This window comes from Nocardioides sp., from assembly GCF_025965415.1.
In the GTDB taxonomy this organism is placed as follows: Bacteria; Actinomycetota; Actinomycetes; order Propionibacteriales; family Nocardioidaceae; genus Nocardioides.
The window spans coordinates 1-57,671 of record NZ_JAOPWY010000121.1 but is presented as its reverse complement, the minus strand read 5'-3'; the positions used below and the strand labels follow the sequence as shown (position 1 = coordinate 57,671).

The following is a 57,671-nucleotide window of genomic DNA, read 5'->3' as shown; positions in this document are numbered from 1 at the left end:
GCGAACGCGGCAAAGGGACGCAGTGCGCCCTCCCAACGATGGTCGTGAACGACCTGTGCGTTCGCGCGAGTGTTGAGTGCGGCACATCCTCAACCCATTTGGGGGCCCTCGCAACCCAAGTGGGCGGGTCCCATCTTCATCTCGAGTCGGGGAGCTTCCGGGTGCGCGCGATATCGGTGGCTATGTCGACGAGTTTCCGGTTGGTATGCGACGACACTCGCCGCAGGTAGTCGAACGCCTGGTCCACGTTGATGTCGAAACGCTCCATCAAGATGCCTTCCGCCTGCCCGATGATGATCCGCGTGTGCAGGGCAGACCCGAGCTGCTCGATCTCCCGCTCCGCGGCCATGATGACAGCGAGGTGCCCAGCAAGGGACTGGCTCACAACGAGATCATCCTGGTCGAAGCGCTTGCCTTGCTGGGCATAGAGGCTCAGCGCACCAAAAGAGTGCCTGTCGGTGTAGACGAGCAGCGACATCACGGAGTTCACGCCAATCTCATGGCGCACCCGCGCCGCCCACCGGGGCCAACGCTCCTCGCGGGTCAAGTCAGAGCTGATCAGGGTGTCGGCGTCACGCAGGGCGTCTAGGCACGGCCCTTCACCCAGCTCGTTCTGCATCTCGTTGGCACGCGAGACCACGTCGTCACTACTCACTCGCGTGGCTAGTCCAGGCTTCGCGTTGATCGTGATGCCAGCATGGTCGACTCGCCTGATCAACGAGACCGCAGAGTCAACCACCAATTGGAGCCGGGCGTCTTCGTCCGGAGCAGCCGCAATGGCGTGAGCCAGTTGGGCGAACTCGCTCACCCGTTTCGTAGCGTCGTCGCCCACGCTCATCCATCCCTCCCCAGGGTCAAGCGATGGTAGTCGACCGTGAGCATGGTCAACTACATCCTCAGGAGGCGAGACAGCGGCCGGCCAAATGTGCCAGTTCTTCTGGCAAACCTGAGGCGACGAGTCCCGAGGACAAAGCAGCAACCCCAGGGTGAGTCGGCGCGTCTCCATGCCCGACAGGCGGCGCATTGACACAGCTGGACCCAACGTTGGAAAGCGTGCGATTGCTTTGTATCTATCGGCCAGCGAGCAGCATTTCCTCACGCCCCGCGACCTTGACTCGGGGGCGTTTGGTGGGCCGCCCAAGAGAGAGCTCGTGGGCGTCCACGCGCTCCCAGTGCGCGAAGGTGGTGAAGTCGACGCCCCGGTCGGTCAGGTGGTCCTCGATCGCCTGCGGCTCGCGTTTGGTGGCAGTGGGTCTGGTCTCGGCGAGCAGGTGGGTAACGGTCTCGGCCGCGTCGCTCTTGGTGTGGCCGATGAGACCTATCGGTCCACGTTTGATCCACCCGGTCACGTAGATGCTGGGGATCGGCTCGTCGGCGAGATTGAGCACCCGGCCGCCTGAGTTCGGGATCACTCCGGCAGTGTCGTCGAACGGCAGCCCTGGAAGCGGGGTGCTGCGGTACCCGATGGCTCGATAGACGGCCTGCACGTCCCAAACCGTCTCCTCTCCCGTACCGATGACCGTGCCGTCGCCGACCAGTTGGGTGCGCTCGGTGCGCAGCGCCTCCACACGGTGGTCGCCATGGATCGTGACCGGCTGCTCGAGGAAGTGCAGGTGGATCCGGTGCGGCTTACCGGTGGGCTCGCGCCCGACCCAGTTCGCCAGTGTGTCCAGGACGATCTTCGCCTGCTTGTTGGTGGCGATGTGCTCCATGCTCGCCTTGTCGACCTCGAATCCCTCGGGGTGGACCACCACGTCGATGTTCGGTGAGTGCGCGAGCTCGCGCAGTTCGAGAGGGGAGAACTTCACGTACGCCGGGCCTCGGCGTGCGAACACGTGAACGTCGGTGGCCCGATTTGCCTGCAGTCCTGCATGAACGTGCTCCGGGATGTCTGTGGTGAGCATCTCGTCGGCTGTCTTGGCGAGCACACGGGCGACATCGAGTGCGACGTTCCCGGCTCCGACGACGGCGACGCTCTTCGCGGTGAGCGGCCAGGAACGCGGCACGTCGGGGTGCGCGTCGTACCAGGACACGAAGTCGGCAGCACCAAAGGATCCTGGCAGGTCCTCGCCCACGATGCCGAGCGGGCGGTCAGTCATCGCGCCGGTCGCAATCACGACGGCGTCGTAGTAGGTGCGCAGCTCGTCGAGCTTCAGGTCGATGCCGAGGTCGACGTTGCCCAGGAGTCGGACCCTGGGGTTGGCCAGTACGCGCTGCAGTGCCTTTACGATCTCCTTGATCCGCGGATGGTCAGGTGCCACGCCGTACCGCACGAGTCCGAAGGGGGCCGGGAGTCGCTCCAGGATGTCGACGGACACGCCTGTGTCGGACTTGACCAGGTGGTCCGCCGTGTAAATGCCGGCCGGGCCGGCGCCGACGACGGCTACGCGAAGAGTCATGGAACAAGTCTGCGAGAACACGGTCCAGTTCGGAACGAGCATCTGGTTGTGCTGTCACAAGGTAGTCTTGTGACCCATGGTGGGTCCGCATGTGCCAGAGCTGCGGACACTCGAACTGCTGGTGGTCGTCGCCCGGACTGGCAGTCTCTCCGCTGCGGCCGCTGAGTTGGGGATCAGTCAGCAGGCCGCGTCGTCGCGGATCCGCACGGCGGAGACGCTGGTCGGCGCGCCGCTGCTCATGCGCACTCGACGGGGATCTGCGCTGACCCAGACCGGCGACCTGGTGGTGCACTGGGCGAGCCGCGTCGTGGATGCTGCCGAGCAGCTCGATGCGGGCATCGCCGCGCTCCGCGACGACCGACGTGCCCAACTCAAGATCGCGGCCAGCCTCACCATCGCTGAGTACCTGCTGCCCGGCTGGCTGGTCACCTTTCGCACACATCAGGCGAGTCTCGGTGTCGCGCGTACCGAGTTCGCGATGACAGCTGCCAACAGCGAGCGGGTCGTCGAACTCGTGGCGTCGGAGACAGCGGACCTCGGCTTCGTGGAGGGGCCACAGCCGCCGCCCAATCTGCGTCACCGCCTGATCGGCGTCGATGAGTTGGTCGTCGTGGTCGGTCCGGCACACCCGTGGGCTCAACGCTCGAGCAGACGGGTCAGGCCCGCGACGCTCGCGTCCACGCCACTGGTCGTGCGGGAAGCAGGCTCCGGCACCCGCACCGTGCTCGAGCGCGCTCTGCGTGACCTGCCCCTTGCACCACCGGCTCTGGAGCTGGCCAGCACTGCTGCGGTGCGGGCGGCCGTAGCGGCAGGCGCTGGGCCAGCCGCCCTGAGCGTGTACGCGGTCCGCGACGACATCGCCAGCGGACGCCTGACGCCCATCCGCGTCGCCGGACTCGACTTGTCCCGCCGACTGCACGCGGTCTGGACTCGCGGGGCCAACCCGCCGGCCGGTCCCGCACGCGACCTGGTGCAGTGGGCCGTCGCCCAAACCCATTCCGTGGGGCGGCGCACATAACCCAACTCCCGTGGCGGACGCCGGCGGCGCGGATACTGAGCGATCCCTTGGTGGCGCGACCGACTGGGATGCGTGCCGACGCACCTCACCGCAAGGGTGGTTGATGGACAGTGATGATAAGGAGGTCGAACGTTCAGCCATGATCGTGCCGACCTGCTGGCCCGAGTAGAACTGTCCTGCTCACGGGGTGCCCCGGGGGCGCTCGCTTACCCAGTCGAGCGCCGGCCGGCGCCCGGTGAGACCACAAACTTCGTCAGCGCTCTGCGGCCGGACCTCTCCGCCTCGAATTGAGTGTCGGCCCTCCTCTGATCCTCAGAAGCAGGGCGACACCCAGTCGCGGCGAATAGACGCACTCATGCGGCGGCAAATGCCAACGGGTTGGGTACGTGCGTGCGTCTGGGTCCCGCCGTTGCCCTGGGGTGCCTGGGAATCACGGTGCAGGTGTGGCGACTAGGGAGCCCGTTAACGGGTACCGATCTGCACACCATCCTGGTGCTTCCGGGATTTAGGAGAGGTTGTGCCATGGACGTCGATGCACGCACGAACACGAAGAAGTCGGACCTGCAACGCGCTGCCGGCGCGGTAGGCGCTGTGTTCCTCTTGGTCGGGATCTTGGGCTTTATCCCCGGCATCACGACCGACTACTCCACGATGGAGTTCGCAGGCCATGAGTCAGACGCGAAACTGCTCGGCATCTTTGAAGTCTCTATCCTCCACAACATCGTCCACCTGCTCTTCGGTGTCGCTGGTCTTGCGATGGCCAGGACTTGGGACAGCGCACGCGCCTACTTGATCGGTGGCGGGGCCATCTACCTCGTCCTTTGGATCTACGGCCTGCTCATCGACCACGAGAGCGCGGCCAACTTCGTGCCACTCAACGACGCTGACAACTGGCTCCACCTCGTGCTTGGTCTCGGCATGATCGCGCTCGGAGTGCTCCTTGCGAAGCGGGACCGCGACAAGCGTGGACACCACGACGGCCGGTGAGCACGACCGACCTGTCTGAGGTGGAGAAGCCTTGTCAGGCGGGCCGCAGGACAGTGCCTCTGACCCGAGGTGCCTGACCGTCATTCAGGGCCGGCGGGACTGCCGGGCGGTCGCGTAGGAGGGCTCTCTGAGCTGGCGGACCCAGTCGTAGAGCTCGAGGCCGGGCAGTACGTTTCTGACGGGGTCGAACGACACGGGCATGTCTGCATGGTCGGACGGGTCCGTATGGAGCGACAGGTCGGCAAATGGATGCCACCCGCCTGAGCGGGTGGCCCAGGCCAGCTTGACGCTGCCCTCGTCTCGGAACACCGCGGAGAGAAGTACCGCTCCGACAGGTGTGCGATATGGCAGCAACGTGGTCATCGGTCTCCGGTACGGCGACCGGGCAGCGGTGAGCGTGAAGCGGGTGAGCCGTCCGAGCCCCGTCGAAGCGAACAACAAGTCGCCGCCGCGGCCCCCCTCCGTCGGCACCCGGATGGCAAGGCCATGGATGTCGGGGACGGGAGGCGGTAGTCCGATTGCTCGGGACTGCCGGACCAGCACGAGGTCCTCGCCTGCCTGGTCCAGCCAGCCTGCGCCGGTCAGGCCCTGGGTACCGACCCGGCGCAGGGTGCCCTGAACGACAGAGCCCCGGGGGTGCAGTGGCTTGGTAGCCGGCCGGGCGGCGATCATCCGAGTTGCGGCGCCGAGCATCTGACCACCGGTGTACGAGGCGGCGCGGACCGCCGAATCGAGAGCGCTCATGTGCCATCGGTACCCGCTCACGGCTGGCTACACACGCGACGAGACCCCGCAACGCCCCAATAACGGCTCCGCTGCGCAAAGTCGGTCACTCAGCTCTCGGCACGCAGGACGTTCCCATGACATTGTGCGGAGCAGATGAGGAAAGCTGAGGACGAGAGACTGTCGCACGAATCGGCCCATCGTTCCGCGTTGCGCAGCGGTGTCGCCGGCGGTTGAACCGAAATACTCAGGGCGTGGCCTACAACTTCACCAGGGTCGATCGAGAGCAGCTGCTGACGCCTCCCTTGTGGCCGACTGGCTGCCCGAGGATCATCTGGCGTGGTTCGTGATCGATGTCGTCGCCGAGCTCGACATGTCCTCGTTCTTGACTGCCTACCGGCTCGACGACCGTGGCGGGGCCGCGTACGACCCGCAGATGATGCTCGCGCTGCTGGTCTACTCCTACTGCGTGGGTGAGCGTTCCAGCCGCAGGATCGAGAGGCGGCTGGTCGAGGACGTTGCTTTCGGGTGGTTGCGGCCAACCAGCAGCCTGACCACGCCACGATCGCGCGGTTCCGGGCCAGCCGCGAGGCGGCGATCGCGGGCCTGTTCGGCTAGGTCCTCGCGGTATGCGCACGCGCTGAGCTGTTGCGCCCCGGGCTGGTCGCGATCGACGGCACGAAGTTGAACGCCAACGCCTCCCGGGATGCCAGCCGCACCGCCGAGCAGATCGCCGCGGAGATCCTGGCCGAAGTGGCCGCGACCGACGCAGCCGAGGACGCCGAGGCCGACACCGCTGGTCGACACGCTGATGGTGACTCCGACGGTGGACTTCGCACCCGGAGCGGACGGTGCGCACGGCTGCGTGCCCTGCTCGATGATCTTGAGGCTGAGGCCGCGGAGAAGTCCTATGAGGCGCACCTGGCCAGACGTGCCGAGAAGGAGGCGGCCACCGGCAAGCCGATCCGGGGGCGACGTCCCACGCCGGGCTCGGCGACGCACAAATCACGGCGGCAAGCCAACCTGACGGATCCAGACAGCCGGCTGCTTAAGACCAAGGACGGCTACGTGCAGGGCTACAACGCCCAGGCCGTCGCGACCACTGACCAGTTCGTGCTCGCCGCGGAGGTCACCAACCTCGTGATGGACGCTCCCGCGTCTGCACCGATGATCACCGCGGCGAAGAAGAATCTCAAGGCCGCCGGGGAGCGACGCCGGGTCCGCAGGGTGGTCGCGGACGCGGGGTATTGGAGTGTCGACACCGTCGCCATGAAGGGTGTGGCGTCGTTCATCGCTCCTGGGCGAGCGCGGCAACTGAAGAAGATCGCCGAGACCGAACAGGCCCGCACCGCGATCCTCGATCGTGTCGAGGCCGGCGAGATCGACACGCTGGAAGCATCCGAGCAACTCGGGGTTAGCAGAGCACGGGTCCAGCTCCTACGACGGCGCCGGGCCGGTGATCCGGACCCGCTGACCACAACGATGATCGCCAAGCTCGACAGTCCGCGAGGCCGAAAGACCTACAAGCAGAGAGCCCCGAGCATCGAGCCCGTCTTCGCCCAGATCAAACACAACCGACGCATCCGAACCGTCTCCCGACGGGGCCTGACCGCCGCGGACAGTGAGTGGAAGCTGATCTGCCCAACCCACAACCTGCTCAAGGTCTACCGACTGGCCTGACGGGAGTGTCCGGGTGTGGCCCATCCGCACGGATCGGCCATCCGGGCACGGCGGCGGCGACCACTGGTGTGACAGCCTCACGAGTTGAAGATCCTGGTCACCGGCGCGACCGGTTACGTCGGCGGGCGACTGGTGCCCTTGTTGCTCGAGCGCGGTGATGAGGTGCGCACCACCACGACCAACCCGGATCGCGAGCAGCCGTGGTGGGGCGACCGGGTGGAGACCGTCGTCATGGACGCGCTTGACCCGGACCAGGTCACGGCCGCCTGTGAGGGCATGGGCGCGGTCTATTACTTGATCCACGGGATGGGCGGCGACGACTTTGCCGAGACCGACCGCAAGGCAGCCAGCAACCTCGCGGCGGGTGTGCGTGCCCAGGCTGTCGACCGGGTCGTCTATCTCTCCGGGCTCGTCCCCGACGTCGGTGAGTCCGAGCTCTCCGAGCACATCAGCTCTCGACGCGACGTCGAACAGATTCTCAGCGATGTGCCCGCGATCGTCGTCGTGCTGCGCGCTGCGGTACTCCTGGGCAGCGGGTCCACCTCCTTCGAGATCATCCGCCAGGCCAGCGAACGGATACCCGTGCACACCGTGCCGTCGTGGATGGACTCCATGGTGCAGCCGATCGCCGTCGTCGACGTGCTCGAGGCGCTGGTCGGAGCGCTGGAGTACACAGGTCCCTCGCGCCACTTCGACGTGGGCGGACCCGACCAGGTGCGCTACAACGCGCTAATCGAGGCCTACAGCTCACACGCCGGTCTCAAGCGACCGCAGGTCAATGTGCCGCTGCTGCCGACAGCCCTTGCCGGCACCCCGGTAGGCAGCCTCACCGACGTACCTCGCCCAACGGTCGAGGCGCTGGTCGAGAGCCTCCATCACGACTTGGTCGTCATCGACGGCGACTTCCAGACGATCCTGCTGCCACAGGGACACCGCCTCATGGGACTCGACGAATCCTTCAGACGTGAGCTCGCCTCGCCAAGGACGGCGCCTGAGAACTCGGACCCGATGGGGCCACTGCAGCAGGACCCGGCCTGGGCCAGCGGCGGCGACGACCGGCGCGTACTGGCCAAAGTGGTCGACGCTGCCAAGGACATCTTGCCCAAATTCTGAGCCGCTCAGCCCCGAATTGCGCGGTCTCCAACCGATCGGATCAAACAGCCCGGCGTGGTCCACTTCGAGCTAGCCCATTCTGGGCGCTGTGCAGTGGCTTCAGGTCGCACCAACTGGCGATGACGTCAGTGTCGAGCGGCGCGTAATCCGAGAGACGTCGGGCTTCCATCCATCCCAGCTCGCGGTCCTGCTGATTCAGCATCACCGGTCTGACCTGCGGTTCTATCGAGGCTGCCGCCAACTCGAGTCCAGCGGCACTTCCGGCGCAGAGCCGGCGGCGTTCTCCATGTCACTACTGTGCAGGAAGAGAGCACCATTTTGCGCCCGTCCCGGTTCGCCCGTCCCAGGCGGGCGGGGGAGAGGCAGGGTTCGTGCGGGCCGGAAGGCGGGGTCCCTCTCCAGTCGAATGTCATTCGTTCAGTCCGACTTGAACACCGTGTCGGTGTGCAAGGTCAGGGCCTTCGCGCTACGGGTCGTAGCTGCGGCACGCGAGCATCAAGATCGCGTGCCCAACGCAGTTCCGCTCATAGAACTCGACGCCGTTGCCGAACTCCGACTTGAGGCGAGGGCTTACGCGCAGCCGGGCCCAGTCATCGAGGCCGAGGTACCCAGCGTGGAACAACTTGTGTAGGTCGCTGCAGCGCCCGGAACCCGACGCTAGACGGCGTCCAGAAGTTCGCCTCCGTGAGGTGTGATCGCGTGCCGAGGAAGTCGGACCACCGCTTGTCGGTGACGGCGACGACCGCATGCACGCTCGCACCCAAGCACTGCACCCGGTCATGTTCGACGATTCAGCGCCAGGCGTCTCCACACATCTTCTAGGTGTCGCAGACCCCCGCGCCCGTCCTAGCAGTACGCCTCTGCTTCTTCGACATACACCTCTTGCAGATCGAGGGGGGTTCTGTGACCTGCAGGCTGGGGAAAGGTGGCCGTTTGGTCGACCTGTGGAACCACTTCGACACCTTCATGCCAAGGAGGTGGGCACCGGTGACTGTCTTGATGCGCGTGATGTCGGCGAGGAGGGGGTGCGACTACCCGCTCGAGAGTGGGGGGCGACACGGTGGTCGTCGCGACGCATCTGTTCAGTGTTGAAGCGGTATCGACGCCGTCGTGACAAAGCAATCCCAGTCGCATGGCGTCACCTCCGGCGATGTATGAGGTGCTTGGCGAGCGGTTCTGAGGCCCGCGCGAAGGCGAGGCAGAGCGCGCGGCGACGTACTCGCGAGAGCCTGAGGCGGGTTCACAGTTCAATCAGCCATCGCTCAAATACCGCCGATCAGATGATGCGTGTCCTGCGCGAATTCAGCACTGGGGTCGCTCTTCCTCAAGGGTGGTCGCACGGCGGCCGTGCCACCGCGGTGAGTCCACCCGAAGGCCCTGCCGGACCCTCCATTGCGGTAACCGCGTGGTGGACGAGCCCGCGGACCCGCGGTCAGTCAGTACGTCAGGGACGCAAGCGACGTTGGCTGCAAGGCACATGGATGCACGTGAATCGGCTGACGACCAGCGACGCCGATGGTGGCGTAGACCCAATCAACTAGCCAGTTGACGGACGGGGCGTCGATGTGATTGAGGCTCTTGACAGTGGCGCTTACAGACTGCGACAGTCGTCACAATCGTCAACAGCACTGTTGACACATCTCCCCGAGGAGTCGTTATGCCCGTGTCTTACTCGCGACGGCTGGCCGTTCCGGCTGCGGCAGTCATTCTTGGTGCCTCCGGACTCGCAGCTTGCTCTAGCGCGGACGGGGGTGAAGGCGGGGGTTCGGTGACCTTGACCCTTGGGCACCCGTTCGCCCCCGAGCACCTGATCCAGACCGAGGTGCTCGAGCCGTGGGCCGAGGAGGTCGAGGAGGCCACGGACGGGAAAGTCAAGATTGAGATCGTTCCGGGCGGCGCTCTCGGTGCCGGCGACGTGGTGTACGAGAACGTCAACAGTGGTGCGCAGGACCTCGGTTTCAGCGCTCCGAGCTACACGCCCGGCCGCTTCCCGATCACCGACGTCGTCGAACTCCCTTTCCTGTTCGACAGCGCGGTCGAGGGAACCGAAACCATGTGGCAGGTCTGGGAGGAGTTCCCTGAGTTCCAGGAGGAGTACGGCGACACGAAGGTTCTCGGCCTCTGGGCCAACGACATCGGCGACCTCTGGACGAGTAAGAAGCCAATCTCCACTCTCGAGGACGTCAAGGGCCTGACCCTTCGTGCCCCCGGGAACGCGCAGGTTGAGCTGGTCAACCAGCTCGGGGGGTCCGGAACGGTCATCCCAGGTGCGGAGGTCTACGACTCGATTGACCGCGGCGTCATCGACGGGCTCATGGTGGCTGACTCCGGGCTGGTGACCCTCAATCTTCTTGAAGGCCTTATCAACTATGGCGTGATCTGCAACTGCTACACGAACACAGGGTTCCTAGTGGCAAATCAGGACGCGTGGGATGCTCTCACTGAGGACCAGCAAGAAGCGATCGAAGGGCTCAGCGGTGAGGAGTTGTCCCTCCGCGCCGCCGAGGCCTACGACTCCGCGTACGCGGCAGCCCTGGACGCCGTCGACGAGGCTGGCGTCGAAGTGACCGTACTCGAAGGTGACGAGCTCGATAAATGGCGCGCCGCGGGTGAGACGGTGATCGAGGACTACATCCAGGACCGTTCCGCGGACGGCCTGCCTGCGCAGGAGATCGTCGACTTCGTGCGCGACGCTGCCCAGAACTGACCCCGCACACGCCCAGGAGGTCGACCGCCAGTGGAACAGCCAGTCTCGAATGAGATCGCGGTGCTCGATGAGGCACCTCAGACACCCCACGGTCCCGCCGGCAAGGTCGTGTCGCTGGCAGCAGGACTCTCGCACCTGATCGCGTGCGTCCTGCTGCTGGCGGTCATGTTCCTCGTCGTGGCGAACGTCGTTGGCAGGCGGTTCCTCGATCAGCCCGTGCCCGGCGCGCAGGAGCTGGTCGAGGTCGGCATCGCCGCCCTGGTGTGGCTCGGCATGGGGCACGCACAGCTCCGCGGCGACCACATCATCGTCGACCTCCTCTTCCACCGGGCAAAGCCGCGGGTTACCGCGCTGGTGGATGCACTCGCCTACGCACTCTGCACGCTCGTGGGAGTCGTGCTGGTTCGCCAGTTCGTCGCCTACTCGGGCGTGATGGACCGCGGCGGCTACGAGACGGCGGTCTGGCACGTCCCCGTGTCAGCCGTCGCCCTCGTGTGCGCTGCTGGCGCGGTGGTCTGGACTGCCGCACTCGCACTCGAGACAGCGGGTGCGGCGTTGACCGTGCTTGGCAAGGAGACCACACATGCCTGACCTCTCGACTGACACCGTCGGCATCGTGGGGATCGTTGCCCTACTGGTGCTGATGGGACTCAGGGTTCCGGTCGGTGTCTCGATGATGATTGTCGCGGTGGCTGGCTTCGCGGCGATCACGACGCCTGAGGCCTCATTGGCGCGATTCGGGCAGGACGCCTTCCGGGAGGCCTCGAACTTCGGGCTCAGCGTGGTGCCCATGTTCGTCCTGATGGGCATGTTCCTGGCGAACTCCGGTCTGGGAGCGGACGTCTACCAGGCGATGGACCGGTTCGCACGCAGGCTCCGCGGTGGCCTGGCGGTCTCAACCATCGCTGCCTGCAGCCTGTTCGGTGCGGTGAACGGCTCGGCGGTCGCCGGTGCGACCACGATGTCCCTGGTCGCCGTACCCGAGATGGAGCGCCATGGCTACGACAGGGGCTTCGCGGGGGCACTCACGGCGGCCGGGAGCACCCTGGGCTCCCTGATCCCGCCGAGCGCACTGCTCGTGCTGTACGGCATCCTCACGGAGTTCCCCATCGGCGATGTGCTCCTGGCCGCCCTTCTCCCGGGCATCCTCGTCACAGTCGTGCTGATGGTCACGGCCTACCTGATGGTCATTCGGGACCCGAGCATCGCGCCACCCGTCAACGCGCCACCGAACATCACCATCGGGCGAGCGCTTCTTCTCCTCTGGCCGGTACCCGTGCTCTTCGGCATCAGCATGGGAGGGCTTTACGGAGGGCTCTTCACACCCTCCGAGGCGGGTGCGGTGGGAGCGTTCCTCGCCCTGGTCTACGCGCTCGCGACCCGGCGGCTCACGCGAGCCGAGCTCTCGGACGCCGTCAGCCGGAGTGTGCGAATCAGCGCGATGGTCTTCCTGCTGGTGATCGCCGGGAAGATGTTTGGGTACTTCCTCACCGTGACGCGCATTCCCCAGGATCTCGCGCGTTGGGTGGCGGATCTCGCCGTGCCGGCGCAGCTGATCCTCGTCGTCGTCTTCGTCATCTACTTCGTCCTAGGCGCCCTGATGGACGAGTCGGCGATCCTCGTGATCATGACGCCGCTGGCCCTGCCGATCGTGTTGGCTCTGGGGTACGACGGCATCTGGTTCGGCGTGCTGTCGATCATGATGCTGCTGACGGGGCTCATCACACCACCAGTCGGCATCATCACGTTCGTCGTCAGCGGCGTTGCGAACATCCCCATCCGGATCATGTACTGGAGGATCATGTTCTTCAGCGCTGCGGTCGCGGTGTGCGTCGTCGCGGTGATTTGCTTCCCGCAGATCGCGCTCTACCTGCCCAACCGCACCTGAGCTCCAGGGCGGGGATGGCCGGCCGGCTCGGCGGGCCGGCGGGCCCCAGCGCACAGTCGGAACCCGATGCGTAGCCGATCTAAGGATGCGCTGCTGGTCGTCCTCACGTTGTTGACAGCCATCTCGCACGCCAGCTTCATTGGCGCCCCGGGCTGGCCGTCGGACCAGCCGATCGCGAGTGCTGCGGTCCTGCCCTGGCTGATGACCACGACCTTGCTCACCGCTGCGCTCGCCGTGACGGTCAGCAACTCGCTCGTCGTCGCACACGGTTCGACGAGGGTCGTGCTGGGTGCGGCAGGGGCACTGTGCCTGGGGTCGGCTCTCGGAGCCGCGTTCGCGGACTCGCTGCCTGCCCTCATCGCTGCCCGGCTGCTCCAAGGCATGTCGGCCGTTGCGGTGCCCGTTGCCCTGACTCCTGCGATTGGGGGGACTCAGCGAGCCGTCGGAGCAGGTGCTGCGCTGGCGATCGGAACGGTGCTCGGCGTTCCGGTCGGCTCGCTGCTGTTCGATGTGGGCGGGCTGTCGCTCCTCTTCGCCGGACCCGCCATCGTGGGTGCGGTGGTGCTGGCTGGGCTGGCGACAGCAGGACACGTCTCCACGAGCTCCGGCGTCCCCGTCGACATACCCACCCCTGACCTTGCGGTCGACCGGCACGCCCACCTCGTCACCGACCTGACCTCCGGCCTGTCGCTGGCCGTTGGGCTGGGGGCCATGAGTCAGGCCTCGCTCGGGCGTTGGACCACGGCATCCGTGCTAGTCACGGCCGCGGCCGCTGTCGCCGTCGTGGCCTATCGGCGGGCGCGCGGGCTCGCGCCATCGGAGGGGCGCATCGGCGGCGGTCGCCTTCGTAGTGGCCTTCGGCTGCCGATCCTGCATGCTGCATCGGCACTCCTTGGCTTCGCGATGTTTGCGAACCTCATGGCCCTCGGACTTGCGTCACCCGCCGCGGGTGATGCGCTGGGGCTACGTACGTTCGTCATATGCCTGGTGGGCGCCGTCCTGTCGGCAGTGACCGTGCTCGTCTCGTCCCTGGGTGGGGGGCGACGCGCCGCGAGCCGCACCTTGGTGACCGGCTGCGGGGCAGCCTCCGCGGGGTTCGCCCTCAACCTATCCCAGGAGTCGAGCTGGGTCGTCGTGGCGGGAACCTTGGCCTGCTTCGTCGGGATCTCGATGGCCTACGCAGCACTCCCCGTGGTGTGTGCTGCCGCCGTGGCGCCGCGTCCGGCGACCCACACGGCCGCCCGAAACACCTTGTACCGAAGCCTGGGCACCGCGGCTGCCTCCGTCCTGCTGGGAACCACCGGGGCGACGGGGCCGCATGCGGGCGGCGCCCTGGCGGCCGCGAGCGCAGGGCTTCTTGCCCTCGTCAGTACGCGGTCAGACCGCCATCGGCCATGATCACCTGGCCCGTGAGCATCCGTGACTCGTCGCTCAGCAGGAAGAGAGCGATGTCGGCCACCGACTGGGGCGGACCCATCGCGAAGGGGTAGTCCGCCCAGTCGAACGACAGGTGCGACGCCACGTTCCCCTCGGCTAGGCGACGCTTGGCCCTCTCGCTCAGCGCCGCCGCGGGTGCGATCGCGTTCACGCGGATCCCGTCGGTCGCATAGGCGCCGGCCATCGAGAGCGTCAACGCACCGACGGCTCCCTTGGCGGCGGCGTACGCATGGATCTGCACCGTGCCGCGGTAGGCCGAGTAGGACGTCATGTTGACCACTGCGCCACCGCCAGCACGCTTGAGCAGCGGGACCGCAGACCGGGAGCACAGGATCACGCTCAGCAGCTCGAGGTCCAGGACTCGGCGCACGACGTCGACGGTGAGCTCGTGCACCGGCCCGTCCTCCGAGGCGGACCCACCGGCACAGTTGAAGAGCGCATCGAGGCGAGCGTGACTGTCGTCGACGGCCTCAAAGAAGGCGGCGACCGAATCCTCGTCGGTCACGTCGAGGCGATGACCGCTCACGTCGAAGCCGCTCTGCCGCAGCTCGTCGACCAGCGACTCCAGCGCGGTGACGTCGATGTCGCCGAGGACCACGCGAGCGCCGTTGTCGGCGAAGGTGCGCGAGGCAGCAGCGCCGATGCCGGCAGCGGCGCCGGTGATCGCGACGACTTTGCCGTGTAGGCGAGACAATGTGAGCTCCTTCGGCGAACGGGGGTGCCTTGTAAAAGTAGCGAGTGCATCTCGGTTCGTCAACAGGCCTGTTGACGAACCGTTCGAGGGAGCCGTACGTTGCTGTCCGTCACACTGAGCGCGAGGAGCACCTGGAGGCCGGGCCGTGCCGGAGCAGCAGCGTCGGGTCGTCTGGACCCCCGAACAGCGGATCGCGCAGTTCCCCTCAAACATGGAGCGGTTCGCCCGGTGGGTGGAGGAGCGCGAAGGCACGTCCTTCGCCGGCTACGAGGCGCTGCATCGCTGGTCCGTCGAGGACGTCGCTCGATTCTGGTCCGCCGCAGCCGAGTTCCTAGGGGTTCGGTTCCACACGCGCGCCGCTGACATTCTCCAGGGCGGCTTCCCGAACGCGTCCTGGTTCCCGGGAGCCACACTCAACTACGCGGAGCACTGCATGCTTCCAGGCGACTCCCAGTCGACCGCCGTCGTCGCGTACACGGAGGCGGGTGATCGTCGCGAAGTCACGCGCTCGCAGCTGCGCGCCGACGTGGCGAGGATCCAGGTGGGCCTCCTCGAGCTCGGCGTCGGGGCCGGCGACCGGGTCGCCGCGTTCCTTCCCAACCGCCCGGAGTCCATTGCGGCGATGCTTGCCACTGCCGGCCTGGGCGCGATCTGGACGTCGTGTGCTCCCGACTTCGGCGTCGACGCCGTCGTGGCGCGTTGGCAGCAGGTGGAGCCGAAGGTCATGCTCGCCGTGCCGGGATACCAGCACCGCGGCCGCTACTTCGACCGCTCTGACGTGGTCGAGGCGATCCGTGACCGTCTGCCGTCCGTGCACCACCTGGTACTCCTGGATGCGGAGGACCACGGCGGCCCGGCCGGAACGGCTGACATCGGTCGGTCCATCGCCTGGGAACGAGCGTTCGGTGCCGAGCTCTCCGGGGACGTGACGTTCGAGGCCGTTCCGTTCGACCACCCGGTCGCGATCATGTTCTCGTCGGGCACCACCGGGGCGCCCAAGCCGATCGTCCACGGTCACGGCGGTTTCGTCCTCGAGCACCTGAAGTGGTTCGTTCTCCACGAGGACCTGACCCCTGAGGACCGCGTCTTCTGGTTCTCCTCGACTGGCTGGCTCGCTTGGAACCTCGGCATCTCAACGCTCATGACCGGTTCCACCCTGGTCACGCTGGAGGGTGACTCGATGCACCCGACGCTCGAGAGCTACTGGCAGAGGCTCGCCGACGAGCGGGTCACCTATCTCGGTGTCTCACCTGGATTCCTGGCGGCCTGCCGCGATGCCGGTCTCGTCCCACGCAAGGCGTTCGACCTCTCCTCGTTGCGGACCGTGACGGCGGGCGGCTCCCCGATGCCGGCGGCACTCTTCCACTGGGTCTACGACGCTGTCGGCACCGACCTCTACCTGGCGTCGTCGTCGGGCGGCACGGACGTCGCAGGGTCGATCGTGGGTGGCAACCAGATGCTGCCCGTCGTCGCGGGCGCGATCGCATGTCGGTTGCTCGCCGTGGACGCGGCCGCCTACTCGTCTGATGGGGAGCCCCTCGTCGCGGGAGATGGAGAGCTCGTCATTCAGCAGCCGATGCCGTCGATGCCCTTGGGCTTCTGGAACGACGAGGGCGGGCGCCGGTTTCACGAGGCCTACTTCGCTCGCTTCCCGGACGTGTGGTCGCACGGCGACTGGATCTCCTTCGGTGCCGACGGAACATGCGTCGTCACGGGCCGCTCGGATGCCACCCTCAACCGAGGTGGGGTTCGTATCGGGACCAGCGAGGTCTACTCGGCCGTCGAGCGGCAGGCCGAGGTGGCCGACAGTCTGGTGGTGCACCTGGAGGACCCCGCCGGCGGCGTCGGAACCCTGCTTCTCTTCGTGAAGCTGCGAGATGGTGACGAGCTCACAGACGACCTGCAGTCCCGACTGCGCCATGCGCTGCGCACCAGCGCGTCGCCTCGTCACGTGCCGGATGCCATCTACGAGATCCCGGAGGTTCCGCGCACCGCCACGGGCAAGAAGCTGGAGGTGCCCGTCAAGCGCATTCTGCAAGGCTTCGACCCCCAGGTCGAGCTCGCCAAGAGCGGAGCGGACGACCCGGCCGTGGTGGAGTGGTTCACCACTTGGACGAGATGACGCACCAGCACATCGGAAGGAAGCCAGACGTGAAGAATTACGAGGGACTGGAGGTCGAGGTGGACCAGCGCGGTGTCGCGCTGGTCACGATCCGGGGCCGCGACAAGGTCAACAGCCTCGACGAGCGCGACCACCTCGAGCTGGCCGAGGTCTGGCACGACCTCGACCGGGAGCCGGAGGTGCGCGTGATCGTCGTGACCGGCCAAGGCACCATCTTCTCCGCCGGCGGCAACCTCGACATGGAGCTTCGCATCGCTGGTGATTACGAGGCCGTTCTCGGACAGCTGCGAGACAGTCGGCTGTTGGTGAAGAACCTCATTGACTGCAGCAAGCCAATCATTTCGGCGATCAACGGCCCCGCAGCCGGCGCCGGGCTCGCCGTGGCGCTGCTCGCGGACATCAGCATTATCGGCCACGACGTGGAGTTCACCGACGGCCACACCCGCATCGGCATCGCCGCAGGCGACCACGCGAGCCTGATCTGGCCCCTGCTCTGCGGCATGGCCCACGCCAAGCGATACCTGCTGACCTCCGAGCGAATGACGGGCCAGCGGGCCGCCGACATCGGCTTGGTCAGCTGGAGCACGGAGAGGGACAAGGTGCTCCACGAGGCTCTGGAGGTCGCGGAACGGCTGTCGTCAGGACCTCAGGACGCGATCAAGTGGACGAAGCACGCCTTGAACCTGTGGCTCCAGCAGGCCATGCCGACGTTCGAGGCCTCGCTGGCGCTCGAGATGATGGGACTACTCGGCCCCGACTACAAGGAGGGGCTCACCGCCTTCGCCGAGAAGCGGGCACCGAACTTCTGAGCCGGGGGCCGCCGGCCCGCTACTTCGCGTCCGCCGCGCGAACGCCGTCCAGGAGCATCGCGGAGAAAGTCTGGCCGATCCTCAGGGCGGCGTCCTCGTCCTCGGACGGCTCGAACCATCGGTGGGTCCAGTTGACCATGCCGATCAACCCGAAAGCGATCGTGCGTGCGCTGCCCACGGCCCGGATGGTGCCGTCGTGCAGCCCCTCCTCGATGATCCCGATGACCGCCTCATCGTAGCGACGGTTGAGGCGGCGCATGTCGCGCGCCCACTCGGAGTTCACGTCGTCCGTGATCCTGGTCAGGTCTTCCTGAATATAGACGTAGAGGTAGGGGAAGTGGGTGCGGTAGGAGTCCATGAGCGACTCGATCAGAGCGCTGACCTTGTCGGGTGCCTGCTCGGGACCCTTGCGGATCGTCTCCGCGCGCTCGACGTTGTTCTCCACGGCACCGCGAACGATCTCTTGGAACAGCTCCTCGCGGCTGGAGACGTAGTAGTACAGAGAGGCGCGGTCGGTCCCGAGCTCGGCTGCCACGTCCCCGAGCCGGATCCCGTGAAAGCCCTTCTCCTTGAACAGTCGCCCAGCCACCGCCAGGATCTCTCCCCGGCGCTGCTGATAGCCGGCACTGCCCTCCGCGCGCGCCGTCGCACGGCGCTTGCCGATCGCGCTTGCGGCGCCGCCAACGTCAGCCATCTTCGCTCCCCGTCTTCCTTGTCTCGCCGCTCACCGGCGCGAGTCTATCTTTCGCGCGTCCTCTGCCCGCGTCTCAGCCAACCGACAGGCTCTCGATGAGGGGCCCCAGCAGGTCGTAGTCCGGCTTGCCGCTGGGGACACGGGGAACTTCGTCGACGAACACGACCCTCCGCGGAATCTTGTAGGCCGCCAGGCGCTCGCGGACGAACGACTGAATGACGTCCGGCTCCAGCGTGCAGCCCTGCTCGACCTCCACGGCTGCCGAGACCGCCTCGCCCCAGCGCTCGTCGGGTGTCCCGGCCACGGCGACGTCGACGACGCCGGGGATCTGTCGGATCACCGTCTCCACCTCCTCCGGGAACACCTTCTCGCCACCGGTGTTGATCGAGGTCGACCCCCGTCCCAGGACGTTGACCGTGCCGTCCGGGTTCAGCGTCGCGAAGTCACCGGACAGGCAGTAGGACGTGCCGTCCACGCGGAGGAAGGTGCTCGCGGTCTTGGCTTCGTCCTTGTAGTAGCCGAGCGGATGCCGACCGGCGAACGCCACGCGCCCGATCTCGGCACCATCGGCGCGGACGTCCTGCGTCGAGTCGTGGCGAAAGACCCGCGCGCCGGACTCGAACGAGAACGACCGGTCGGCATCGCCACCCGAGCCACCGCGGGTGATCGAGCGGCCCACGGCGAGCGTCTCCGACGCGCCGAACACGTCGGCGATGGTCAGGTGCGGCACTCGTGCGATCAGCCGGCTCTTCAGGTCGTCGCTGAACGTGAGCCCGCCGGACGTAACGACCTTCCAACCCGTGAGGTCCCAGGCCCCGCCTCGCTCGAGCTCTTCGACCACCGGCCGGGCGAAGACGTCGCCCACCCACGCCACGGAGTAGACGTCGTGACGATCCACGGCGTCCAGCAGCTCATCGGCCGAGAACGAGTCGCCCTGCAGCAGGACGACTGCCCCGCCCCTGAAGAGGAAGGGCAGGCACGTGAAAGTCCCGGTCCCGTGCATGAGCGGTGCCGCCGGCAGATGCCGGCGACGTGAGCTCGGCACGCGATCGCGCACGAGCTGAAGGTCCTGGTCGGCTGGGTAGTTGCTGCCGGTGGCACGACTGAGGATGTTGAACAGGTCGTCCTGGCGCCACATGACGCCCTTCGGCATCCCGGTCGTGCCGCCGGTGTAGAGCAGCACCAGATCGTCCCCGGATCGACGCCAGGGCAGGTCCTGGGACCCGTCGCGGGTCGCGACAGCCTCGACGTACGAGGTCGCCCAGGGCGGACAGGACGCGGTGCCGTCATCGACCCAGATCCACGTACGGACGCTCGGCACACGGTCCCTGACGCTCTCGACGACGTCGACGAAGCTGCCTTGGAAGACCACGGCCTCCGCGTCGCAGTTGTCCCATAGGTAGGCGAGCTCGTCGGCTGCATAGCGGTAATTGGTGTTCACGGGCACGAACGAGCCCTGGAGGGACCCCACGAACCCCCCGATGTACTCCGGACGGTTCTTTAGGTAGAGCGCCACCTTGCCCTGACGGCCGACCCCGGCGTCCACCAGGTGACGGGCAAACCGGCGTCCGTCGTCGAGCAGCCGGCCCCAGGTCACCTCGCGGTCGGCGGTGATGAGTGCGGGCTGCTCGGGCGCCACGGCTCCCACGGCCTCCAGCACGTCCGCGATGTTCCAACCCTGCATCCCAACCTCCGCGTCATCAACTGATCTGTTGAACCTAGCGCCCATGGGTACCCCCCGCTAGAGCGCGTGACGTGCACCATATCGTCAACAGATCTGTTGACGACAGGGCCCGGCGTGTGGTGAAGTGCCGTCATCGCCAGTCGTGGCCCTAGGGGTGGACTTGCGGCAGGCCAACTGGCCTCGAGCCGCGGCGGCGATTCCACAACATCCGGTGATAACCAAGGAGTGCCATGTCTGGGGAGCCACATGTTCACGTCAGAGGCGTGGGCCTGGAAATCAGCTGGCGCGACACCAGCAGGAGCCTGACGGAGCTGATCTTCGACGTCGTGAGCAAGGCCGTCGGGGACTCCGGTGTGGACATGACCGAGATCCAGGACGTCGTGCTCGCAGCCAACGATCTGGTCGATGGGCGTTCGCTCACGAGCATGGTCACCGCCCCAGCGGCCGGAGCGTATCTCCGCGACGAGATCCGCTTCGGCGATGACTCCGCAGCGGCATTCGCCTACGCAGTGGCGCGCATCGAGTCGGGGCTCTCTAAGGCCTGCATCGTCGCGTCCTGGGGACGGACCAGCGAGCATTCCCCCGACGCGGTCGCGCGGTCGCTCTTCGACCCACTGATGAGCCGGCCGCTGGGCCTGCGAGAGGTCGACATCTCCGCCATGCGTGGGGTCAGCTGGTGGCGGCAGCACCCGGACCGGCTCTCCGACATCGAAGCGGCACGGACCGCCACCCGGAAGAGCGCCGCGGCCAACCCGCGGGCGGTAGGTGAGGGTGGAGGCTGGGTCCCCGAGGCGCCTGGTCCCCTGACCGCCGAAGACATGCCCACGTACGCCGACATCGTGGCGGCCGCCGTCCTCACCGCCGCGCCCGGCGGCGTGCGTGTACGAGGTGTCGGCCAAGGGTCGGAGCCCTACTTCATCGGCGACCGCGACCTTCCCGCCATGTCGGCCCTCCGCCTGGCCGCCGAGCGTGCGTTCGCGGACGCAGGGCTCACGGCGCACGACATCGACGTGGCGGAGATTGAGGGCCAGACCCTCGTCGACGAGGCACTCAGCGTCGAGGCCGTCGGCCTGGCGCAGGTGGGCGAGGGCTTCGATGCCATCGCCAACCTAGGTCACATCAACCCGAGTGGCGGGCGGCTAGCCGGCTATTGCGGACCGGCCATGGGGCTGACCCGGATCGTCGAGGCCGTCCTGCAGTTGCGCGGGGAGGCAGGAGCCGTCCAGTGCGAAGCGCCCGCCACCGCCTTGGCCACCGGGTCGTCGATGGTCGGCGGCCAGACCCAGACCGCAATCATCCTGGAGCGAGCATGAAGCAGCGCGTTGGCATCATCGGCGTCGGCCAGACGGGTTATGCCCGTCGCCACCCGGAGTACAGCTCGGCCGAGCTGATCTGGCGGTCCGCACAGGAGGCTCTAGAGGACGCCAAGGTCGACATCGAGGATGTCGATTTCGTCGTGGCCGGGATCGCCCCGGACGCCCTCGCCGGCGAGAATTCCGTCGAGCGCACGGCGATGCTCGGACGGGGGAAGCCCTTCGTTCGCGTCAACACCGGCGGCGTCACGGGATCGTCCGCGGCTTTCGCCGGCGCCACCTACGTCGCCAGCGGGCGCGCCAAGATGACCCTGGTCGTCGCGCTCGAGCGCATGGGGCAGGCCGCGACCTCCCAGCGGGTGTTCAACACGATCTTCGACCCGGTCTACGAGAAGGACTTCCCCCTCACGACGATCACCATGGCCGCGCTGCGCGCCTCGATGCTGATGCGTCTCTACGGGTACACCGAGCGTCACTGGGCGACCATCGCGGCACGCAACTACCGCAACGCCCTCAAGAACCCGCTCGCGCAGATTCACCGGGAGCTGACGGCGGACGACATTCTCGCTTCCGAGCTGCTGGCCTGGCCGATCCACAAGTACGAGGCCTGCCCGATGTCCGAGGGCGCCGTCGCCGTGGTGATGGCCAACGAGGACGTCGTCGGCTCTCGCTCAGTGGCCTGGATGCAGGGCTTCGCGTCTCGGTCCGATGCCTACGCGATGGGGGATCGCATCCATCGGCCCGAGGGCCACCTGGTCGACCTGCTCTCCCTCAAGCTCGCCGCGGCAGAGGCCTACGGCCAGGCGGGCATCACCGCCCCTCGTGACGAGATCGACGTGCTGGAGCTCTACGCGCCCTTCTCGAGCGCGGAGGCGATGACGTACCCGGCCTTGGGCATGTGCGCCGCCCTCGAAGGCCCCGGATTCGTCGACGTGCAGGACACGGACCTCACCATTCCGCGGATCAACCCTTCGGGGGGGCCGCAGGCCGCAAACCCCGTGAGCGCCACCGCTCTTGTCCGGATCGCGGAGTGCGCCTTGCAAGTACGCGGTGCTGCCGGCGAACGGCAAGTGGACGGTGTGCGGCGTGCCGTCGCAACCGGCCAGGGCGGAGCAACCCAGTTCTCGACTGTGTGCGTCCTGGGATCAGAGAAGACCGACTAGGAGACAGACTCATGACGGACATCAACACTGCGGTCGGCACCGACGACCCGAACATCGCCATCCAGGGCAACTGGAACTTCGACTACACCTACTTCGCCGGCGCCACCGCGACCCGATTCTTCCGCGAGCTGGAGCGCAAGCACCTCTACGGCACCCGATGCACCTCGTGCGCCCGGGTGCTGGTGCCGGCGCGCTCGTTCTGCGACGCCTGCTTCGCACGGACCGACGAGTGGGTCGAGGTCGGTCCGGAGGGAGTGCTCGAGACGTTCACCATCATCACCGCGCAGTTCCCCGGCCTGCCGAAGCCGCCGGTGGTCATGGCCTACGTGACCCTCGACGGCGCGGACACCGCGCTGGTTAACCTGGTGAAGGGCCTGGACGTCACTGACCTCCAGCAGGCCACCGACCTGCTCCAGAGCACACCCCGCGTGCGTTGCGTGTTCAAGGACGAGCCCGAGGGCCGCATCACCGACGTCCACTTCGAGCTCCTCGTCCCGTGACCACGAACTGGGGTCGCTGGCCCGAGGCGCCGGAGCGCGGTGCCCTCAACCTGGTGACCCCCGAGGCCACGAGACGAGGCCTTGCCTGCGTCCGAGAGGGCCGCACGCTGTCCTTGGGCCTGGAGATATCGGCGGACGCGCCCCGCGCGCCCCACCGCGCGCCGGCGCAGCACTTCCTCACCCGTGACGGTGGGGACTACGCCGCCGGCCTGACCGAGCGCCCCGGGTACGGCTACGCGGACGACACCATCGTCCTGGCGTGTCATGGGACGACCCACGTCGATGCCCTCTCCCACGTCTGGCAGGACGGCTTGATGTGGGACGGCATCTCGGCCGACAACGTCACCAGCAGAGGAGCCTCCTTCGCGGGCATCGAGACCATGGGACCGGTCGTCACCCGTGGACTGTTCGTGGATGCGCGCGAGCTGGGGTTCCTGCACGGCCCCACAGACGTGTTGCGGGCCGCGGACGTGGCGGCTGCGTTGCAGACGGCCGGACTGGACCCACAGCCCGGCGACGCGCTCGTGGTGCGTACGGGCTGGCTCGAGGACTGGCGCAACGGCACGAGCGAGGACGACCGCTGGCAGGGCCTTCACGCCGACGTCGGCGTGTGGGCGGGCGAGGCAGGGATCGCGGTCATCGGTGCGGACAACATCAGCGTCGAGCGCAATCCCAGCGGGGAGGCCTGCGCGCTGCCGCTCCACGTGGCCGCGATCCGCGACCGGGGCATCCCCCTCTTGGAGTTGCTCGATCTCGAACTCATGTCGAGCCAGCGCACGTCCGCGTTTTGCCTCGCGTTCAGCCCCCTTCGCATCCGCGGAGGGTCAGGTAGTCCCATCGCCCCGATAGCCATCGTCTGAGTGCGACGCCGGCGCACACGCACCCCCGACCACTGCTCACTCACGAGGAGACACCATGACCGAATCCCTGGCCGAGGGGCCCGGTGCGGCGTCCGTCCACGAGGACGAGCGGCAGGAGGCGCAACGCTCCGTGTCGGCGGCCCCGCACGGTCCCGTCGTACGGTCCTCTAAGCCCGACGCAGTCGCGGGAGCCGGGGAGCACGCGACCTCGGTGTTCGACACCTGGCTCGACCGCTTCGCGAAGGCCGTGGAGTCGCACGACCTCCAACTCGAGCTCGACCTCCTCTTCGGCGAGGACTCCTACTGGCGCGACATCCTGGCGCTCCAGTGGGGATACCGCACCTTCGACCGTTCGCAGATCGCCACGGACGCCGCCCGCCTTGCGGATTCCGTGGGCCTACGCGGCGTACGCCCGGCACCAGACCGCACCCCTCCGCGACTCGTCCGCCGCTCGGGCCGCAACGTCGTCGAGGGCTACTTCGACTTCGACGTCGACGCCGGCACCGGCACCGGCTTCGCTAGGGTCCTGGTCGAGGAAGGCGGCGGCCCACCCCGAACGTGGCTCCTGCTCACGACCCTGCAGCACCTCTCCACACAGCCCGATACGCGCCACGACCACGAGTCCTACGAGTTCGGCGCCTCGAACTGGCTCGACCGGCGCAACCACGAGCTCGAGCTCGGTGACGGTGACCCCGAGGTGATCATCGTCGGCGCGGGGCAGTCCGGCCTCGCGCTTGCTGCGCGCCTCCGGCAGATGGGGGTACGGGCCCTCGTCATCGAGCGCACCGCACGAGTCGGAGACGTCTGGCGTCATCGCTACCACTCCTTGACCCTGCACAACGAGACCTGGGCCAACACCCTCCCCTACCTACCCTTCCCGAAGACTTGGCCGACCTTCTTGCCCAAGGACAAGCTGGCGGGCTGGCTCGAGTACTACGCAGAGGCGATGGAGCTCAATGTGTGGACGGGCACGACCGTTCTGGGAGCCGTTCGCGACGAGCAGGCCGGTGAGTGGAAGGTGACCCTCGAGAGGAACGGGCAGCAGCGCGACGTGCGGGCACCTCACCTGGTCATGGCGACGGGCACCGTCAGCGGTGTCCCCCTGATGCCGCGGCTGCCTGGGGCCGACTCGTTCGCTGGCACCCTCATCCACTCGAGCCAGTTTGACAGCGGCGAGGCCTACAAGGGAAAACACGCCGTGGTGTTCGGGACGGGCAACAGCGGTCACGACGTAGCCCAGGACCTGCACGCCGCCGGCGCCGCATCCGTGACCATGGTCCAGCGCAGTCCGACGTGCGTCGTCAGCCTGGAGCCCAGCGGGACGATGGTCTACGCGCTCTACTCGGAGCACGACGCGGTCGAGGACATCGACCTCATCACGACGGCGATCCCGTACGAGGTGATGCGCGACTCATACCAGTGGCTCACCCGCAAGACCTGCCGCCTCGACAAGGACCTCCTCGACGGCCTGGAGTCGGCCGGCTTCCGGACCGACTTCGAGGAGGACGGCACCGGGTTCCACATGAAGTACCTCCGTCGCGGCGGCGGCTACTACATCAACGTCGGCTGCTCCGACCTGATCATCTCCGGCGAGGTCCAGCTGCTTGCTGCCGAGCAGATCGCAGGTCTGAACCACGACGGGCTCGAGCTCGCTGACGGGGAGACCCATCAGGCCGACCTGGTCGTCATGGCGACTGGCTTCGAGAACCAGCAGTCCGGTGTGCGACGACTGCTGGGCGACGAGGTCGCAGACCGAGTCGGTCAGATCTGGGGCTTCGACGACGACTTCGAGCTGCGCAACATGTGGCGCCGCACGGACCAGGCCGGCTTCTGGGTCATGGGCGGCAACCTCCTGGAGAGCAGGCTCCACTCGCGCTTCCTCGCCCTACAGATCAAGGCCGAGCTCGACGGCCTCGTTTAGTCCTGCCGGCCACCCCGCCCCACCATCCCCAGTCCTCCCACCACCCCGCCCACAAACGGAGAAACCCATGAGCACTCCCACCCAGCCCCTCGACTTCGCCGGGATCGACAGCCTGCTCGACGAGGAGGAGATCGCCGTCCGCGCGACGACGCGCCGGTTCGTCGACGACCAGATCCGTCCGAACATCGCGAACTGGTTCGAGGCTGGCACCGTCCCCGCGCGCGAGCTCGCACCCGAGCTGGGCAAGCTCGGACTGCTCGGCATGCACCTTGAGGGCTACGGGTGCGCAGGCCTGTCGGCGACCTCGTACGGCCTTGCCTGCATGGAGCTCGAAGCCGGTGACTCGGGCCTGCGATCCCTCGTGTCGGTGCAGGGGTCCCTCGCCATGTACGCCATCTGGAAGTACGGCAGCGAGGAGCAGAAGACCGAGTGGCTTCCCCGCATGGCGAAGGGCGAGGCCATCGGGTGCTTCGGCCTGACCGAGCCCGACTATGGATCCGACCCGGGTGGTATGCGCACCCGCGCGCGCAGGGACGGTGAGGACTGGATCCTCACCGGGAACAAGATGTGGATCACCAACGGGTCCATCGCCGACGTCGCGGTGGTCTGGGCCCAGACCGACGACGGCATCCGTGGATTCGTCGTCCCCACCGACACCGCCGGCTTCTCCGCACCGGAGATCAAGAAGAAGATGTCCCTGCGCGCTTCCATCACGAGCGAGCTCGTGATGGACTCCGTGCGCCTACCGGCGTCGGCCGTCATGCCCGGCGCGAAGGGCCTGAGCGGACCCCTCGGCTGCCTGAACGAGGCACGCTTCGGCATCGTGTTCGGGGCGCTGGGCGCGGCCCGTGACTGCCTCGCCGCGGCACTCACCTACGTGGGGGAGCGGCAGCTCTACGGCCAGGCGCTCGCCAGCTACCAGATCACCCAGACCAAGCTCGCCGACATGTCCGTCGAGCTCACCAAGGGGATGCTGCTGGCTCTTCACCTCGGACGCCTGAAGGACGGCGGCGGTCTCGACCACCGCCAGATCAGCCTCGGCAAGCTCAACAACGTCCGCGAAGCACTTGCAATCGCGCGCGAGTGCCGCACCTTGTTCGGTGCAGCCGGAATCACGCTCGAGTACCCGATGATGAGGCACGCCAACAACCTGGAGTCGGTGCTGACCTACGAGGGCACCTCCGAGGTCCACCAGCTGATACTCGGTCAGGCACTGACGGGTCACGCCGCGTTCCGCTGAGGCGCCATCACACGAACGCACGTATACCGAGATAGGAGGTGGGACCGATGCAGCACGGAAGCGCGTCACATCCGTTGTCGCGCCGAGCGGCGATCACCGGGATCGCGGAGACCCCGCACGTTCGGGGAACCCAAATCCCCCTGATGCAGATGATCGCCACCACCTCCGTCCACGCCATCCGCGACGCCGGCCTACGGCCGTCCGACATCGACGCCGTGATCGCTCCACCCGGATTCGTGGGGTGGGACGAGGTCGCCGCCCACGTGGGCGTGACGGACGTCCGCTACACGGCCGCCATGCAGATCGGCGGAGCCAGCGCCACCGGCGCGCTGCTCACGGCCGCGATGGCGGTCTCCACCGGCGTCGCCAACCACGTGCTGATCCCCATCGGCTGGCACGGATACTCAGCCATCCGCTCCCGTGCGGACGCCCTACCGAGCAAGCGTCGCTTCCAGGCGGCCTTCTTCGAGACCGTCCGCAACTACTACGGTCCCTACGGACTGCGCTCGGCCCCCTACTGGTACGCCCTCTACCTGCAGCAGTACGTCGACCGGTACGCCGTGCCGTGGCAGGCCACCTCGGAGATCGCGCTCGCCGCCAGGCGCGCGGCCGCCCACAACGAGAACGCCTACCTGCGTGAGCGGCCCCTCGGCGAGGACGAGTACCTCGCATCCCCGATGATCAGCTCCCCCCTCCGCAAGCTCGACTGCTGCTTGGAGACCGATGCCGCTGCCGCGGTCGTCGTGTCTGCTGCCGACCGGGCTGCGGACGGGGCGCACACTCCCGTGACGATCGCCGGTGTGGCCGAGGGACATGCTCACCCTGCCGATGAGATCACCAACCGATCAGACATGCTCATGCTCGGACTCGCAAATGCCGCGCCCCGAGCCTTCGAGATGGCCGGGTATCAAGCCACGGACATGGATTTCTTCCAGATCTACGACTGCTTCACCCACGTGGTGCTGCTGCAGCTGGAGGCGCTGGGCCTGGCCGACCGCGGTGAGGCCGCCGCTCTCATCACCCCGGGCGCACTCGACCCCGGTGGTGCCATGCCGCTGAACACGCACGGCGGGCTGCTCGCGCAGGGGCACTGCTGGGGGATGAACCACGTCGTCGAGGCCGTACGCCAGCTGCGCGGCACCGCCGGGACCAACCAGGTGGTTGGCGCCCGCGTCGGAGTCGTGACCGGCTACGGCGACCTCGGCGACGGCAGCATCGCCGTCCTGGAGAGGGGGGTCGGATGAGCAGGCCCCCCAGGCCCGAGGAAATCGCCGGCGAGCTGTTCGCGTTAATGGCTCGCACATCGCGGCTGCACGTCCAGCAGTGCACGGAGTGCCACCGGAGCGTCCACCCGCCCCGCTACTTCTGCCCGATCTGCGGCAGCGCACGGATGGCGTTCGTCCCCTTAGACGGCACGGGCGTCGTGACCTCGTGGACGACCGTCGAGTACACCGTCGACCCCGAGTGGCAGCCGCTCGTGCCCTACGACGTCGTCGTCGTCGAGCTGTCCGAGGGGCCGCGGGTCGTCGCTCTGGCGCAGGACTTCCCCAGGACCCCACACGCGGGCGCACCCGTCAGAGTCACGGTCCAGCCGATGTCCGACGCGTTCGTTCGATACATCGCACGACCGGAGTCCGCACGAGCAGCCACCGGCTGTGGCGCTTTGTCACCGAGTCAAGCGTCGTCTGCGCGTACACCCATCGCAGACGCCCCCATCCCAACCACGCAGGAGGAAATGCCGTGATCATCCCCGAGGACTCTGACTTCCACGAGCGAGACACCACCGACCGCACATGGGCGGAGACGACCGTGCTGCTGTTCTCGGTGCCCGAGGCCGGGATCATCGGCAACGCCTACGTCCTCGCCCGCCCCAACCTCGGCGTGGCGACCTCTGCGGTCATCATTGCCCAGGGATTCTGCCGGCAGCCGTTCGAGGTCGACTTCACCGACCCTCAGGTCCACCAGCCGTGCCCGGACAACTTCAGCAACTACACGTTGCCGAGCGGGCTCAGCGTCGAAGTCACCAAGCCGCCGGTCGACTACCACTTCACCTACGAGCACGCGCTCGGCGCGGCCTCGTTCGACCTGACCTTCACTGGCCTCAGCCAACCGTTCGACATCCACGACAAGAACCAGAACCCGCTCCTGGCCGACCAGATGTTCGACAGCCTGGGAGACCAGTGGAAGAACGGGCACTTCGAGCTGCTCGGGCACGTCCAGGGCGAGCTCCAGCTCCGAGGCAAGACCTACAAGATCGACTCGTTCGAGGGGATGGACCACAGCTGGGGCCCGCGGCTGGAGGAAGGTCGCCGTGCGTTGTCGTGGATGCCGATCGCCTTCGGCGAGGACCTCGGCATGCACATCGTCACCGCGCTGGACATCGTCGACGGTCGCGTCGTCTACGGAGACCTGCGATTCGGTCACGTGGTGGACCACGGGGAGGTTTACGGGCTCGTCGAGGCGCGCATCGAGGCCGACCACGTCGACCTGATCGGTGTCAGGAACCACGTCTACGCCAGGGATGTCCGAGGGAAGGAGTACGATTTCTACGGCACGTCGCTGGGCGGCCATCCCTACCACCAGTTCAACCCGTGCTCGGTGGCCTACCAGTCGCTGTTCCGCTACGACCTGAACGGCCGCATCGGACATGGCGTGGGGACCGACGTCTACGGCCTCGACTTCCTCGCGGACCGCATGTCGCGGCACGGCCGCCAGCGTGGCGGCACTCGATGACCGCGCGGCTCCGAGCTCACGAGCCAGCGAGCGTCGGGGTGCACGGAGCTGCGCCCACCGCCGGGGGCGACGGCGGCGGTCCGAGTTCCGTGGACCGCATCGAGCAACTGGAGCGCAGATACCCGACGGAGCCAGAATTTGAGTGGCTCATGCGTCGCCGCGCGGCCGAACGTCTCAACGGTCCGTATGTCCGACCCAGCCTGAACGAGCTTGCCGGGATGCTGCGCGAGTACTTTCGCGCCACTGTCGACCCCTCCTGTGAGGTGCTCGATCCTCATTGGTTCGTCGGTGGCGCCTCGAAGGTGCAGGTCGGCTTCACCCTGGAGCAGCACGATCACTCCACGCGGCGACTCGTCATGCGCATGGAGCCTGGCGAGTCGCTCAACGTCACCAGCCGCACCCGGGAGTTCGAGCTGATGAACGCGCTGCGTGGAACAGTTCCGGTTCCGAACGCACCATGGGTCGACGCGACTGGCGACTGGTTCCCTCAGCCCGTTCTCATCACCGAGTTCTGCGCCGGCGTGGCCAAGCCTTCGCGATCCGCATCCGGACAGGTCACTGGACTTGGCACCAGGTTCGGACCCGACCTCGCCGCCGATCTGGCACCTCAGTTCATGTCCCATTTGGCTGCCATCCACACCTTCGACCACTCTGCAAGCTCTCTGCCGTCATTCGCGCGTCCCCACGACGGTGCGCATGAAGCGGCGCTCTGGCAGCTCAATCGAGCCCTGCGCGTCTGGGAAGAAGATCGCGACGAGACCATTCCCCTGATGGAGGTCGCTGCCAGATGGCTGCGGGATCACGTTCCTTCTGTCGACCACGTGAGTGTGGTCCATGGCGACTTTCGAAGCGGCAACTTCCTGTTCGACGAGGACAGCCGGCAGATCACCGCATGGCTCGACTGGGAGCGGGGACACCTGGGGGACCGCCACCGCGACCTCGCATGGACTATCCAGGCGCCGTTCGGTCACTACGATGAAGAAGGTGACTACCTCGTGTGCGGGCTGGTAAAGAAGCGGGAGTTCTTCGACTGGTACACCGACGTCTCGGGACTCTCCGTCGACGAGGAACGCCTCCGTTACTACACGATCCTGAACTGCTTCCAGATCATCGCTGCCTTGCACGGGACCGGGTTCCAGGTCGTCAAGCATGGGAAGTCTCATCAGGACATCCTGCTGGCGCGGTTGAAAGGCGAGGTTGGCATCATTGCCGAGGATCTCCGGCGCGAACTGTTGGAGGTGCTCTGATGGCGGACCACACCGACAACCAGTTCAAGGCGGCCATCGCTGCACTGCGAGAGGTGGTCGCGCCAGCGGTGAACCCACACGATCCGGCGGCACGCGAACAGTTGCAGTTGGTGATCGACCAGCTCGAGTTCGTACGTCAGCGTGTCGGATTGCTGGATTCCCGTCATCGTCTTGAGCTGGTGCAGCAGCTCGACATGGTCGAGCGTCTCGCGCACGCAGCAAAAGATGTTCGTGACCCTTCGGCAGCCGAGATCAGCGACACCGTGACGGATGCACGCGCGGTGCTTGCAGATCCGATTGCAAAGCATGAGGACCTTGCTGCGCAACAGGAAGGTCTGGCACGTCTGGTGCCGCGCATCCTTGAGCATGCGCCTGATGAGCATCGGCAGGCCCTCGATCGCCTGGTGGTACAGCTATCCGGATCAAGGGTGACTTTCGAGCGCTCGTGGTACGCCCCGCTGGGATTCGACCCAGATCCTGAATCGCTGCCCTCCGTCGATTCGCTCTTGGCGGAGGTCGACCTGGGAGGAGGGACACTGTGAAGGTACTCGTGACGAACGATGACGGCGTGCACGCCAGCGGACTGCGGGCGCTTGTTAACGGGCTTCTCGAAGAGGGCCACCAGGTCCTGGTCGTCGCACCGCTCGATCAGAACAGTGGAGGCGGAACAAGCATCGGCGGCGAGATCATGGGCACGCTGGTGCGCGTCGAACGAATCACGGATGAGTTGATGCCCGGAGTGCTAGTTCTCGGGGTCGATAGCCCGCCATCGGGAGCAGTCCTTGCCGCGATGCACCATCTGGTGCCGGAGCTCGAAGGCGTTCATCCTGACTTCGTCGTCTCGGGGATCAACTCAGGTCACAACCTCGGCCGGCTCGCGCTCCACTCAGGAACCCTCGGCGCCGCCAGTACAGCAGCGCTGTACGGAGTGCCCGCGATAGCAGTGAGCTGCAGTCCAGGGTTAACCGGAAAGTACGCATTGGCTGCCAACTTCTGCGCTCGACTGATCTCGTCATCTGACGCTGATTGGCCGATTGGCGAGGTCCTCAACATCAACTACCCGGACCACCCCGCGGAGCCTGAGAGCGTGGCGATCACGTCCTTGGCTCGCGCCCGTGATGGCGAAGTGGGTATGGAGTTGCAAGAAGGCGGGTTCAGGATGAGCCTTGTACGCGACTTCGCGGCCAGTGGACTGCGTGGGCAGCCGGGGGAGTCCGATGCAGAAGCCATTGAACGCGGCTGCGTGTCCGTAACGAGACTTGTTGGTGGCCTTTTCGTCAGGCCCGAGCACGAGGGTAACGGGGCCCTTGACCGTCTGATCAGAACCCTCGTCAGCGCCGACGTCCCCCCCGGCCGCGCAGGTCTCGGTAGGCAAGTCGGTGCGATGCGGCAACGCTCTGAGTTGGACAAGGTGGTCAGCTCGGCCGCAGAAGCGGTGGCCGACATCCCGGACGGCGCGAGGCTCGCGGTCGGCGGATTCGGACTGTGCGGCATCCCGTCGGTCCTCATCGACGCGGTGCTGGAGGCCGGCACGACCGACCTCGAGGCGGTCTCCAACAACTGCGGCGTGGACGAGTGGGGCCTGGGCCGGCTGCTCTTCGAGAAGCGGCTGCGCCGGATGGTCTCCTCCTACGTCGGGGAGAACAAGGAGTTCGCCCGGCAGTACCTCTCGGGCGAGCTCGAGGTGGAGCTGACGCCGCAGGGCACGCTCGCCGAGCGGATGCGCGCGGGCGGGACCGGGATCCCCGGCTTCTACACCGCGACCGGTGTCGGCACCCAGGTCGCCGAGGGCGGCCTGCCCTGGAAGTACGACACCGAGGGCAACGTCATCGTGGCGTCACCGCCGAAGGAGACGAAGGTCTTCGCGACGGCCACGTCGGATGGGGTGGTCGAGAAGGAGTACGTCCTGGAGGAGGCCATCGTGGCCGACTTCGGGCTGGTGCGGGCCTGGAAGGGCGACCGGCACGGCAACCTGATCTACCGCCAGTCCTCGCGCAACTTCAACCCGCTCGCCGCGATGTGCGGGCGGATCACGATCGCGGAGGTCGAGGAGCTGGTCGAGCCCGGCGAGCTCGACCCCAACGACGTCCACACGCCGGGCGTCTACGTGCAGCGGGTCGTCGCGCTGACGCCGGAGCAGGCCGCGGACAAGCGGATCGAGAAGACGACGACGCGACCCCGGCCGTCCTCGGACGCCTCGGGCGACGCGCTCGTGGACGACGCGGCGACGCACGGGCCGGGAGGCTGACATGGCAGACAAGAAGGGCTGGAGTCGTGAGGAGATGGCGGCGCGTGCTGCCAGCGAGCTGCAGGACGGGTCGTACGTCAACCTCGGCATCGGGCTGCCGACGCTGGTGCCCAACTACGTCGCCGACGACGTCGAGCTGGTGCTGCAGTCGGAGAACGGCATTCTCGGCGTGGGGGCGTACCCCTTCGAGGGCGAGGAGGACCCCGACCTCATCAACGCGGGCAAGGAGACGGTGACCGTGCGCAAGGGGGCGTCGTTCTTCGACTCCGCGCAGTCGTTCGGGATGATCCGCGGCGGCAAGATCGACGCCGCGATTCTCGGCGCCATGCAGGTCTCGGCCGCGGGTGACATCGCGAACTGGATGATCCCCGGCAAGATGGTCAAGGGCATGGGTGGCGCGATGGACCTGGTCCACGGCGCGAAGCGGGTGATCGTGCTGATGGAGCACACCGCCAAGGACGGCTCGCTGAAGATCCTCGACGAGTGCGACCTGCCGTACACCGGCAAGCGCGTGGTGCAGCGGATCATCACCGACCTCGCCGTCATCGACGTGATCGACCCCGCGACCGGAGAGGTGGCGCCCTCGGGCACCCTCGGCGACCGCGCGCTCACGCTGGCCGAGCTCGCCCCCGGCGTCACCGAGGACGAGGTGCGGGAGAAGACCCAGCCCAAGCTGATCACGCCATGACTGTCAGCAACGCCAAGACTATGCCGCGCGTCTTCGCGACTGCTCGCTTCTCGCGGCAGCTCATCGTCGATGGACAGCGTTTGTCGGAACCCGCGTCCATGGTGCATGCAAAGCAGATGGGAACGGTGACCACACTTTGGCGGTGAATCCGCATTGAGCTGGTTCAAATTCTGGGATCTGTCCTTCGCCAGAGTGCGAGAAGATCGGTGCCCACGTTGCAATGACGAGTTTGCGACGGTTCTCGGTAGCGACCGACGTTCCCCGGTCGGCACATCCTTGTAGCTGGTTCTGCATGCTCCTGCGCGGACGTTCCGCACGCGCCACGGGGACGGTTTCGAACTTGCGACCTTCGCTTAGGAGGCGGCTGCTCTATCCAGTGACAACTCGGCGGAAACTCGGCAGTTGAGTACGCCGAGGTCGACAGAGCACCTCCCAGGCAGGCCGAATCTTCGCCTAGACTCGATTGACCAACCGTTTCCGATCCAGGACATCCGCCCAGGTCAGCGGGTGTTTCGCCGAGTACCTCCGCGAGGTTGGGGCTCGTCGGCCCACGCTTCGATCGCCTCAAACTGGTTGAGAAGGACGCAGGTTCGAATCTCGTGCTGTGAGGGCGATGGGCCAGCTCGCCGAGATTCAGCACACTGTCAAAAACTAGCCACTTACAGTCCGATCACCGTCCATGCCAAGGCACTACACTCCGAGGTGAACCGCGACCTCTTCCCGCGTAAACCCGAGGAGATCCGCGACCATCCGAGGCACTCCGTAGCGCTCGATCTCTTCGAGAGGTCGCAGGTTCAAATCTGCCCCCGCTACAAAGTTAAAACGGCAGGTCAGAGGCGGTTTCGGGAGAGATCCCGGGGCCGCCTCTGATGCTTCAGCGGGGCAAATGTCAGCAGGATGTCAGCAGACATCGCCTCGGACTCGGCTGTTGAAAGCGTGTCCGCAGGCGGTGTGGGACGGGGCCGGCCGGGGTGTGAGCCACTCGGTGAGCGGGTCGGTGAGGGCGACCTACGCACGGAATTGTCGACGGATCGCGGCTGATGAGACGTAGCGCCGCGACGCTCTCACGCGGATGACTACATGTCGGGAGAACGACTCGGTCGAATGTCCCCCCGGCTCATCCGGCGAGTCCAGGACTCGGGGTCGCGTCTAACGAGATCGCGGAGTCCCTGCGTGCCCCGAGCCCACGCGCCCGGGAAGACGCTGCTGGTGCGGCAGGAGCAACGGTGTCGGTGGGTGCTGGCAGCCTCGGTGTGCACGTACTCGTCCGGAGTGCCAGCGAGAGGAGCGTCATGAGCGTTGAGATCACGCACATCAGGTTGAGCGGCGGCAGCGGCCACGAGCACATCGTCAGCTATAGGTGGCGAAACCCCAACGACGGAAACACGGGTACTTCGGACAAGCCGACCATGGTCGCCTGGGTGGATGAACCCGCCAACCATGCGTACGTCGGTAGCGGCTCCGGTCGCGCGGAGGCGGGCGTGGTGCGTCCGCAGTCTGGCCAGCCGTACCTCCGCACCTATGCGGATGGCCAATGGAACAACAACTTGTTGTCGCTGCCTCACTTCTGATTCTGATCAGCGCGCGCTCCTGGGCGGCGGTTCGCAGCAACTCTCAGAGACACGCCCCAAGCTGGGCGCAAGGACGAAGCGCGAAGCGAGAACCTCTCTTGCGTCCGGTTGGCGGCAGCACCTTCGGGCGTAGAGCCGAGTGGCACCAATCGGGCCGGGATGAGTCAGCGTTGCGGCGATCCGGGTTGAGGCGGGCGGTGAACGGGTGTCTCTCGCTGCTCTTGGGCGATGCCGGTGGAGGGCGACGTACGGGGATCAGGTGTCTCGCCTGTGTCCACGCCAGTCTGTAGGTGGGACACGATCCGGTAGCGGAGATCGGCTGCGGGCCGGTAACTCAGTGGCGCTTCGTCGACCAGGGCTCTGGTCACGGTGTTGATGTCGTGGCCTTCTTCGTGGACCTGCTGCAGCATCGCTGCCGTTGCCGGCCAGTCACTCTGCTCGAGTAGGCGCGAGTCGAGCTGTCGGGCGAGGGGTGCCCATCGCTCGGCCGGCGACTTCGCGGCGGCGGCTTCGAGCCGCCTGCGGACCTCGGTGGTGCTGTGCATTTCGTCCTGGGCGATCGTGCGGGGGTCGGCATCCCAGACCTTGACTGCGTCGCGCAGGTCGCGGCGGACTTGTAGCTGAGTGACCTGGAGGCGGGTGAGGATCTGTTCGGTGCCTGAGTCCCAGGCGTGGCTTGGTCGGGCTGCGAGGACGCGCATCGCGGCCACGCCGGCCTGCTCTGGGTCGAGGTTGTCGAGCCGCTCGGACAGGATCTTCTCACCCAGGGATGTACTGCCGGTGAGGGCAGCGGTCAGGGCTGCGGGGCCGCGCTGGGCGAACACGTCGGCGGGGTCGAGCCCGTCGGGGAAGCGCACGTAGCCGGGGTCGAGGCCGTGGGGGGTGAGCATCCAGAAGTCACGTTCGGCGGCGATCTGCCCAGCCAGGTCGGCGTCGGTGGCCACCATCGGGTCATGGCCTGCGTGTCGGGTCAGGGCGGCAAGCTGGGTGGCCTGTTCGTCGCTGAGTGACGTGCCCAGGGGGGCCACTCCGAGGTAGCGGCCGGCGCTGGCTAGGGTGACGGCAATCGCGTCTATGGGGCCCTCGACGATCACCGGCACGGCGCCAGGTCCGACTGCTGGGTTGATGAGCTCGTCGACGACGCCGAACAGCTGCGCGCTCTTGTGGAACAGGGGGGTGTTGGCGGTGTTGAGGTACTTCGGGCCGGCCCCGCCGGGTGTTTGGTCGGCGTCGTCGAGGTCCGGGCGGCGTCGGCCGACGAACCCGAGGATCTGGTTCTCGTGGACGACGGGGAACATGACGCGGTCGCGGAACCGGTCGATCAGGTTGCCCCTCGACGACTTCCTGGCGACGCCGGCGGCGAGCATCTCAGTATCGGTGACGCCGTGGCGGCGCAGATGGGTAACGAGGTGGGTCCACCCAGGCGGCGCTTGGCCGAAGCGGAAGTCCTCGTGTCCGGCCATGTCGAGACCGAACCTCTCGGCCAGGTAGGCGCGGCCCCATGAGTCGTCGAACTGCGTCTCGAAGAAGGTCTGGGCCATATCGTTGATCTCGACCATCCGCTCGCGAGTGACGGGACAGGAGTACCACTCCTCGGCGCGCTGGTACATCAGTCCGATGTCGGCGTCGGTCGGCTCAAGTGCGATGGGGCCCAAGTCGCGGATGTACCCGGCGAGTCTCAGGTCGCCCTCGACGACTCGAGCCTCGTCCACGGTGTCGACCTGGTCGACCTGGTCGACCTGGTCGACCTGGTCGACGTTGTCGGCGATCATCGACGCGGCGATGCTGACGAGGTCCACCGGGTCCACGAGGTTGTCGTCCTGCTGGTCGGGATCGTGGCCGGGGTCGTGGCGGGGACCTTCGGTGAGCGTCCATACGACGTCATCGGAAAGGTCCACGTGAGGGACTTGGGAGACGTCGGTGGGGTCGACTTCGACGCCCTCCCACAGGTCCGCCGGGGGCTCTTGGAATCGGTCGGCGTACTCGGAGTGCCCGTTCTCGTCGGGGATGGGGTCGAGCGCGATCGACGTACGCCACACCAGTGTCTGGCACTCGTCGACGCCCTCCCAGCCGTCCCTGAGCAGCGGGCGACGCGTGCCCAACAGGTCCTCAAGCTGCCAGCCGCGCTGCAGCCCGCGGTCAATATTTACCACCAGCGCCGGCCACCAGGTGCTAGCCCGGATGTGCGCGGCGCGTTTCGTGCCCAGCAGGTCCGGCAGCTGGGTCGACCAGGCGGTGGTGACTCCCTCACCGTGTGCGCCGTCCCCGGCCTGCGCAGCAACGGCGGGGGCCAGGTGGCGGGCCATCCGCCACCACAGCGCTGCTGCGGCGTGCTCATCGGGCAGCGGACCGCCGGCCGCGGCGGCGGTGCGGAGCAGCTGGTGGGCCTGGATGCCGGCCCGCGACATGGCGGCCAAGCGCTCGGCCAACAGGGGTGTGAACTCGTCGCCTTGGACCTGCGGTGCCAGGGCGTGCAGCAGCTGGCGCCATTCGATGAGTGCCGGGGTGCGCTCGCCGGTGACGGCGCGGTTGAGTCGCCGCTGGTAGGTGGAGGAGGCCTTCTGCAGCTGCGGCGCACCGGTGGGTCGCCGATCGTCGGCGGGGACTTGCATGGCGGCGCGCCACACCTCCACCTCAGCCACGATGTCCGCCACCGTGTCAGTGTTCTTGGGGTCAGGGCTCATCCCGTTCTGCGCCCAGGCCGGGAGCGCGGCCCGTTCAGCGGCACTGGCGCGCACGTCGCCGGCGAGCTGCTCGACGAGGCGCGCGCGCCGGGAGAGGTAGGCGCCCCACTTCGGGTCGTCGGCCAGGCGGTCGGGGATCCCTGGCATCCACGGCAGCGGGGGAGGGATGGCTGCGGTGCTCGTGCCTCGGTGGCCGGAGGAGTCCAGGCGCCAGTCGAGCACGGCGGCGGTGTCCGTGGCGGTGTCGATCTCGCGAGACTCCGCTGTAGAGCGCAGTCTCGCGGTCGGGTCGCCTCCTTGGGCGCCCCCGAGCAGGAGGTGCGAGCGGAGTGCAGGCCACGCGGGTTGATCAGTGAGACCGGGCACGATCTCGCCGGCTGTGGCGTCGAGGGCCTCGACGACGTCGACGCCGACCACCATTTCGGCCGCGACGTAAAGGCTGTCGAGGTAGCGCTGGGCGGCGTCGCCGAGGCGGGTCGCGGGGTCGGCCTGGTCCCGTAGGAGGCTGGTCGCGGAGCGTTGGGTGTCGTCGCGGGCCAGGACCTGATCGAGGATGTCGGTCGGGGTGAGCGGGCGGACCAGTGTCGGGTGGATGACCGAGTGGGGGTCGCCGTCGCCGACGACTTCGAGGTAGACGTGGTTGGCGATCGCGCCTCGCGTCATCATCGTGTAGAGCTGCTGGCGTGACTCACTCCCGGTGGCGAGGCCGTGCATGGTGTCGGCGGTGATGCCTTGGGCGGTGTGCACGGTGCAGGCGTAGCCGAGTTCGGTGGCCGTCTCGACGTAGTCGCGGGGGAGTCGGACGGTCCGGCCGTGGCGTGTGTGCTGCACGGTGAGGTCGCCGTCGTCGTGGATCTCGTGCAGGTGCCATCGGTCACCGTTCTTGACCCAGTCGGTGGCTGAGGTGCGGAGCCGGCGGTCGTTGGCTCGGGTGATGATCAGGTCCCCAGAGGAGGCCTCGTTACCGTCCGCGAGCCGCCGAACAAGGCCAGCGCTGGCCGGGTGGACCGGGTCAGCGGGAGCGGTTTCGGCGAGCCGGTGGGACCGCGCCTGCCGGTTGAGCTCAGCCACCAGGTCGCGGGTGGGCGCGAGCATGATGGAGTCCAGCCCGGCGGCTCGGTCGCTCCGCCAGGCAGCGAAGACGTCCTCGGTCATCGTGGCCAGGTCACCAACATGGACGCGGTCGCGGTCGAGGTAGAACCCAAACGACTCGCTATTGCCCTCGCGTAGCGCCAGCGATGCCGCGGCCTCGGCGGGGTCGGTGAACCTGACCAGCTCGGTGAGCTGGAGCGCGCCGTGGGTAACTCGAATGTCGCGGAGCACGCCACCGGCGCCGATCGCAGCGAGCTGCTGGTCGTCCCCAATGAGCCGGACGCTGCCGCCACGCTCGAGGATGTAGGAGACCGCCACGTCCAGGGACACGGTGTCGGCCATCCCGGCTTCGTCGATCACGACGAGGGTCGAGGAGTCGATGCCAGCAACCCAGTCAGGCACCGCATCGCCAGAGCGGGCTTCGCTCAGGCGGGCCCGCTCGATGGAGTGGGTGAGCTTGGCTAACGTCTCCGTCTGGCTGTCGATTTGCGATCGCAGGGCGTCTGCGGCAGCGGCCGAGGGTGCGAGGCCAACGATGGTGCCGCCGCTGTCGGTCCAGGCGCCGGCGAGTGCGCGCATCGCGGTGGTCTTGCCCGATCCAGCGGGCGCGATCGCCAGCTGCAGGCGGGCACCGGAGGTCGCCATCTCCCACACCAGGGTCGCCTGACCGGCGTTGAGCGTGACCCCGTTGGCCGTCGACTCCAAGAGCGCGAGGTCGACCGAGGATGCTTCCGCGGCGTACCCGTCGCGACGTCCAGCGGCCACCACGAGGCGCTCTTCGGCTGCGAGAACCTTGCTCGAGGTGAACAGGGCGGAGCCGGCCGTGCTGTATACCGAGGTGCCGTCGGCGCGGCGCAGCTCGACCGGTTCGTTGATCCCGGCAGCCTCGTCCGTGGGCCGGGCGAGGCTGACCGACCGGCCGTCAAGGACCTCGTTCACCAGTAGGTCGACGACGTGGACGACCTGGTTGGTCGTCACGTTCGCGGCCCGGACTTGGCGTTGGGCTTCGGCGTAGACGTGCCAGTACTGCCAGGTGCTGCGCCCGCCTTCCATCGTCGTCACGATGCGGTCGGCGGTGGTGGCGAACCAGGCCGCATCCACCCGCGAGTCGGCCGGCGACGTCGCGACTGCCCTCGAGTTCAGTGCCGGGTTCCATGCGAGGCCCGAAGCCGGGCGGAGTGCGTCGTGGATCATCTGCGTGACCCGTTGTGGGGTGCCAAGGACCTCGACGGCTTCGCGGTGCCAGGTGTCGCGCTGTTCGGCGAGTGAGCGTGGTTCGTGCTTGGCTTCGCGGGTTTCGAGAGTGGCCTGCTGGGCGAGCTGAAGTGTTTCGACGGGAGTCGGGGGTCGGCCGTGGGTGGCCTGGAACCCGGTGACGAGGACTTTGCGGCGATCCTCGACGTGGAGCCGGCGTTTGGAGAACCGCGCGTTGAGTTGCGGGTCGACGCCGACGATCTCGCGCACCGGTCGTTTGCGGGCATCGGTGTCCGGGCGCTCGGCGAAGCGCACGCCGAGCATGTCGACGAGGTGCCGTTCGAGCGCGGTGTTGTAGGTCTCCGAGGCCGAGACGACCGCCTTGTGCAGGGGCCGTCCGTCGATGGCCAACCACTTGCCCGTCCCACCAGCGGTCCCGTTGGGGGTGCCGTCGGGGGAGAGGGTTTGGACTTTGTTCGCGACGGCGACGTGGGTGTGCAGGTCGGGGTCTCCGGCGCGGGAGTCGCGGTGGGTGAACGCGGTGGCGACCAGCCCGCGGACGTCGACCTGACGGACCCCGTTGGCGCCCTGGCGCGTGAACAGGGCCCTTGCTTCGAGGAAGTCCAGGGCGTCCTGGACTGCGGCCTGGTGGGCACGTTCTATGAGTGCGGCGGTCTTCGGATCGGCGACCGCCCACAGTGTCGAGACGCTCTTGACGGGGGAGAAGGTGAGGTCGTAACCGGCGACGGCGTTGGTCCGCGGGCGGGAGTCCTTGGCGATGGTGGCGGCGAGCTCGCGGGCACCCTCGGTGCCCTGGCTGGGCTCGCGACCGTGCTCGGCGCGGAAGAAGTCGCGGGCGACCTCGGTGCGGATCCGGGCACGCTCAGCGACGGGAACTGGGTAGTCCCCGGGATGGCCGGCAGCTGAGTTCCACTCAGCGAATCGCTTGGCGACCTCGATCCGGAACGCGCTGACGTCGTCTGCGTGGACCTTGTACGGGGCGCCGAGACGAGCGGCCGCCTGATAGTCGGATTCGGTGGGCCGCTTGAGGCCGGGGCGGCCGATGCGCAGATCCAGCACCCTGGTGCGTTCGGTTGCCAGGGGGTGGTGCCCGGCGCCGAACAGGTTCTGCATGTGGTCGGCGGTGACGACGTCACCGGCGGACAGCCCGTCGATGCCAGCCATGCCGGAGCCCATCCAGACGCCGGGTGTCTCGCCCCTTTCGGTGTAGTAGCTGGCGAGCCCGGTGTGGCCCCTGTCGGTGGCGTCCAGCGCGGCGACTTGGCGGGTCAGGTAGTCGTACCCCGATCCGGCGGTCAGTTTGTGGAGGCTCATGGTCACGTGGACCTATGTCCGATCCGCGCCTCGCAACGGTCAGCCGCGACGGTCGTTCGCTACGCGGGACGTCGCGGGGCGCTTCTCGTCGGCGAACCGGGAATGCAAGAGGTGTGTGGGACTTGGAAGGTGGGGAATTTCTGGGGGGACGCTGGTCTTGTTCGTGCGACAGGGCATGCGGGTTCGGCGGTCTGCGGGTTAGGTGATGACCGCTCGGAGTAGGCGGGCTGACTTAGGGGGTTGTTCGAGTCATGTGAATCCGAGTGAGAGGTCGGCCGGATGAGTCAGCAAACGATCAGACAGCAGGCGCGGCGTACAGCACGAGAGATGGCCGAAAGGCGTCGACGCGAACGGATTGACGGAGAAGCGCGGACGATCGCGCTGGCCGAACAGGTCATGGTCGCGATCGGTGAACGGGACGCGGCAGTGGCCGCGACCGAGAAGCGAGCGGCGGCTGCGCTGCGTCAATTGACGGACGCCGAAGGGTTGAGTCTTAAGGAGGCCGTCGAATGGTGCGGCGAGACGCTGACCGCTCGTGAAGCAACGAGGCTCAGGCGTCTGGTCGCCAAGGACGCAGGCGCCGTGGACGGCGGGCCCTCCCTCGAGGCCAGCGGCGCCCAACCTCGGCGGCTGTCGGCGCAGGTCGAAGCCAGCGGCGCTGCAGGTTGAGGGGGAGGGGACATGAGCACCCTGGTCATCAGCTCTCACGAGGATGCGATCGCGGCGGTACCGTACGTGCTGGGCTTCCACCCGCAGGAGTCACTGGTGCTAGTGCCTTTCAACCAGGCTCTGCCGTGGGTGCGCGTGGACATCCCAGCGACGGACGCTGACCGCAGTCAGTTGTGGGATGGGAGCCTGCGCGAGGCACTAGTTGCGCACGCGCGGCGCGCCGACGGGCCGGTAGGGATGGCCGTGTTGTGCTTCACCTCCGACCAAGCGAACGCCGCCGCCTCAAGCCACGACATCGGCCGTAGGCTCGGCGAGATCGGCATCAGAACCCCGGTGCGGCTGTGGACCAACGACTCCGTATGGGTCGAGTTCAACACTTCGGCCAACGGTCGCTGCAGCCAAGACGCGGCCGACAAGATGGCCGCAACGAGTGTCTACAGCGGAAGTGCGCGCCCCGCCGCGAGCCGAGAAACGATGGCGGCCAGCATGGCGGGCGACCGAAAGCCGGTGGCCGCCCTGCTCAAGGACGACACGGCGGCCGACGCAACGCCCGCCGCAGAGCGGGAATGGGCCGGAATGCGTGTCGCGGAGTTCCTCGTCGACGGCGCCCGACTCAGCGACGCAGATGCGGCGCGTCTTCTTGTCGCCGTTCAGGCCACGAGCACCCGCGATGCGTTGTGGGGACAGATGACACGTGAGACGTCCCGTGACCATCAGGCGCTATGGATCGACCTCACCCGCCGTGCCCCCCGACCAGGTACGCGCCCCCGCAGCGTCACTAGCCGCGTTCTCCAGCTGGCTGGCAGGCGATGGGGCCAAGGCGTGGTGCGCCCTGGACCAAGTGCCTGTCGACCAGCCCTACTCAATGGCCGCGATCGTAGCCGGCGTCTTGGAAGCCGCGCTGCCGCCCAGCGAGTGGGAAGACCACCGGACGGCGCTCGCGGGACTTACGTCTGCGTTGGACGAGTCTTTCGTCCCGCCTCCTATCGCGGCCTCCCAGCGCCACGCGCTGCCGAGCGGTGGGTCGAGCGTCGGTCGTTGTGCGCCCCCGCGGTAACAGGCTGCCAGGAAGACGGCGATCATGATGAGCGCTGCGGAGGTGATGGTCCGTCCCGATCCGGCGAGGCCCCGGGCCACGGACTCGGCCTTGTCGCCGGTCGCGGCGTACTCCTCCCGGATGCGGGAGAGCAGGAAGACCCGTAGGCCATAGAGAGCCCGAAGAGGATCGGGAACATGATCACGATGATGAGCGAGGTGTTGTCCAGCCCTAAGAGCGCTTTGGTTGGGGTCTGTACACGCTCGTGCTCCTCGGACTGGTGATCGTGTTGGCTCGACGGAGCACCCGTAGCCGCCAGTGATTAGAGCGTGATGGCGACCTTCCCGCGGATCGCTCCGTCCTCTAGGTGCCGCATGGCCTCGGCTGCCCGCTCGAGCGGGTAGCAGCGGTCCAAGGCAGGGATGAGCTGACCGGCCCCGATGAGCTGAGTGAGTCGCTCGTAGTCACCGCCGCGCTCACGCGCCATCAGCAGGACAAGTCTCTGCCGCAGGAAGGGTGAGAGCAGGGCCCCTCGCAGCTGGCGGCTCATCCCCGTGATCGCGCCGCTGCCCTCGCCTCCCATGAAGACAACCGTTCCGCGAGGAGTCAACGCGCGCCGCTATCGGCGTGCGGACGGATTGCCCGCGACGTCCAGGACGAGGTCGTAGCGACGTGTCCCGTCGGCCCAGTCGTCGCGGGTGTAGTCCAAGACATGATGGGCGCCCATGGCGGTCACATGATCCGTCTTGGCGCGGCTGCAGACTCCAGTCACCTCGGCGCCGAGGCTGACGGCCAGCTGTACCGCGTAGCCGCCGACGCCCCCAGAGGCCCCGGTCACCAGCACGGACTGTCCGGGCGACACTCTCGCGACGGTGAGGGCCTGGAGCGCGGTTCCTGCCGAGATCGGCACGACGGAAGCCTGGGCGAAGGAGAGGCCAGCCGGCATGAGGGCCAGCTTCTCCTCACCCGCGACGGCGTACTCCGCGAACGCGCTAGGGGCGACGCCGTACACCTCGACCCCGGGGACGAACCTGGTCACGCCGGCACCCACGGCGGCCACCGTGCCGGCGACGTCGCGGCCGGGCACGGCGTTCTTCGGTCGGCGGAGGCCGGTAGCGAGCCGAACGGCGTACGGCTTGCCGGTCATCAGGTGTTCGGTGCCGCGGTCGAGCCCGGCGGCGCGGACACGGATCAGCACCTGACCGTCGCGGACCACGGGACGAGGCACCTGCCCGAGCCGCATGACGTCGGAGCCGCCGTAGCGGGCCTGCGTAATCGCCAGCATCGTGGCGGTCTCGGTGGCGGGGATGTGAGAGCTCATGTCCTTGTCCTTCTCGGTGTCGTGGAGGGTGATGTGGATCAGACCGGAGGCATCGGGTCGTACTGGAGGTAGCGACGGACCTCGCGGGCGCGGTCGACGACCGCGAGGCGCGCCACCAGGTGCAGGGCCATGTCGATCCCGGCGCTCACGCCGGCACTGGTGATGAGGTCGCCGTCGTCGACGAAGCGTGCCTCCACGTCGGTGATGACGGTGGGGTCGAGCTCGGACAGCAGGTTCAGCGATGCCCAGTGGGTGGTCGCCCGTCGCCCCGTCAGCAGGCCGGCCGCCGCATAGACGAGGCTCCCGGTGCAGACCGAAGCCATCAGGGGAACCGCGCTCCGGGCCTTGCGGACCCAGTCGAGGTGAGTCGGGTCTTGGATCATCGGCCTGGTGCCGGGCCCCCCCGGGTGGATGAGCACGTCGAGTAGGGGAGCGTCGTCGAACGAGTGGTGTGCCCCCAGCACCAGGGACTTGGCCCCGACCACGGGGCCACCGTCGACCGACAGGCAGAAGGCGTCCCAGCCGTCCTCGGGATACTGCTGGGTCCAGTGGGAGAGGACCTCCCACGGACCGACCGCGTCCAGCTCCTCGACCCCGTCGAAGACGAGGATGCCGATCTGCCGTCGCCCCTGCTTCCGGGAGTGTCGGTCGTGGGCGGGGTCGGCGGGAAACTGGTCAGGCATCAGGGGGCTCCAAGGGCGAACGGCGGATCGGGGCGAGGTGGCGCCCGATGAGGTCGATCCTGTGGGCTGGACCGGTTGCCTCGCGCCGGCCAAAATGCCGGGTTGTCCGGGCCGGTCGGACCGAGAAGCGTGTAATTTCGGCATGTGCTGGTCGGCCGTGACCCCGAGCGGGCGCTCCTGGCGGCGCTCCTCGCTGAGGCCCGCCACGGAACGGCCCGCAGCCTCGTCGTACGCGGTGAGCCAGGTGTAGGCAAGACCGCGTTGCTCGATGCGCTGGTGGCCGAGGGCGACGGTGCCGTGTTGCTGCGCACCCAGGGCCTCGAAGTCGAGGCGCCGCTCGCGTTCGCCGCCCTGCATCGCCTGCTGCGGCCGCTGTCACGGCTCCGGGCGCACCTTCCGCCGCCTCAGGCGCGGGCACTCGCGATCGCCTTCGGCGAGGACGACGGCCCCTCGGTCGAACCTTTCCTCGTGGGAGTGGCCACCCTCTCGTTGCTGACGGCGGCTGCGGAGGAGACCCCCCTGCTGTGCGTCGTCGACGACGCACACTGGCTGGACCCCGCCAGTGCAGGAGCACTGCTCTTTTGCGCTCGACGCCTCGGTGCGGACCGGGTGGTGATGGTGTTCGGGGCCCGTGACGGTGCGGCCGCAACGTTCGAGGCGCCCGGCTTGGCTGAGGTGACGCTCACCGGGCTCGACGTCGACGCGGCGCGAGCGCTCCTCGCCACCCGGCTGGCCGGTGAACCGGCCGACGAGGTGGCCCAACGCCTCATCGCGGAGACGAGCGGAAACCCCTTGGCCCTGCTGGAGCTGCCCGGCGAGCTCACCGCAGCCCAGCTCGAGGGGACGGCGGCACTGCCGACCACGCTCCACCTCACGGCCCGGGTCGAGCGGGCCTTCCTCGACCGAAGCCGTCAGCTTGCGGGTCCGGTGCAACGCGTGTTGCTGCTGGCGGCAGCTGACGACACCGGCGAGCTCGACGTGCTGCGCCGGGCGGGCGGGCAGTGGGGACTGGACGAGGCCGTCATGCAGGAAGCGTTCGACTCCGGGCTGCTGGTGGACCAAGGCGGTTCGATGTCGCTGCGGCACCCGCTCGTGCGCTCCGCTATCTACCAGTCCGCGGCCGGGATGGAACGACGGGGGGCGCACCGCGCCCTGGCAGAGGCGCTGGCCGGGTCGGGCCACAACGAACGCGAGATCTGGCACCGTGCCAAGGCAGCGGAGGGCCGGGACGAGGACCTGGTCGACTCCCTCGAGGGCGTGGGTGAGCAGTCGCAACGGCGAGGGGGACACGTCGCGGCCCTGGCGGCGTACGAGCGGGCGGCGGAGCTGTCCGGCGACGCGGTACGTCGCGCCCGGCTGAGCTTCGCCGCAGGGCGCAGCGCCTGGGCGTGCGGTCAGGCGGCGCGCGCACAGGCATTCCTTTCGGCGGCCCGGGAGGGCACCGACGACCCCCTCCTGCAGTGCGACGTGGCCCGACTGCGCGGGCACATCGAGGTCAACATCGGCTCCGCAGCCGAGGCGCACCGCGTCTTCGTCGACGCCGCGCACGCGGTCCTCCCGGTCGACCCGGTGCGTGCGCTCGACATCGGAGTCGCCGCGGCAGTCATGCGCACCTTCGGTGCCGACAGCGGTACGCCGTTGCGCTCCGAGGACCTCCTGACGGCCACCACCGCAGACACCTCCCCGCGAACACGCTGCCTGCAACAGATGCTCGGGGCGATGACCCTGGTGGCGGACGCGGACTGGGCAGCGGCGATGGATGCCCTGGACGTCGCGCTCGAGATCGGCAAGGACGTCGATGACCGTGACGTCCTGTGGAACCTCGGCAACGCCGCGCTCCAGCTCGGTGACGAAGCCCGTCAGCAGCAGTTCTACTCCTTCGCGCTCTCACGGGCACGGGAGGCGGGCGCGGCCACAGCCGTCATCTACTGCCTGCAGCGGCTCTGCTTCGGCTACTGGACGACCGGCGACCACGTCGCGCTGCGGGTCAGTGCCGAGGAGGCCGTAGCGCTGGGCGCAAACATCGGGCAGTCCGCCGTCACTGCGCTCCCGATCGCCTGGCTGGTGCTCCTGGCCGCCCAGCGGGACCGGGACGACTACGACGAGCTGCTACAGCATCTCGAGGGGGTGGTCGCCGCGCATCCGCTGGGCATCATGGCCGATCCGGTCCACGACCTGACGCGGTGGGCGATGGGCGTTCGCGCGGCCAGCGCGGGGGACACGTCCGGTGCCTTCCACCAGCTCGGTCGGCTGCGACTTCCGGTCCTCCAACGACTGGCCGCGACGGAGCGGATCGAGGCCGCGGTCCGCGCAGGGGAGGTGGGGACAGCACTGGCTTGGACCGACGAGCTCGCTACATTCGCCGAGGCGACCGGGAGGCCATGGGCGCTCTCCGCGGTGTCGTTCGGTCGGGCCGTGACAGCCGAGACCGGTGCGGAGCGTCTGTTCGAGGAGGCGTTGGCGCACGGCTCGCGCGGTGATCGTCCGGTCGACGTGGCCCGCGTCCAGTTGGCGTACGGCGAGTGGCTGCGCCGCAGCCAGCGGCGCGTCGACGCACGCGTCCACCTGCGGCGTTCGTTCGAGACCTTCCAGGACGTGCGGGCCGAGGCGCTGGCATCGCGTGCGGACCAAGAGTTGCGCGCCTCCGGTGAGACCGCCCGCAAGCGCGATCCCTCCACGTTGCTGCAGCTCACACCGACGGAGCTCAAGATCGCCCAGCTCGTCAGCTCGGGCTTGTCCAACAAGGACGTGGCCGCGCAGTGCTGGATCTCTCCCCGCACGGTCGCGTTCCACCTGCGCAACGTCTTCGCCAAGGCCGGCGTCACTTCGCGCGGCGAGCTGGCCCGACTCGACCTCGCCTGAGGCGGCCGTCGCGCCCGTCGCGCACATCCCGGTCATCTGGCCGGGGTGATGGCGCGGCTGTGCGCCCACTCTCGTCAGCAGTGCCACACACCCCTTCACTGCGAGAGCGAGACGCCCATGAGCACCGATGTGCACCACAGCGTGCGATCGACCCACGCCAGCCCCGGGGGCCGCCCGGTCACCCGGGTCGTCCTCGGCTCCTTGGCCACGGGAGTCGCAGTCGCGGTCCTCCTGACGATGGTGGTCGTCCCGGGCGCCACTGAAGGGGTGACCACTGGTGCGGCGTTGATCGGCTTCGGTCTCGGCTGGGCAATGCTCCGCGCTCTCGCCTCGCGGACGCGCAGCCCTCAAACCTGGGCTGCGGTCCCAGCGGTCTCGATGACCTTCACGGGCGCTGTCCTGATGGCTGTCGCCCCCTCCGACCACACACTCACCGTGCTCACGTGGGTGTGGCCGCCGCTCGTGCTGGCGCTGACCGGGTGGACGTACGTCCACATGCGGCGTGCGCTGACGGGTCCGGGCCGCTGGCTAGTGACGTCGGCGCTGGTCCTTCTCGCAGCCGCCTCGGTGGGGGCCGGAGTCAGGACCGTCACCACGGACTCCTTCGCCGGCACCTATCCGGCGCCGGGCACGGTCCGTTCCGTGGGCGACCACGACCTCCACATCGACTGTCGCGGCCAGGGCCGGCCGACCGTGGTCCTCTTCAGCGGCCTCGGCGAGTTCTCCGGGTCTTGGGCCCGGATCCTCGACGGGGTCTCGCCCACCACTCGGGTCTGCGCCTACGACCGCGCGGGACAAGGGTGGAGTGACGACGTCGGAGATCCCCAAGACGGGATCGCCGCCGCCGCGGACCTCCGAGCACTGCTCGTGGCGGCGGGGGAGAGCGGCCCGTTCGTGCTGGTCGGCCACTCGATCGGCGGTCCCTACGCGATGACGTACGCCGGCCAGTACGCCGACGAGGTGGCCGGGATGGTGCTGCTCGACAGCACGAGTCCCCACCAGTTCGACGTGATCCCCAGCTATCCGTTGCAGTACGCCATGATGCGACGCGCGTACGGCGTCCTGCCCACGCTGGGGCGGCTGGGGCTCGGAGCGGTGCTGGCCGGTTCACACCTTCGCGCCGGCGACGCGGCCCCCGTGGACGCCATGTCGGCCACGACACGCGCCGGCCGCAATGCGCGTGACGAGCTGTCAATGCTGCCCGTGGTGTTCCGGCAGGCCCAGGCGCTCAGCGACCTGGACGACCGTCCCTTGGTCGTGCTGACCAGCGCGGACACCGCTGACGACACCGACGGCTGGACCGAGGCGCAGGAGCGCATGGCAGGCCTGTCCACCAACGCCATCACCCACGAGGTGGCGGCCAGCCATGCCGGAATGGTCGAGGACCCCGTGGGGGCCGTCGCATCCGTGCAGGCCATCGCCGCTGTCGTGCGCGCGGTCCGCACGGGAACACCTGTCGCGAGTCGCTGACCCCGCTGGCCGCGCAACCCGGCCATTCGACCGGTTCGAGCGCCGGCGTCCAGCGACATCGTGGACACATCGGCCGGCAACGGCGCCAACCAACCCAACCATCTCAGGCGGTGAGCACAATGAACATGATCTCGACGATCCCGGTCACGACGCAGGTGACGCCCCCGGCGGGAGACGCCCCCGACGTGTGCTGGTGCGGACAGGACCTGGACCGCGTCCGCGGCCGTCACTGCTCCCGGTGCGGCACAGCCCGCGCAGTCCGACCTGTCTCCATCCTCTCCCGACTCGCCGCGTGAGGAGCCACCATGAGCACCGCAACGACACCCCTTCCGACGCAGCCGGTGACGACCATGACCCGCCATGGTCGAGTGACGCTCGGCCTGCTCGTCTCGGCACAATTCCTCGTGATGCTCGACGGCTCGATCGTGAATGTCGCGCTGCCCTCGATCCAGCAGGACCTCGGCTTCGGTCCCGCGGCCGTGACCTGGGTCGTCAATGCCTACGTTCTCGCCTTCGCAGGGCTCCTGCTGCTGTCCGGAAGGGCCGCAGACCTCATCGGTCGCCGCCGCATCTTCCTCCTGGGGGCATCCCTCTTCACGGCAGGCACCCTGCTCGCGGCATTGGCGGTGAACAAGGAGCTGCTGATCCTGGGCCGCGTCGTGCAGGGCATCGGCGCCGCCGGCCTCAGCCCGGCCGCGATGTCCCTCCTGTTGGCCACGTTCCCACCCGAGCAACGCGCCCGGGCGATGGGAGCGTGGGGCGCCGCCTCCACGCTGGGCGGAGCCACGGGTGTGGTGTCAGGGGGTGTCCTCGCCGGAACCGTCGGTTGGCGGGCAGTGTTCCTCGTGACTGTCCCCGTGTCACTGGCTGCCGTGGCGCTCGGCCGACGGGTGCTGGCAGAGGATGCGGTGGGTGTCCGCCGTACGGTCGACTGGGCGGGTGCCGCCGCGGTCACGGGCGCTGTGATCACGCTCGTGCACGGCGCCGTCGACGCCGTCGACCACCCCTGGACCTCGCCGCGGGTCGCCGGCCTGCTGTCCGTCTCGCTGGCACTGATGGCCATCTTCGTGGTCATCGAGCGGCGGGCCGCAGATCCGCTGGTCCCGCTCGAGCTCTTCCGCTCCCGCAGGTTGCGGACGAGCACGGCTGTTGCGCTGCTCGGCGGAGCGTCCCGCGCCTCGACCTTCGTGCTGGTGGCGCTCTACTTCCAGCAGGTCCTCGCCATGTCCCCGGAGCAGGCGGGCTTCGCCATGGTCCCCACCTCCCTGACGGGGTTCGCGGTCTCGGTGACGGTGCTGCCGCGCCTGCTCGGCGCCGTCGGACCGGTGCGCAGTCTCGTCCTGGGACTCGTCGTCCTTGCCTCCGGCCACCTCTGGCTGGCGTACGTGCCGTCAGGTTCCGGGTACGCCGTCGCGATCCTCCCGGGCCTGCTCCTCGTCGCCACCGGCGTCGCGCTGAGCTTCACCCCCACCACGATGGCCCTGGCATCTGCCGTGCCCGGAACGCACACGGGCCTGGCCTCCGGTCTCGCTGGGGCCTCTATGCAGGTCGGTGGCGCTCTCGGAACTGCCCTGTTCATCGTCGTCGGACTCGCAGCCGGTCACCCGGTCGACGGCGCCCTCGACACCTCGGGCTTCTCCGCGGCGTTCACGGCCGCCGCCCTCGTGTCGCTCCTGACCGCCGCCCTGGGATCGACGCTCGCGCGACCGAGCGCGTAACTCCGGCGATCCCGGCCACGTGACCGGGGCGACCGGGCCGCCACCCCCGGAGAGTCACCAGCACATCCACCGCACCGCTCGCTACTCACCACTCACACCTGGAGGCACCCATGCACGGACACCACGGCACCGCCGTCGAGGCGGACGCCCACACCGACACACGACCCTGGGGACCGATGATCGTGGCACTCGTCGCTCAGGTCCTCGTCGTCATTGACATCTCGGTCGTCAACACCGCGATGCCCACCATCGGCCACGAACTGGGACTGGCCAGCAGTGACCTGCAGTGGGTCGTCACCGCTTACCTCCTGATGTCCGGTGGCATCCTGCTCCTCGGAGGTCGGATCGCCGACCTGGTCTCCCGACGCGCGGTCTTCCTCACAGGGCTGACCCTATTCACCGTCGCGTCCCTGTTCACCGGCTTCTCCGGGAGCGCGGCGGAGCTCATCGGCGGGCGTGCCGCTCAGGGAGCCGCAGCGGCCCTCATGACGCCGGCGGCCCTGTCCATCATCAGCACCACCTACACCGGTACGCAGCGGGCGCGCGGCCTCGCGCTCTGGGGCGCGATCGGCGGCCTGGGCATCGCCGTCGGCGTCGCGCTTGGCGGCGTCCTCACCACCTGGACCAGCTGGGAAGCGATCTTCTGGATCAACGTGCCCGTCGGGGTGCTCGCCATCGTCGGCACTCTCCATGTCGTCGCGAAGGACCCGAAGGGACCCGCCGGCTTGGCTGCGTTCGACGTCCCTGGAGCCCTGGTCGGTGTCGGCTCGCTCGGCACCTTGATGTTCACGCTGGCTCGCGTCGAGTCCGAAGGCTGGACCTCCGTCCCGACCGCCATCGGACTGGGCGCCGCCGCGAGCCTGATGGTCGCGTTCGTGGTTCTCGAGCGGCACGCAGAGCAGCCCCTCGTGCACCCGCACACATGGAAGATCTCGAGCCTGGTGTCGAGCACGACGGTGATGCTCGGGATCACCGGACTCCTCATGTCGGTGGTGTTCCTGACGTCGATCTTCGGGCAGACCGCGCTCGGCTACTCCGCACTGGAGTCGGGGCTCGCGTTCCTCCCGCTCGCCGCCACGCTCGTCCTCGGCACTCACCTGGCCGCGCGCGGCAGCGCCCATCTCCCGGTCCGGACCATCGCCGCAGTCGGCCTCGCCGTCGTCGCTGGCGGTGGCCTGCTCTTGTCGCGTGCCGACACCGCGTCCTCGTACGTTGGCGGACTGCTGCCGGGGCTGTGCATCGTCGGACTCGGGGCGGGCTTGGTGTTTGCAGCGGTTGCCGGCACGGCCCTGAACGGCATTCCGGCGGAACACGCCGGGATGGCATCCGGCTTCCTGATGACGGGACACGAGGTCGGCGCAGCCCTCGGGGTGGCCGTCCTGTCGGCCATCGCCGGCAATGCCGGCACCCTCACCGCGGCCTCGGGCGTCGTCGAGGCCTACTCCCGTGGCTCGGTGGCCATCACGGCGATCGCCCTGGCCTTCGCCGCGCTGGCCGTCGTCCGGATGCCCGCGGGAAAGGCCGACGCCGCCCACATGCACCTGCACTGAGAGTTCTCACGAACGAGCAACACCAGAGACCTCCCCGGACAGCAGCAGCTGCCCGGGGAGTTGCTCCGACTGAGCGAAGCACGACGCACGTGTTGTCCTCTCCCTCATGGGACCCCCGCTGCCGGGATTGGACGCGGCGGGACAGTCAGGTCAGTACCGGGACGCGCGCCCGCACGTCAGACGTCGTCGAGGCAGCGGTGCGGGTCCCCCTCGACGTGATGCCAGGCATCCAGTCCAGCCAGCTGGGCAGGTACAGCTACAGCGGCCGAGGAGCGTCGTCGCTGCGGGCACGACCACCATGCGGATCAGCGTGGCCTCCGCGAGCAGGCCACGCCCACTCCGAAGCCCATCAGCTGGATCATCACCAGCTCGCCCGTCGCGAAGCCTGTGAAGACGACCACGATGATCAGCGCGGCGCCGGTACAGCAGGACGACATTGGGTCGTGGCGGGACCCGAAGGTGCGCGTAAGGCGATCGCTGCGAGGAGCGCGTTGCGGAGCACTCCCGATCCGCGCCCGGACGCATCCGACGACGACGCCTTCGATCGAAAGCCCGAGCAGCTAGGTCCTTCTGCTTCTTCGTCTTGAGGTTGGGGCCGTCTGGCTCTTGACGGTATACCCCTAGGGGGTATCGTCGAAGTATGACCAGCCATCCGACCCACCACGATGCGCCCCCCACATCGACCGGCACGGACCCGGTGTGCGGCATGGACGTGAACCCTGCAACGAGCACGCTCACGGCGGTGCACGATGGGGAGACGTTCCACTTCTGCTCCGCAGGGTGCCAAGCGAAGTTCGAGGCGAACCCCGCCCAGTACGCCGGGCATGCGGGACACGTCGGCCACGCTGGGCATGAGGCAGCCGCCGTGATTGAGGTTCCTACGGGGGCTGAGGTGGCGGAGTACACGTGCCCGATGCACCCCGAGATCCGCCAGCCGGGACCCGGGTCGTGCCCCATCTGCGGGATGGCGTTGGAGCCGGTCCTGGTGACAGCCGACACCGGCCCGAACGCCGAGCTCGCCGACATGACCCGCCGGTTCTGGGGCGGTGTCGTGCTGTCCATCCCGGTCCTCATCCTCGGGATGGGTGGGGACCTGTTCCCAGCGATTCACGACCTGATCTCCCCGCGAACCTCTGCGTGGGTGCAGCTGGTGTTGGCGACACCGGTGGTGTTGTGGGCCGGGTGGCCCTTTTTCCAGCGGGGCTGGACGTCAGTTCGGACCATGCATCTGAACATGTTCACGCTGATCGCGATGGGCACCGGTGTGGCGTGGTTGTTCAGCGTGGTCGCCACGGTCGCGCCGGATATCTTCCCTGAAGCGTTCCGCATGGACGGCGCTGTCGATGTCTACTTCGAAGCCGCCGCCGTCATCACCACCCTCGTCCTGCTGGGGCAGGTTCTGGAACTACGCGCCCGTGAACAAACCTCCGGTGCCATCAAGGCGCTGCTCGACCTGAGCCCCAAGACGGCCCGACGGGTCCGTGACGACGGCACCGACGAAGAGGTGGCCCTGGACGAGGTGCAACTGGGTGACCGGTTGCGGGTCCGACCGGGCGAGAAGGTCCCGGTCGACGGCACGGTCGAAGAAGGACGCTCCTCCGTCGATGAGTCCTTGCTGACCGGTGAGTCGATGCCGACCACCAAGACCATAGGAGACACGGTCATCGGCGGCACCATCAACCAGACCGGGTCACTCGTCATGGTCGCCGAGAAGGTCGGTCGCGACACCATGTTGGCCCGCATCGTGCAGATGGTTGCCGACGCTCAACGCTCCCGTGCACCCATTCAGCGGATGGCAGACCGGGTCGCCGCCGTCTTCGTTCCCGTTGTCATCACCATCGCCGTCGTCGCGTTCGCCGTGTGGGCGCTTGTTGGCCCTGACCCACGACTGGCACACGCCCTCGTCGTGGCGGTCGCGGTCCTCATCATCGCCTGCCCGTGTGCCCTCGGGCTCGCCACACCGGTGTCCATCATGGTCGGTGTGGGACGCGGAGCGCAGATGGGTGTCCTCATCAAGAACGCCGAAGCGCTGGAGCGGATGGAGAAGGTCAACACCCTCGTGGTGGACAAGACCGGCACCCTCACCGAAGGACGCCCTTCCGTCACCCATATCGGTCCCGTCGCCGGCTTCGAAGCTGATGAGCTGCTGCGGCTGGCGGCCGGGGTCGAACGTGCCTCCGAGCACCCGCTGGCTCAAGCCATCGTCAATGCGGCCAACGACAAGCATCTGCCCATCCCGGCGGTGAGCGACTTCGACTCACCCGTCGGACGTGGCGTAGTGGGTGTCGTGGACGGGCGCACCGTCACGCTGGGCAGCGCCGACTTCCTGACCAGCCGGCACATGGACCCGACGGCTCTCCTGAGTGAGGCCGACCGGTTGCGGGGCGACGGTGCCACCGTCATCTTCATCGGCATCGACACCCATGTGGCAGGCATCTTCGCCATCGCCGACCCCGTCAAGGCCACCACCCCCGAAGCAGTCCAAGCGTTGCACGCTGCCGGGATCGAGGTCGTGATGCTGACCGGCGACAACCGGGTCACCGCCGAGGCGGTCGCCCGCAGCCTGGGCATTGACCGGGTGGAAGCCGAAGTTCTTCCCGACCACAAGGCCGACGTGGTGCAACGCCTGCGCGCCGAAGGTCGAGTGGTCGCCATGGCCGGTGACGGTGTCAACGACGCCCCCGCGCTAGCGGCAGCCGATGTCGGCCTCGCCATGGGCACCGGCACCGACGTAGCGATCGAGTCCGCCGGGGTCACTCTGCTCAATGGTGACCTGACCGGCATCGTCCGTGCCCGGCAGTTGTCCGCCGCGACGATGTCGAACATCCGCCAGAACCTCGTGTTCGCGTTCATGTACAACGTGGCAGGCATCCCGATCGCGGCCGGAGTGCTCTACCCGGTGACCGGGCTGCTGCTCTCACCGATGATTGCCGCCGCCGCAATGGCACTGTCCTCAGTCAGTGTCATCACCAACGCCCTGCGCTTGCGCACCCAGCACCTCAACTGACTGCGTCATTACGTAGGACCGTAGGCTGGAAGGGATGAACCCAATGCGCCGAGTCGCAGACACGGTGAGCAGGGCGTTGCCCGCGCTGCTCCCTGTTGTCGTCGCGTCCCTCGTGCTCGGCATCATCGGGATGCACGCCCTGAGCACCCACGGCGTCCTGGGCAACACCGACCACTCCGCCATGACCAGCCCGGTGACCAGTCCCGGGACTGGGGGGCACGGTGACATGTCCACTGGCTCGCTCGCCAGCCTCACCGAAGTGGCCCCCGCTGGCATGGCCAGCACCGCACCGGATGGCGGAGACGGGCACAGCCTTGGCAGCATGGTGATGCTGTGCTTCGCCATGCTTGCCACCACAGCAGCTGCACTCCTGCTGCTGCTCCTGGGCCTGCGTCACAAGCCTCGCGTATGGGCACATCGACCCACCGCCCTCACTAGCGTCACCAGATGGGTCACTGCCCGTCTCGGCACCGGACCACCGTACGTCTGGACCTTCTCCGTCATTCGTTGCTGACAGGTAGCACGCCGCCCACCCGGCCCAACCGGGTGATGCGGCACGCGCTGCCCATTTCAGACACGCCTGACTACAGGAGACACCTTTATGCGTACCAACCGCACCACCCGCGCCCTCGGCGCGCTCACCATCACCGCAGCGCTGGCATTCACTGCCGCTGCCTGCGGCAACGACGACGCCAACACCGCCACTACGTCGGAGGTGTCCACCACTGAACACAACGACGCCGACGTGGAGTTCGCCTCCAACATGTTGCAGCACCACGCTCAAGCCCTGTCGATGGTCGACCTCACCATCGACCGGCCCCTCGACCCCGAGGTGCAGCAGTTGGCTGAGCAGATCCGCGAAGCCCAAGCTCCCGAGATTGAGACGTTCACGGACTGGCTCACCGACTGGGACGAGGAAGTTCCCGAAACCGTGCGGGACCACTCCAACGCGGGTCACGACATGGACGACATGGGCGAGTCGATGAACGACGACAACATGGCGGGAATGATGAGCTCCGACGACATGGGAGCACTCGAAGACGCCTCGGATGCGGACTTCCAGACCATGTGGTTGGAGATGATGGTGGAGCACCACGAGGGCGCCGTGGAGATGGCGAAGGCCGAACAGAGCGACGGACAGTACATGGCCGCCGTCGACCTTGCACGCAGCATCGTGACGTCACAGACGGCCGAGATCGACACGATGAAGGCACTGCTGTCCTGACCGCCAGGTGACAAGTGGGGCGGGCGGCGGAGCAACCTCCGCCCGCCCCCTGGCCTCTCTCGTCCCAACGAGGTGCCTGAGGGCAGTGCCAGGCACCCTGTCCTTGTCGCCTCGCTGTCCACACCCGCACTCGGCACGTACGGACACTGAAGACCGCGGCACGCCCGGCTGCGTCCGAAGGCTTCGCAGATGGGTTGAGTGGGCGCTGTGGCCTCGAAGCACGGATGAGTCGAGAACGAGGGGTCCGGCGTGACCCAGCTGTGATGCCCAGCCAGGTTGTTCAACCTGGCGATGGGGGCGGCCTTCCCGATTGCTGAGTGGGGCCGGTGGTGGTTGTACTCGTGGATCCATGCTGGCAGAGCGGCGAGTCGGGCGGATTCGGAGTT

The 57,671-nt window shown here is 67.8% G+C and carries 45 protein-coding genes and 4 pseudogenes; 36 read left to right on the top strand and 13 right to left on the bottom strand.

Translation table 11 applies throughout. The features are described 5' to 3' along the window. Positions 1 to 136: 136 nt before the first annotated feature. Positions 137 to 838, bottom strand: coding sequence for a GAF and ANTAR domain-containing protein (locus JWN97_RS13070; RefSeq protein ID WP_297623208.1), 702 nt, complete (start codon positions 836 to 838; stop codon positions 137 to 139). Positions 839 to 1,070: 232 nt separating this feature from the next. Then, positions 1,071 to 2,441, bottom strand: coding sequence for an FAD-dependent oxidoreductase (locus JWN97_RS13065; RefSeq protein ID WP_297623206.1), 1,371 nt, complete (start codon positions 2,439 to 2,441; stop codon positions 1,071 to 1,073). 34 nt (positions 2,442 to 2,475) lie between these two features. On the opposite strand from JWN97_RS13065, the gene JWN97_RS13060 reads away from it, so the two are divergent. After that, positions 2,476 to 3,417: a LysR family transcriptional regulator gene (locus tag JWN97_RS13060; RefSeq protein WP_297623204.1), complete on the top strand. Its 942-nt coding sequence runs from the start codon at positions 2,476 to 2,478 to the stop codon at positions 3,415 to 3,417. 522 nt (positions 3,418 to 3,939) lie between these two features. Then, positions 3,940 to 4,404, top strand: a complete 465-nt coding sequence (locus JWN97_RS13055) for a DUF4383 domain-containing protein (protein WP_297623202.1) — start codon at positions 3,940 to 3,942, stop codon at positions 4,402 to 4,404. Positions 4,405 to 4,488: 84 nt separating this feature from the next. Here the strand turns inward: JWN97_RS13055 and JWN97_RS13050 are convergent, their stop codons facing one another. Further along, positions 4,489 to 5,148: a hypothetical protein gene (locus JWN97_RS13050; protein WP_297623200.1), complete on the bottom strand. Its 660-nt coding sequence runs from the start codon at positions 5,146 to 5,148 to the stop codon at positions 4,489 to 4,491. A 286-nt stretch (positions 5,149 to 5,434) separates the two neighbouring features. Here JWN97_RS13050 and JWN97_RS13045 point away from each other — a divergent pair, with 286 nt between their 5' ends. The 7 genes from JWN97_RS13045 to JWN97_RS13015 all read left to right on the top strand — a co-directional run bounded on the left by JWN97_RS13045 (position 5,435) and on the right by JWN97_RS13015 (position 13,913). Next, positions 5,435 to 5,815: a transposase gene (locus JWN97_RS13045; protein ID WP_297623198.1), complete on the top strand. Its 381-nt coding sequence runs from the start codon at positions 5,435 to 5,437 to the stop codon at positions 5,813 to 5,815. Next, the gene (locus tag JWN97_RS13040; protein ID WP_297623196.1) at positions 5,776 to 6,807 is read left to right on the top strand and encodes a transposase; all 1,032 of its coding nucleotides are present in this window, start codon (positions 5,776 to 5,778) and stop codon (positions 6,805 to 6,807) included. Before JWN97_RS13045 ends, JWN97_RS13040 begins: the two co-directional genes overlap by 40 nt. Positions 6,808 to 6,891: 84 nt before the next feature. After that, a complete protein-coding gene (locus JWN97_RS13035) occupies positions 6,892 to 7,920 on the top strand; it encodes an NAD(P)H-binding protein (protein WP_297623194.1) in 1,029 nt (342 codons plus the stop codon). 1,768 nt (positions 7,921 to 9,688) lie between these two features. Further along, positions 9,689 to 10,627 carry a TRAP transporter substrate-binding protein gene (locus tag JWN97_RS13030; protein WP_297623192.1) on the top strand — a complete coding sequence of 313 codons (939 nt, stop codon included), beginning with the start codon at positions 9,689 to 9,691 and terminating at the stop codon, positions 10,625 to 10,627. A 60-nt stretch (positions 10,628 to 10,687) separates the two neighbouring features. Then, the gene (locus JWN97_RS13025; RefSeq protein ID WP_297623190.1) at positions 10,688 to 11,218 is read left to right on the top strand and encodes a TRAP transporter small permease; all 531 of its coding nucleotides are present in this window, start codon (positions 10,688 to 10,690) and stop codon (positions 11,216 to 11,218) included. After that, positions 11,211 to 12,515: a TRAP transporter large permease gene (locus JWN97_RS13020; protein ID WP_297623189.1), complete on the top strand. Its 1,305-nt coding sequence runs from the start codon at positions 11,211 to 11,213 to the stop codon at positions 12,513 to 12,515. Before JWN97_RS13025 ends, JWN97_RS13020 begins: the two co-directional genes overlap by 8 nt. Positions 12,516 to 12,581: 66 nt before the next feature. Beyond that, positions 12,582 to 13,913, top strand: a complete 1,332-nt coding sequence (locus tag JWN97_RS13015) for a hypothetical protein (protein ID WP_297623187.1) — start codon at positions 12,582 to 12,584, stop codon at positions 13,911 to 13,913. Here the strand turns inward: JWN97_RS13015 and JWN97_RS13010 are convergent. Then, complete coding sequence (locus JWN97_RS13010) at positions 13,882 to 14,646, bottom strand: SDR family oxidoreductase (RefSeq protein ID WP_297623185.1); 765 nt, start codon at positions 14,644 to 14,646, stop codon at positions 13,882 to 13,884. The two genes, JWN97_RS13015 and JWN97_RS13010, sit on opposite strands and share 32 nt — an antisense overlap. A 145-nt stretch (positions 14,647 to 14,791) precedes the next feature. On the opposite strand from JWN97_RS13010, the gene JWN97_RS13005 reads away from it, so the two are divergent. Beyond that, positions 14,792 to 16,768, top strand: coding sequence for an acetoacetate--CoA ligase (locus JWN97_RS13005; protein ID WP_297623183.1), 1,977 nt, complete (start codon positions 14,792 to 14,794; stop codon positions 16,766 to 16,768). A 29-nt stretch (positions 16,769 to 16,797) separates the two neighbouring features. After that, positions 16,798 to 17,577, top strand: coding sequence for an enoyl-CoA hydratase/isomerase family protein (locus JWN97_RS13000; protein WP_297623181.1), 780 nt, complete (start codon positions 16,798 to 16,800; stop codon positions 17,575 to 17,577). A gap of 19 nt (positions 17,578 to 17,596) precedes the next feature. Here JWN97_RS13000 and JWN97_RS12995 read toward each other — a convergent pair whose 3' ends face one another. Both JWN97_RS12995 and JWN97_RS12990 read right to left on the bottom strand, forming a co-directional pair. Then, positions 17,597 to 18,271 carry a TetR/AcrR family transcriptional regulator gene (locus tag JWN97_RS12995; RefSeq protein ID WP_297623179.1) on the bottom strand — a complete coding sequence of 225 codons (675 nt, stop codon included), beginning with the start codon at positions 18,269 to 18,271 and terminating at the stop codon, positions 17,597 to 17,599. A 73-nt stretch (positions 18,272 to 18,344) separates the two neighbouring features. After that, on the bottom strand, positions 18,345 to 19,955 hold the full coding sequence (locus tag JWN97_RS12990) for an AMP-binding protein (RefSeq protein ID WP_297623178.1): 1,611 nt from the start codon (positions 19,953 to 19,955) through the stop codon (positions 18,345 to 18,347). Positions 19,956 to 20,218: 263 nt separating this feature from the next. On the opposite strand from JWN97_RS12990, the gene JWN97_RS12985 reads away from it, so the two are divergent. The 15 genes and pseudogenes from JWN97_RS12985 to JWN97_RS12920 all read left to right on the top strand — a co-directional run bounded on the left by JWN97_RS12985 (position 20,219) and on the right by JWN97_RS12920 (position 35,439). Then, positions 20,219 to 21,268 (top strand): hypothetical protein, encoded by a 1,050-nt coding sequence (locus JWN97_RS12985; RefSeq protein WP_297623176.1) that lies wholly within the window; start codon positions 20,219 to 20,221, stop codon positions 21,266 to 21,268. Further along, the gene (locus JWN97_RS12980) at positions 21,265 to 22,431 is read left to right on the top strand and encodes a thiolase family protein (protein ID WP_297623174.1); all 1,167 of its coding nucleotides are present in this window, start codon (positions 21,265 to 21,267) and stop codon (positions 22,429 to 22,431) included. The genes JWN97_RS12985 and JWN97_RS12980 overlap by 4 nt, the downstream gene beginning before the upstream one ends. 11 nt (positions 22,432 to 22,442) lie before the next feature. Then, a complete protein-coding gene (locus JWN97_RS12975; RefSeq protein WP_297623172.1) occupies positions 22,443 to 22,931 on the top strand; it encodes a Zn-ribbon domain-containing OB-fold protein in 489 nt (162 codons plus the stop codon). Further along, positions 22,928 to 23,791: a cyclase family protein gene (locus JWN97_RS12970; RefSeq protein WP_297623170.1), complete on the top strand. Its 864-nt coding sequence runs from the start codon at positions 22,928 to 22,930 to the stop codon at positions 23,789 to 23,791. Before JWN97_RS12975 ends, JWN97_RS12970 begins: the two co-directional genes overlap by 4 nt. A gap of 55 nt (positions 23,792 to 23,846) precedes the next feature. Beyond that, positions 23,847 to 25,712 (top strand): NAD(P)/FAD-dependent oxidoreductase, encoded by a 1,866-nt coding sequence (locus JWN97_RS12965; protein WP_297623168.1) that lies wholly within the window; start codon positions 23,847 to 23,849, stop codon positions 25,710 to 25,712. A 67-nt stretch (positions 25,713 to 25,779) separates the two neighbouring features. After that, positions 25,780 to 26,952 carry an acyl-CoA dehydrogenase family protein gene (locus tag JWN97_RS12960; protein ID WP_297623165.1) on the top strand — a complete coding sequence of 391 codons (1,173 nt, stop codon included), beginning with the start codon at positions 25,780 to 25,782 and terminating at the stop codon, positions 26,950 to 26,952. 149 nt (positions 26,953 to 27,101) lie between these two features. Beyond that, positions 27,102 to 28,196: a thiolase family protein gene (locus JWN97_RS12955; protein ID WP_297623163.1), complete on the top strand. Its 1,095-nt coding sequence runs from the start codon at positions 27,102 to 27,104 to the stop codon at positions 28,194 to 28,196. Beyond that, positions 28,193 to 28,696 (top strand): OB-fold domain-containing protein, encoded by a 504-nt coding sequence (locus JWN97_RS12950; protein WP_297623161.1) that lies wholly within the window; start codon positions 28,193 to 28,195, stop codon positions 28,694 to 28,696. Before JWN97_RS12955 ends, JWN97_RS12950 begins: the two co-directional genes overlap by 4 nt. Continuing rightward, entirely contained in the window at positions 28,693 to 29,685 is a 993-nt protein-coding gene (locus JWN97_RS12945; protein ID WP_297623159.1) for a hypothetical protein, read from the top strand. The genes JWN97_RS12950 and JWN97_RS12945 overlap by 4 nt, the downstream gene beginning before the upstream one ends. An 89-nt stretch (positions 29,686 to 29,774) precedes the next feature. Continuing rightward, on the top strand, positions 29,775 to 30,932 hold the full coding sequence (locus JWN97_RS12940) for a phosphotransferase family protein (protein WP_297623157.1): 1,158 nt from the start codon (positions 29,775 to 29,777) through the stop codon (positions 30,930 to 30,932). Next, positions 30,932 to 31,474: a hypothetical protein gene (locus tag JWN97_RS12935; RefSeq protein WP_297623155.1), complete on the top strand. Its 543-nt coding sequence runs from the start codon at positions 30,932 to 30,934 to the stop codon at positions 31,472 to 31,474. Before JWN97_RS12940 ends, JWN97_RS12935 begins: the two co-directional genes overlap by 1 nt. Beyond that, a pseudogene (locus JWN97_RS21250) lies at positions 31,471 to 32,037 on the top strand (5'/3'-nucleotidase SurE); the annotation flags it as partial. The gene JWN97_RS12935 and the pseudogene JWN97_RS21250, both read left to right, overlap by 4 nt. A 297-nt stretch (positions 32,038 to 32,334) precedes the next feature. Beyond that, entirely contained in the window at positions 32,335 to 33,180 is an 846-nt protein-coding gene (locus tag JWN97_RS12930) for a CoA transferase subunit A (protein ID WP_297623153.1), read from the top strand. 1 nt (position 33,181) lies between these two features. Continuing rightward, complete coding sequence (locus JWN97_RS12925; RefSeq protein WP_297623151.1) at positions 33,182 to 33,868, top strand: 3-oxoacid CoA-transferase subunit B; 687 nt, start codon at positions 33,182 to 33,184, stop codon at positions 33,866 to 33,868. Between the two features lie 1,292 nt (positions 33,869 to 35,160). Next, positions 35,161 to 35,439 (top strand): DUF3892 domain-containing protein, encoded by a 279-nt coding sequence (locus tag JWN97_RS12920; RefSeq protein WP_297623148.1) that lies wholly within the window; start codon positions 35,161 to 35,163, stop codon positions 35,437 to 35,439. Between the two features lie 164 nt (positions 35,440 to 35,603). On the opposite strand, the gene mobF is transcribed toward JWN97_RS12920, so the two are convergent. Beyond that, a complete protein-coding gene (mobF, locus tag JWN97_RS12915) occupies positions 35,604 to 41,744 on the bottom strand; it encodes a MobF family relaxase (protein WP_297623146.1) in 6,141 nt (2,046 codons plus the stop codon). Positions 41,745 to 42,023: 279 nt separating this feature from the next. On the opposite strand from mobF, the gene JWN97_RS12910 reads away from it, so the two are divergent. The 3 genes and pseudogenes from JWN97_RS12910 to JWN97_RS21240 form a co-directional block, all read left to right on the top strand. Next, on the top strand, positions 42,024 to 42,413 hold the full coding sequence (locus JWN97_RS12910; protein ID WP_297623144.1) for a hypothetical protein: 390 nt from the start codon (positions 42,024 to 42,026) through the stop codon (positions 42,411 to 42,413). Positions 42,414 to 42,425: 12 nt separating this feature from the next. Then, a pseudogene (locus JWN97_RS21245) lies at positions 42,426 to 43,112 on the top strand (DUF4192 family protein); the annotation flags it as partial. Then, a pseudogene (locus JWN97_RS21240) lies at positions 43,108 to 43,263 on the top strand (hypothetical protein); the annotation flags it as partial. The pseudogenes JWN97_RS21245 and JWN97_RS21240, both read left to right, overlap by 5 nt. A gap of 8 nt (positions 43,264 to 43,271) precedes the next feature. On the opposite strand, the gene JWN97_RS12905 reads toward JWN97_RS21240, so the two are convergent. The 4 genes from JWN97_RS12905 to JWN97_RS12890 all read right to left on the bottom strand — a co-directional run bounded on the left by JWN97_RS12905 (position 43,272) and on the right by JWN97_RS12890 (position 45,453). Then, on the bottom strand, positions 43,272 to 43,550 hold the full coding sequence (locus tag JWN97_RS12905; RefSeq protein ID WP_297623143.1) for a hypothetical protein: 279 nt from the start codon (positions 43,548 to 43,550) through the stop codon (positions 43,272 to 43,274). Positions 43,551 to 43,771: 221 nt separating this feature from the next. Beyond that, complete coding sequence (locus JWN97_RS12900; RefSeq protein ID WP_297623141.1) at positions 43,772 to 44,059, bottom strand: zinc-binding dehydrogenase; 288 nt, start codon at positions 44,057 to 44,059, stop codon at positions 43,772 to 43,774. A 9-nt stretch (positions 44,060 to 44,068) separates the two neighbouring features. Next, positions 44,069 to 44,770 carry an NAD(P)-dependent alcohol dehydrogenase gene (locus JWN97_RS12895; RefSeq protein WP_297623139.1) on the bottom strand — a complete coding sequence of 234 codons (702 nt, stop codon included), beginning with the start codon at positions 44,768 to 44,770 and terminating at the stop codon, positions 44,069 to 44,071. A gap of 38 nt (positions 44,771 to 44,808) precedes the next feature. Beyond that, a complete protein-coding gene (locus JWN97_RS12890; protein ID WP_297623138.1) occupies positions 44,809 to 45,453 on the bottom strand; it encodes a DJ-1/PfpI family protein in 645 nt (214 codons plus the stop codon). A 144-nt stretch (positions 45,454 to 45,597) separates the two neighbouring features. On the opposite strand from JWN97_RS12890, the gene JWN97_RS12885 reads away from it, so the two are divergent. From JWN97_RS12885 to JWN97_RS12870, 4 genes are all read left to right on the top strand, one after another. Then, positions 45,598 to 48,315: a LuxR family transcriptional regulator gene (locus JWN97_RS12885; protein WP_297623136.1), complete on the top strand. Its 2,718-nt coding sequence runs from the start codon at positions 45,598 to 45,600 to the stop codon at positions 48,313 to 48,315. A gap of 117 nt (positions 48,316 to 48,432) precedes the next feature. Continuing rightward, positions 48,433 to 49,785, top strand: a complete 1,353-nt coding sequence (locus tag JWN97_RS12880) for an alpha/beta hydrolase (RefSeq protein ID WP_297623134.1) — start codon at positions 48,433 to 48,435, stop codon at positions 49,783 to 49,785. A 305-nt stretch (positions 49,786 to 50,090) separates the two neighbouring features. Beyond that, positions 50,091 to 51,503 carry an MFS transporter gene (locus JWN97_RS12875; RefSeq protein WP_297623132.1) on the top strand — a complete coding sequence of 471 codons (1,413 nt, stop codon included), beginning with the start codon at positions 50,091 to 50,093 and terminating at the stop codon, positions 51,501 to 51,503. A gap of 110 nt (positions 51,504 to 51,613) precedes the next feature. After that, complete coding sequence (locus JWN97_RS12870; RefSeq protein WP_297623130.1) at positions 51,614 to 53,053, top strand: MFS transporter; 1,440 nt, start codon at positions 51,614 to 51,616, stop codon at positions 53,051 to 53,053. 305 nt (positions 53,054 to 53,358) lie between these two features. Here the strand turns inward: JWN97_RS12870 and JWN97_RS12865 are convergent, their stop codons facing one another. Beyond that, on the bottom strand, positions 53,359 to 53,490 hold the full coding sequence (locus JWN97_RS12865) for a hypothetical protein (protein WP_297623127.1): 132 nt from the start codon (positions 53,488 to 53,490) through the stop codon (positions 53,359 to 53,361). Positions 53,491 to 53,693: 203 nt separating this feature from the next. Here JWN97_RS12865 and JWN97_RS12860 point away from each other — a divergent pair, with 203 nt between their 5' ends. The 3 genes from JWN97_RS12860 to JWN97_RS12850 all read left to right on the top strand — a co-directional run bounded on the left by JWN97_RS12860 (position 53,694) and on the right by JWN97_RS12850 (position 57,285). Next, positions 53,694 to 56,060: a heavy metal translocating P-type ATPase gene (locus tag JWN97_RS12860; protein ID WP_297623125.1), complete on the top strand. Its 2,367-nt coding sequence runs from the start codon at positions 53,694 to 53,696 to the stop codon at positions 56,058 to 56,060. 34 nt (positions 56,061 to 56,094) lie between these two features. Then, positions 56,095 to 56,574 carry a hypothetical protein gene (locus JWN97_RS12855; protein ID WP_297623123.1) on the top strand — a complete coding sequence of 160 codons (480 nt, stop codon included), beginning with the start codon at positions 56,095 to 56,097 and terminating at the stop codon, positions 56,572 to 56,574. Positions 56,575 to 56,661: 87 nt separating this feature from the next. Then, positions 56,662 to 57,285, top strand: a complete 624-nt coding sequence (locus tag JWN97_RS12850) for a DUF305 domain-containing protein (RefSeq protein WP_297623121.1) — start codon at positions 56,662 to 56,664, stop codon at positions 57,283 to 57,285. A gap of 260 nt (positions 57,286 to 57,545) precedes the next feature. Here JWN97_RS12850 and JWN97_RS12845 read toward each other — a convergent pair. After that, positions 57,546 to 57,671, bottom strand: a pseudogene (locus JWN97_RS12845) (integrase core domain-containing protein); the annotation flags it as partial.

Coding starts and splice junctions, on each gene's coding strand:
- JWN97_RS13020 (WP_297623189.1), top strand. CDS start 11,211: ATGCCTGACCTCTCGACTGACACCGTCGGCATCGTGGGGATCGTTGCC.
- JWN97_RS12975 (WP_297623172.1), top strand. CDS start 22,443: ATGACGGACATCAACACTGCGGTCGGCACCGACGACCCGAACATCGCC.
- JWN97_RS12960 (WP_297623165.1), top strand. CDS start 25,780: ATGAGCACTCCCACCCAGCCCCTCGACTTCGCCGGGATCGACAGCCTG.
- mobF (WP_297623146.1), bottom strand. CDS start 41,744: ATGAGCCTCCACAAACTGACCGCCGGATCGGGGTACGACTACCTGACC.
- JWN97_RS12950 (WP_297623161.1), top strand. CDS start 28,193: ATGAGCAGGCCCCCCAGGCCCGAGGAAATCGCCGGCGAGCTGTTCGCG.
- JWN97_RS12890 (WP_297623138.1), bottom strand. CDS start 45,453: ATGCCTGACCAGTTTCCCGCCGACCCCGCCCACGACCGACACTCCCGG.
- JWN97_RS12990 (WP_297623178.1), bottom strand. CDS start 19,955: ATGCAGGGTTGGAACATCGCGGACGTGCTGGAGGCCGTGGGAGCCGTG.
- JWN97_RS12995 (WP_297623179.1), bottom strand. CDS start 18,271: ATGGCTGACGTTGGCGGCGCCGCAAGCGCGATCGGCAAGCGCCGTGCG.
- JWN97_RS12910 (WP_297623144.1), top strand. CDS start 42,024: ATGAGTCAGCAAACGATCAGACAGCAGGCGCGGCGTACAGCACGAGAG.
- JWN97_RS13070 (WP_297623208.1), bottom strand. CDS start 838: ATGAGCGTGGGCGACGACGCTACGAAACGGGTGAGCGAGTTCGCCCAA.
- JWN97_RS12870 (WP_297623130.1), top strand. CDS start 51,614: ATGCACGGACACCACGGCACCGCCGTCGAGGCGGACGCCCACACCGAC.
- JWN97_RS12895 (WP_297623139.1), bottom strand. CDS start 44,770: ATGAGCTCTCACATCCCCGCCACCGAGACCGCCACGATGCTGGCGATT.
- JWN97_RS13050 (WP_297623200.1), bottom strand. CDS start 5,148: ATGAGCGCTCTCGATTCGGCGGTCCGCGCCGCCTCGTACACCGGTGGT.
- JWN97_RS12855 (WP_297623123.1), top strand. CDS start 56,095: ATGAACCCAATGCGCCGAGTCGCAGACACGGTGAGCAGGGCGTTGCCC.
- JWN97_RS12875 (WP_297623132.1), top strand. CDS start 50,091: ATGAGCACCGCAACGACACCCCTTCCGACGCAGCCGGTGACGACCATG.
- JWN97_RS13060 (WP_297623204.1), top strand. CDS start 2,476: ATGGTGGGTCCGCATGTGCCAGAGCTGCGGACACTCGAACTGCTGGTG.
- JWN97_RS12880 (WP_297623134.1), top strand. CDS start 48,433: ATGAGCACCGATGTGCACCACAGCGTGCGATCGACCCACGCCAGCCCC.
- JWN97_RS12965 (WP_297623168.1), top strand. CDS start 23,847: ATGACCGAATCCCTGGCCGAGGGGCCCGGTGCGGCGTCCGTCCACGAG.
- JWN97_RS12980 (WP_297623174.1), top strand. CDS start 21,265: ATGAAGCAGCGCGTTGGCATCATCGGCGTCGGCCAGACGGGTTATGCC.
- JWN97_RS13065 (WP_297623206.1), bottom strand. CDS start 2,441: ATGCTCGTTCCGAACTGGACCGTGTTCTCGCAGACTTGTTCCATGACT.
- JWN97_RS12865 (WP_297623127.1), bottom strand. CDS start 53,490: ATGTCGTCCTGCTGTACCGGCGCCGCGCTGATCATCGTGGTCGTCTTC.
- JWN97_RS12955 (WP_297623163.1), top strand. CDS start 27,102: ATGATCGCCACCACCTCCGTCCACGCCATCCGCGACGCCGGCCTACGG.
- JWN97_RS12860 (WP_297623125.1), top strand. CDS start 53,694: ATGACCAGCCATCCGACCCACCACGATGCGCCCCCCACATCGACCGGC.
- JWN97_RS13055 (WP_297623202.1), top strand. CDS start 3,940: ATGGACGTCGATGCACGCACGAACACGAAGAAGTCGGACCTGCAACGC.
- JWN97_RS12920 (WP_297623148.1), top strand. CDS start 35,161: ATGAGCGTTGAGATCACGCACATCAGGTTGAGCGGCGGCAGCGGCCAC.
- JWN97_RS12935 (WP_297623155.1), top strand. CDS start 30,932: ATGGCGGACCACACCGACAACCAGTTCAAGGCGGCCATCGCTGCACTG.
- JWN97_RS12925 (WP_297623151.1), top strand. CDS start 33,182: ATGGCAGACAAGAAGGGCTGGAGTCGTGAGGAGATGGCGGCGCGTGCT.
- JWN97_RS12850 (WP_297623121.1), top strand. CDS start 56,662: ATGCGTACCAACCGCACCACCCGCGCCCTCGGCGCGCTCACCATCACC.
- JWN97_RS13015 (WP_297623187.1), top strand. CDS start 12,582: ATGCGTAGCCGATCTAAGGATGCGCTGCTGGTCGTCCTCACGTTGTTG.